General features: G+C 42.3%; 59 protein-coding genes and 1 tRNA gene (1 of these 60 only partly in view). 35 read left to right on the plus strand and 25 right to left on the minus strand.

Going from position 1 to position 57,671, the window contains the following annotated elements; all coding sequences use genetic code 11:
• The first annotated feature begins 203 nt into the window (after positions 1-203).
• The 3 genes from MIS45_RS02030 to MIS45_RS02040 are packed head-to-tail and all read left to right on the plus strand — an operon-like array spanning position 204 to position 2,493.
• Entirely contained in the window at positions 204-473 is a 270-nt protein-coding gene (locus MIS45_RS02030) for a FeoA family protein (RefSeq protein ID WP_249444414.1), read from the plus strand.
• A gap of 14 nt (positions 474-487) precedes the next feature.
• Entirely contained in the window at positions 488-2,356 is a 1,869-nt protein-coding gene (gene feoB, locus MIS45_RS02035; protein ID WP_249450844.1) for a ferrous iron transport protein B, read from the plus strand.
• Positions 2,357-2,394: 38 nt separating this feature from the next.
• Positions 2,395-2,493, plus strand: a complete 99-nt coding sequence (locus MIS45_RS02040; protein ID WP_249443759.1) for a FeoB-associated Cys-rich membrane protein — start codon at positions 2,395-2,397, stop codon at positions 2,491-2,493.
• 113 nt (positions 2,494-2,606) lie between these two features.
• Here the strand turns inward: MIS45_RS02040 and MIS45_RS02045 are convergent, their stop codons facing one another.
• On the minus strand, positions 2,607-2,825 hold the full coding sequence (locus MIS45_RS02045; protein WP_249442981.1) for a sulfurtransferase TusA family protein: 219 nt from the start codon (positions 2,823-2,825) through the stop codon (positions 2,607-2,609).
• 158 nt (positions 2,826-2,983) lie between these two features.
• On the opposite strand from MIS45_RS02045, the gene MIS45_RS02050 reads away from it, so the two are divergent.
• The 3 genes from MIS45_RS02050 to alr all read left to right on the plus strand — a co-directional run bounded on the left by MIS45_RS02050 (position 2,984) and on the right by alr (position 5,530).
• Complete coding sequence (locus MIS45_RS02050; RefSeq protein WP_249442982.1) at positions 2,984-3,343, plus strand: hypothetical protein; 360 nt, start codon at positions 2,984-2,986, stop codon at positions 3,341-3,343.
• Positions 3,344-3,445: 102 nt separating this feature from the next.
• Positions 3,446-3,889 carry a D-aminoacyl-tRNA deacylase gene (gene dtd / locus MIS45_RS02055; protein WP_249450845.1) on the plus strand — a complete coding sequence of 148 codons (444 nt, stop codon included), beginning with the start codon at positions 3,446-3,448 and terminating at the stop codon, positions 3,887-3,889.
• A 405-nt stretch (positions 3,890-4,294) separates the two neighbouring features.
• Positions 4,295-5,530: an alanine racemase gene (gene alr / locus MIS45_RS02060; protein WP_249450846.1), complete on the plus strand. Its 1,236-nt coding sequence runs from the start codon at positions 4,295-4,297 to the stop codon at positions 5,528-5,530.
• 260 nt (positions 5,531-5,790) lie between these two features.
• Here alr and MIS45_RS02065 read toward each other — a convergent pair whose 3' ends face one another.
• On the minus strand, positions 5,791-7,065 hold the full coding sequence (locus MIS45_RS02065; RefSeq protein WP_249450847.1) for a RidA family protein: 1,275 nt from the start codon (positions 7,063-7,065) through the stop codon (positions 5,791-5,793).
• 427 nt (positions 7,066-7,492) lie between these two features.
• Between MIS45_RS02065 and waaA the strand changes: the two genes are divergently transcribed.
• The 3 genes from waaA to rfbA all read left to right on the plus strand — a co-directional run bounded on the left by waaA (position 7,493) and on the right by rfbA (position 10,340).
• Positions 7,493-8,764, plus strand: a complete 1,272-nt coding sequence (waaA, locus tag MIS45_RS02070; protein ID WP_249450848.1) for a lipid IV(A) 3-deoxy-D-manno-octulosonic acid transferase — start codon at positions 7,493-7,495, stop codon at positions 8,762-8,764.
• A gap of 2 nt (positions 8,765-8,766) precedes the next feature.
• Positions 8,767-9,396, plus strand: a complete 630-nt coding sequence (locus MIS45_RS02075; RefSeq protein WP_249450849.1) for a WG repeat-containing protein — start codon at positions 8,767-8,769, stop codon at positions 9,394-9,396.
• A 77-nt stretch (positions 9,397-9,473) separates the two neighbouring features.
• Positions 9,474-10,340: a glucose-1-phosphate thymidylyltransferase RfbA gene (gene rfbA / locus MIS45_RS02080; protein WP_249450850.1), complete on the plus strand. Its 867-nt coding sequence runs from the start codon at positions 9,474-9,476 to the stop codon at positions 10,338-10,340.
• 60 nt (positions 10,341-10,400) lie between these two features.
• Here the strand turns inward: rfbA and MIS45_RS02085 are convergent, their stop codons facing one another.
• Positions 10,401-11,552, minus strand: coding sequence for a trans-sulfuration enzyme family protein (locus MIS45_RS02085; protein WP_249447141.1), 1,152 nt, complete (start codon positions 11,550-11,552; stop codon positions 10,401-10,403).
• A 176-nt stretch (positions 11,553-11,728) separates the two neighbouring features.
• Between MIS45_RS02085 and folE2 the strand changes: the two genes are divergently transcribed.
• Entirely contained in the window at positions 11,729-12,505 is a 777-nt protein-coding gene (folE2, locus tag MIS45_RS02090; RefSeq protein ID WP_430472084.1) for a GTP cyclohydrolase FolE2, read from the plus strand.
• A 314-nt stretch (positions 12,506-12,819) separates the two neighbouring features.
• On the opposite strand, the gene MIS45_RS02095 is transcribed toward folE2, so the two are convergent.
• The 7 genes from MIS45_RS02095 to MIS45_RS02125 all read right to left on the minus strand — a co-directional run bounded on the left by MIS45_RS02095 (position 12,820) and on the right by MIS45_RS02125 (position 19,556).
• On the minus strand, positions 12,820-13,653 hold the full coding sequence (locus MIS45_RS02095) for a septal ring lytic transglycosylase RlpA family protein (protein WP_283397319.1): 834 nt from the start codon (positions 13,651-13,653) through the stop codon (positions 12,820-12,822).
• Between the two features lie 74 nt (positions 13,654-13,727).
• Complete coding sequence (gene trmL, locus MIS45_RS02100; RefSeq protein WP_249450851.1) at positions 13,728-14,192, minus strand: tRNA (uridine(34)/cytosine(34)/5-carboxymethylaminomethyluridine(34)-2'-O)-methyltransferase TrmL; 465 nt, start codon at positions 14,190-14,192, stop codon at positions 13,728-13,730.
• A 103-nt stretch (positions 14,193-14,295) separates the two neighbouring features.
• Complete coding sequence (locus MIS45_RS02105) at positions 14,296-14,970, minus strand: ComF family protein (protein ID WP_249450852.1); 675 nt, start codon at positions 14,968-14,970, stop codon at positions 14,296-14,298.
• Between the two features lie 86 nt (positions 14,971-15,056).
• Complete coding sequence (mgtE, locus tag MIS45_RS02110; protein ID WP_249450853.1) at positions 15,057-16,484, minus strand: magnesium transporter; 1,428 nt, start codon at positions 16,482-16,484, stop codon at positions 15,057-15,059.
• A gap of 76 nt (positions 16,485-16,560) precedes the next feature.
• A complete protein-coding gene (locus MIS45_RS02115; protein ID WP_249450854.1) occupies positions 16,561-16,707 on the minus strand; it encodes a hypothetical protein in 147 nt (48 codons plus the stop codon).
• 98 nt (positions 16,708-16,805) lie between these two features.
• Positions 16,806-18,215, minus strand: a complete 1,410-nt coding sequence (gene thrC, locus MIS45_RS02120) for a threonine synthase (RefSeq protein ID WP_249450855.1) — start codon at positions 18,213-18,215, stop codon at positions 16,806-16,808.
• A gap of 171 nt (positions 18,216-18,386) precedes the next feature.
• Positions 18,387-19,556 carry a polyamine ABC transporter substrate-binding protein gene (locus tag MIS45_RS02125; RefSeq protein WP_249450856.1) on the minus strand — a complete coding sequence of 390 codons (1,170 nt, stop codon included), beginning with the start codon at positions 19,554-19,556 and terminating at the stop codon, positions 18,387-18,389.
• Between the two features lie 528 nt (positions 19,557-20,084).
• On the opposite strand from MIS45_RS02125, the gene MIS45_RS02130 reads away from it, so the two are divergent.
• The 5 genes from MIS45_RS02130 (at position 20,085) to MIS45_RS02150 (ending at position 23,981) form a co-directional block, all read left to right on the plus strand.
• Positions 20,085-20,372: a co-chaperone GroES gene (locus MIS45_RS02130; protein ID WP_249443005.1), complete on the plus strand. Its 288-nt coding sequence runs from the start codon at positions 20,085-20,087 to the stop codon at positions 20,370-20,372.
• A 36-nt stretch (positions 20,373-20,408) separates the two neighbouring features.
• Positions 20,409-20,699 (plus strand): DUF1330 domain-containing protein, encoded by a 291-nt coding sequence (locus MIS45_RS02135; RefSeq protein ID WP_249450857.1) that lies wholly within the window; start codon positions 20,409-20,411, stop codon positions 20,697-20,699.
• Between the two features lie 74 nt (positions 20,700-20,773).
• Complete coding sequence (gene groL / locus MIS45_RS02140; protein ID WP_249449001.1) at positions 20,774-22,414, plus strand: chaperonin GroEL; 1,641 nt, start codon at positions 20,774-20,776, stop codon at positions 22,412-22,414.
• Positions 22,415-22,849: 435 nt separating this feature from the next.
• On the plus strand, positions 22,850-23,404 hold the full coding sequence (locus MIS45_RS02145; protein ID WP_249444431.1) for a hypoxanthine-guanine phosphoribosyltransferase: 555 nt from the start codon (positions 22,850-22,852) through the stop codon (positions 23,402-23,404).
• Between the two features lies 1 nt (position 23,405).
• Positions 23,406-23,981 carry an SCP2 sterol-binding domain-containing protein gene (locus MIS45_RS02150; protein ID WP_249450858.1) on the plus strand — a complete coding sequence of 192 codons (576 nt, stop codon included), beginning with the start codon at positions 23,406-23,408 and terminating at the stop codon, positions 23,979-23,981.
• A gap of 114 nt (positions 23,982-24,095) precedes the next feature.
• Here MIS45_RS02150 and MIS45_RS02155 read toward each other — a convergent pair whose 3' ends face one another.
• Entirely contained in the window at positions 24,096-24,749 is a 654-nt protein-coding gene (locus tag MIS45_RS02155; RefSeq protein WP_249450859.1) for an IS1595 family transposase, read from the minus strand.
• Between the two features lie 250 nt (positions 24,750-24,999).
• Complete coding sequence (locus MIS45_RS02160) at positions 25,000-25,329, minus strand: DMT family transporter (protein WP_249450860.1); 330 nt, start codon at positions 25,327-25,329, stop codon at positions 25,000-25,002.
• Between the two features lie 67 nt (positions 25,330-25,396).
• Here MIS45_RS02160 and MIS45_RS02165 point away from each other — a divergent pair, with 67 nt between their 5' ends.
• The gene (locus MIS45_RS02165; protein ID WP_249450861.1) at positions 25,397-25,903 is read left to right on the plus strand and encodes a hypothetical protein; all 507 of its coding nucleotides are present in this window, start codon (positions 25,397-25,399) and stop codon (positions 25,901-25,903) included.
• An 84-nt stretch (positions 25,904-25,987) separates the two neighbouring features.
• Here MIS45_RS02165 and MIS45_RS02170 read toward each other — a convergent pair whose 3' ends face one another.
• Positions 25,988-26,839, minus strand: a complete 852-nt coding sequence (locus MIS45_RS02170; protein WP_249444435.1) for an MBL fold metallo-hydrolase — start codon at positions 26,837-26,839, stop codon at positions 25,988-25,990.
• 108 nt (positions 26,840-26,947) lie between these two features.
• On the opposite strand from MIS45_RS02170, the gene MIS45_RS02175 reads away from it, so the two are divergent.
• The 4 genes from MIS45_RS02175 to MIS45_RS02190 all read left to right on the plus strand — a co-directional run bounded on the left by MIS45_RS02175 (position 26,948) and on the right by MIS45_RS02190 (position 30,137).
• Positions 26,948-27,352, plus strand: coding sequence for an Lrp/AsnC family transcriptional regulator (locus MIS45_RS02175; RefSeq protein WP_249443024.1), 405 nt, complete (start codon positions 26,948-26,950; stop codon positions 27,350-27,352).
• Positions 27,353-27,403: 51 nt separating this feature from the next.
• Positions 27,404-28,525 (plus strand): DUF4268 domain-containing protein, encoded by a 1,122-nt coding sequence (locus tag MIS45_RS02180; RefSeq protein ID WP_249444436.1) that lies wholly within the window; start codon positions 27,404-27,406, stop codon positions 28,523-28,525.
• 31 nt (positions 28,526-28,556) lie between these two features.
• Positions 28,557-29,537 carry a hypothetical protein gene (locus MIS45_RS02185; protein WP_249444437.1) on the plus strand — a complete coding sequence of 327 codons (981 nt, stop codon included), beginning with the start codon at positions 28,557-28,559 and terminating at the stop codon, positions 29,535-29,537.
• 72 nt (positions 29,538-29,609) lie between these two features.
• The gene (locus MIS45_RS02190; protein ID WP_249444438.1) at positions 29,610-30,137 is read left to right on the plus strand and encodes a hypothetical protein; all 528 of its coding nucleotides are present in this window, start codon (positions 29,610-29,612) and stop codon (positions 30,135-30,137) included.
• A gap of 146 nt (positions 30,138-30,283) precedes the next feature.
• Here the strand turns inward: MIS45_RS02190 and MIS45_RS02195 are convergent, their stop codons facing one another.
• The 6 genes from MIS45_RS02195 to MIS45_RS02220 form a co-directional block, all read right to left on the minus strand.
• Positions 30,284-31,705, minus strand: coding sequence for an alanine/glycine:cation symporter family protein (locus tag MIS45_RS02195; RefSeq protein ID WP_249444439.1), 1,422 nt, complete (start codon positions 31,703-31,705; stop codon positions 30,284-30,286).
• 217 nt (positions 31,706-31,922) lie between these two features.
• Positions 31,923-32,459, minus strand: coding sequence for a glutathione peroxidase (locus MIS45_RS02200; protein WP_249444440.1), 537 nt, complete (start codon positions 32,457-32,459; stop codon positions 31,923-31,925).
• A gap of 73 nt (positions 32,460-32,532) precedes the next feature.
• A complete protein-coding gene (locus MIS45_RS02205; protein ID WP_249443031.1) occupies positions 32,533-32,988 on the minus strand; it encodes a chemotaxis protein CheX in 456 nt (151 codons plus the stop codon).
• A 3-nt stretch (positions 32,989-32,991) separates the two neighbouring features.
• Positions 32,992-33,360 carry a response regulator gene (locus tag MIS45_RS02210; protein WP_249443032.1) on the minus strand — a complete coding sequence of 123 codons (369 nt, stop codon included), beginning with the start codon at positions 33,358-33,360 and terminating at the stop codon, positions 32,992-32,994.
• A gap of 33 nt (positions 33,361-33,393) precedes the next feature.
• Positions 33,394-35,484, minus strand: coding sequence for an ATP-binding protein (locus MIS45_RS02215; protein ID WP_249450862.1), 2,091 nt, complete (start codon positions 35,482-35,484; stop codon positions 33,394-33,396).
• A gap of 228 nt (positions 35,485-35,712) precedes the next feature.
• Positions 35,713-36,438, minus strand: coding sequence for a YebC/PmpR family DNA-binding transcriptional regulator (locus MIS45_RS02220; RefSeq protein WP_249443034.1), 726 nt, complete (start codon positions 36,436-36,438; stop codon positions 35,713-35,715).
• A gap of 195 nt (positions 36,439-36,633) precedes the next feature.
• On the opposite strand from MIS45_RS02220, the gene MIS45_RS02225 reads away from it, so the two are divergent.
• Genes MIS45_RS02225 through MIS45_RS02265 form a run of 9 tightly spaced genes read left to right on the plus strand, consistent with a single transcriptional unit; the run spans position 36,634 to position 43,552 of the window.
• On the plus strand, positions 36,634-36,984 hold the full coding sequence (locus MIS45_RS02225; RefSeq protein WP_249443035.1) for an ATP synthase subunit I: 351 nt from the start codon (positions 36,634-36,636) through the stop codon (positions 36,982-36,984).
• On the plus strand, positions 36,974-37,861 hold the full coding sequence (atpB, locus tag MIS45_RS02230) for a F0F1 ATP synthase subunit A (RefSeq protein ID WP_249443036.1): 888 nt from the start codon (positions 36,974-36,976) through the stop codon (positions 37,859-37,861). Before MIS45_RS02225 ends, atpB begins: the two co-directional genes overlap by 11 nt.
• A 52-nt stretch (positions 37,862-37,913) precedes the next feature.
• On the plus strand, positions 37,914-38,150 hold the full coding sequence (gene atpE / locus MIS45_RS02235; protein WP_249443037.1) for a F0F1 ATP synthase subunit C: 237 nt from the start codon (positions 37,914-37,916) through the stop codon (positions 38,148-38,150).
• A gap of 52 nt (positions 38,151-38,202) precedes the next feature.
• A complete protein-coding gene (locus MIS45_RS02240; protein ID WP_249450863.1) occupies positions 38,203-38,673 on the plus strand; it encodes a F0F1 ATP synthase subunit B in 471 nt (156 codons plus the stop codon).
• A 4-nt stretch (positions 38,674-38,677) separates the two neighbouring features.
• Entirely contained in the window at positions 38,678-39,226 is a 549-nt protein-coding gene (locus MIS45_RS02245) for a F0F1 ATP synthase subunit delta (protein ID WP_249450864.1), read from the plus strand.
• Between the two features lie 9 nt (positions 39,227-39,235).
• The gene (gene atpA / locus MIS45_RS02250; protein WP_249450865.1) at positions 39,236-40,783 is read left to right on the plus strand and encodes a F0F1 ATP synthase subunit alpha; all 1,548 of its coding nucleotides are present in this window, start codon (positions 39,236-39,238) and stop codon (positions 40,781-40,783) included.
• Between the two features lie 28 nt (positions 40,784-40,811).
• Positions 40,812-41,684 (plus strand): F0F1 ATP synthase subunit gamma, encoded by an 873-nt coding sequence (atpG, locus tag MIS45_RS02255; protein WP_249450866.1) that lies wholly within the window; start codon positions 40,812-40,814, stop codon positions 41,682-41,684.
• A 37-nt stretch (positions 41,685-41,721) separates the two neighbouring features.
• Entirely contained in the window at positions 41,722-43,119 is a 1,398-nt protein-coding gene (gene atpD, locus MIS45_RS02260) for a F0F1 ATP synthase subunit beta (protein ID WP_249443042.1), read from the plus strand.
• A gap of 10 nt (positions 43,120-43,129) precedes the next feature.
• Positions 43,130-43,552, plus strand: a complete 423-nt coding sequence (locus tag MIS45_RS02265) for a F0F1 ATP synthase subunit epsilon (protein ID WP_249450867.1) — start codon at positions 43,130-43,132, stop codon at positions 43,550-43,552.
• 95 nt (positions 43,553-43,647) lie between these two features.
• Here MIS45_RS02265 and dnaE read toward each other — a convergent pair whose 3' ends face one another.
• Positions 43,648-47,085, minus strand: coding sequence for a DNA polymerase III subunit alpha (dnaE, locus tag MIS45_RS02270; protein ID WP_249450868.1), 3,438 nt, complete (start codon positions 47,083-47,085; stop codon positions 43,648-43,650).
• A 101-nt stretch (positions 47,086-47,186) separates the two neighbouring features.
• Positions 47,187-47,396: an ATP-dependent DNA helicase RuvA gene (locus MIS45_RS02275; protein WP_249443045.1), complete on the minus strand. Its 210-nt coding sequence runs from the start codon at positions 47,394-47,396 to the stop codon at positions 47,187-47,189.
• A 375-nt stretch (positions 47,397-47,771) separates the two neighbouring features.
• On the opposite strand from MIS45_RS02275, the gene MIS45_RS02280 reads away from it, so the two are divergent.
• Positions 47,772-49,373 carry a peptide chain release factor 3 gene (locus MIS45_RS02280; protein ID WP_249450869.1) on the plus strand — a complete coding sequence of 534 codons (1,602 nt, stop codon included), beginning with the start codon at positions 47,772-47,774 and terminating at the stop codon, positions 49,371-49,373.
• Positions 49,374-49,422: 49 nt separating this feature from the next.
• On the opposite strand, the gene MIS45_RS02285 is transcribed toward MIS45_RS02280, so the two are convergent.
• Positions 49,423-50,271, minus strand: coding sequence for a TIGR02452 family protein (locus MIS45_RS02285; RefSeq protein WP_249450870.1), 849 nt, complete (start codon positions 50,269-50,271; stop codon positions 49,423-49,425).
• 83 nt (positions 50,272-50,354) lie between these two features.
• On the opposite strand from MIS45_RS02285, the gene MIS45_RS11310 reads away from it, so the two are divergent.
• Positions 50,355-50,483, plus strand: coding sequence for a hypothetical protein (locus MIS45_RS11310; RefSeq protein ID WP_283397432.1), 129 nt, complete (start codon positions 50,355-50,357; stop codon positions 50,481-50,483).
• A 16-nt stretch (positions 50,484-50,499) separates the two neighbouring features.
• On the opposite strand, the gene MIS45_RS02290 is transcribed toward MIS45_RS11310, so the two are convergent.
• The 3 genes from MIS45_RS02290 to rtcR form a co-directional block, all read right to left on the minus strand.
• A complete protein-coding gene (locus MIS45_RS02290) occupies positions 50,500-50,871 on the minus strand; it encodes an A1S_2505 family phage non-structural protein (protein ID WP_249444450.1) in 372 nt (123 codons plus the stop codon).
• Positions 50,872-50,883: 12 nt separating this feature from the next.
• Complete coding sequence (locus MIS45_RS02295) at positions 50,884-51,108, minus strand: hypothetical protein (RefSeq protein WP_249450871.1); 225 nt, start codon at positions 51,106-51,108, stop codon at positions 50,884-50,886.
• 90 nt (positions 51,109-51,198) lie between these two features.
• Positions 51,199-52,806 carry an RNA repair transcriptional activator RtcR gene (rtcR, locus tag MIS45_RS02300; protein ID WP_249450872.1) on the minus strand — a complete coding sequence of 536 codons (1,608 nt, stop codon included), beginning with the start codon at positions 52,804-52,806 and terminating at the stop codon, positions 51,199-51,201.
• Positions 52,807-53,044: 238 nt separating this feature from the next.
• Here rtcR and MIS45_RS02305 point away from each other — a divergent pair.
• The 4 genes from MIS45_RS02305 to MIS45_RS02320 all read left to right on the plus strand — a co-directional run.
• A tRNA-OTHER gene (locus tag MIS45_RS02305) sits at positions 53,045-53,182 on the plus strand.
• 471 nt (positions 53,183-53,653) lie between these two features.
• Complete coding sequence (locus tag MIS45_RS02310; protein ID WP_249450873.1) at positions 53,654-55,219, plus strand: RNA-binding protein; 1,566 nt, start codon at positions 53,654-53,656, stop codon at positions 55,217-55,219.
• Positions 55,220-55,567: 348 nt separating this feature from the next.
• Entirely contained in the window at positions 55,568-57,049 is a 1,482-nt protein-coding gene (locus tag MIS45_RS02315) for an RNA ligase (RefSeq protein ID WP_249450874.1), read from the plus strand.
• Between the two features lie 48 nt (positions 57,050-57,097).
• A protein-coding gene (locus MIS45_RS02320) for a hypothetical protein (RefSeq protein ID WP_249450875.1) crosses the window boundary here: on the plus strand, positions 57,098-57,671 show its 5' portion. The gene runs 389 nt beyond the window's last position; only the first 574 of its 963 coding nucleotides appear in the window; its start codon is at positions 57,098-57,100; its stop codon lies beyond the right edge, outside the window.

Consider the following 57,671-nt stretch of genomic DNA (forward strand, 5'->3'; position numbering starts at 1 on the left):
TTAACTATGTAAATCCTTTTTTATCATCTTGTAAACACAATTATCAATATTTATAATAATTATCAGTTATAGTGAATTCAATTTAAACCAGTACAGCGTTGCCAGCTCCCTTATGTACTATGTGTACACGGCGGTCGCTGTCGCCTTGTCCTGATTTAAATTGAATCCACTATATTAATTTTTTAGTGTTAGGGATGATGAAGATGAATGCGATTCAATTAGATGCCTTGCCTAAAGGAATGATAGCAACCATTACAGAAATTATTACCAATCCTCATTTTGGCGAACACGACGATAGCGTTTCACAACGCTTGGTGGCTTTGGGTTTTGGGCAGGGGCAAACTGTTGAAGTGGTTGCGCGTGGTATTTTGGGCACAGGACCTTATGCGGTGCGTCTGGGCAATCAATCTCAATTTTTTTTGCGCCACGCCGAAGCACGAAAAATTATGTGCATACCCATTCAGGCTGCCTGAAAAAGGAGGATGCTATGAAAACACAATATGCATTGGTTGGTGCACCTAACTGTGGCAAAACGGTATTATTCAATGGTTTGACGGGTGCAAATGCCAAAGTAGCGAACTATGTGGGCGTAACCGTTGATAAACGAACTGGACAATTAATTGGACATCATGATATTGAAATCGTGGATTTGCCAGGTATATACAGTTTGCGTGCTGCCAGCCATGATGAAGCGGTTACGCGCGATGTAGTGCTGGGCAAACTTGGTCGCCATCCAGATGCGCTGATTGCGGTTGCCGATGCCACCAATTTACGCATGACTTTGCGTTTGGTTTTGGAGTTGAAAACTCTCGGATTGCCGCTGCTTGTGTCGCTGAATATGGCAGATGTAGCGCAATCTCGTGGCTTGAAAATTGACGTGGATAAATTGGCAGAAAAATTGGGCGTACCTGTTTTGCTAACGGCAGCTGTGCGTCCCGATGATGTTCAAGCGATGCGCGATGCGATTGTGAAATTACCGCGCCATGATGAAAATGTCGTTACAGTTAATCAAACCGATTTGCTGGAACGAAAATTATCACATTTGGACACAGAAAAACTGTATGCCGAAGTGGACGAAATTCTTCAGGCTGCCTTAATACAAGCGATGCAATTACCCAGTTGGCATAAAAAATTGGACACGCTGGCATTGCATCCAATGGTAGGTTTGCCGATTTTATTGGTGATTTTGTTGCTGGTTTTTCAGGCTGTTTATGCGTGGGCAGAACCTGTGATGACATTGATTGAAGATGCATTTGCATGGTTGGGCGAATGGATAAGTACCGTGTTGCCCGAAGGCATTTTGGCAGATTTGTTGGTAAACGGCGTGATTGCAGGCGTGGGTGGCGTGCTGGTTTTTCTGCCGCAAATCACGATTTTATTCGCCTTTTTATTGTTGCTGGAAGATTCGGGTTATTTGCCCCGCGCCGCGTTTATGTTGGACAATTTGCTCGCCAAAACAGGGCTTTCTGGGCGGTCGTTTATTCCGCTGCTATCCAGTTTTGCTTGCGCCGTACCTGCTGTGATGGCAGCGCGAACCATCAATGACCCGCGTGAACGTTTGGTTACGATTGTGATTGCACCCATGCTCACTTGCTCGGCGCGGCTGCCTGTTTACGCGTTGATTATCGCAGCCATCATTCCCGAAAAAACCGTATTTGGCATATTTAATTTGCAAGGTTTAACCCTGTTTGTACTCTATTTTGCAGGCATTGTCTCCGCAGCAGCAGTCGCATTTATCATGAAATTGTGGGCAAAACGCGATGGCAATATTCAGCAATTTCCATTATTGATGGAGTTGCCAACCTACCGCATGCCGAATTTCCGCCATATTTTGCGTAGTTTGTGGGAGCGCGTATCCGCCTTTTTGAAACGCGCAGGGACGATTATTTTTGCATTGAGCGTGATTTTGTGGGCATTGACCACATTTCCTGCCGCTCCCGAAGGTGCGACTGGCGCAGCGATTGATTACAGTTTTGCAGGTATGCTGGGCAAATGGATTCAGCCGATTTTCGCGCCATTGGGTTTCACTTGGGAAATGTGTATTGCTATGATTCCAGGAATGGCAGCGCGAGAAGTGGTGGTTGCCGCATTGGGAACGGTGTATGCAGTCGGTGCAGACAGCGAAGAAGCGGTACAAAATGCCTTGATGCCAATAGTGGTACAAGATTGGGGCTTACCAACTGCGTTCGCTTTTTTAGCGTGGTATGTGTATGCGCCGATGTGTTTGGCAACATTGGCAACCATTCGCCGTGAAGTCAATTCGCTCAAAAAAACGTGGTTGATTACCATCTATCTATTTGTTTTGGCGTATTTCTTTGCATTTTTGACTTATCATATGACGAAAGGTTTGATGTAATGGGCATTCAAGAGATGATAGTGGTGGCAATCGTGGCGATGTCCGTTGGATTTGTTGTGCGCCACTATGTATGGAAACCGAAATCGGCGAAAAAATCCTGCGAAAGTGGATGCGGGAAATGCGGTGGATGCGGTTGATTTGCAAATGTTTCAGGCTGCCTATTTTTAAAATAGGCAGCCTGAAAATATAGTGGATTCAATATAACAATCAATATTTTGTTTTCATTTAGAAAATTTAATCTCAAAACACATTATTTATGCTTCACAATCAATTCAAAAATGCCGTCTTCTAATACATTGGAAGCCAGTAACTCATGTCCTGTATGTCGACAAAATGCGGCAAAATCATCGGGTGCACCTGCATCGGTTGCCAATACTGTTAAAATTGCACCACTTTCCATTGTTGCTAACATTTTTTTAGCGCGTAGCATAGGCATAGGGCATTTTAAGCCTTTTACATCTAATATCATCAGATTTATTCCTTTAGTTTGATAACAAAAAACCAGATTTCTGTTAAAATAAGTAGATAGCATAAGCCTTGATTTCTATCAAAGGTTTTTTATTATTTCGCGATAAAATTCATATTTTATGTATTTGTTTTACAAATAACCACAAGAAAGACACTACCATGAGTTTTGAGTACACCACAAAGATTTTAAAAGAAATACCAGGTTTATATGGTGCGATTGTGGTAAATTTTGAATCCAAAGAATTGTTGATTAAACCTGTAGGTAATTTGTTGCCGATGAATGACATCGTAGAATCAACTTGCGATACTGTTCGTTATCAAAAACAAACGATTATGGATTTGGATTGCCACGATATTGTGGAGAATATGATTTCGCTGACTGCTAATCATACAATTATTCACTATTTGGTTCCACATTTTGATAATGTATTGATTTTTATTGTGGTACGCCGTAATTCGCCGCTGCCGATTGTTTTGCGTAGTTTGGAGCAAGCTGGCGATGCGATGCGTGGATTTTAATCATTTATTGTAATGAATAAGGCAGCCTGAAAATTTGTGTTTTCAGGCTGCTTTTATCTATTGATTGTTGGTTTTTCAGGCTGCATAAACAAGGATTAAACAATGATAGCGTTAATTCAACGAGTGAAACAGGCAAAAGTAGAAGTGTCAGGTGAAACAGTCGGGCAAATTCAAGGTGGTTTGTTGGTTTTGCTGGGTGTGGAGCAGGGTGATAATCGTGCTGTTGCGGATAAATTATTGGATAAGGTTTTGGCGTATCGTGTATTTTCCGATGAAGCGGGCAAAATGAATTGGAATGTGCAACAAGCGAATGGTGCATTGTTGGTGGTATCGCAATTTACTTTGGCGGCGGATACGAACAAGGGTTTGCGCCCCAGTTTTTCGGGCGCAGGAAAACCTGATGAAGCACGAGATTTATATGTGTATTTCTGCGAACAATCAGCGCTGCGGATTCATACGGAACGCGGTGTATTTGGTGCGGATATGCAAGTCTCGCTGACCAATGATGGGCCTGTAACGTTTTGGTTGCAAATTTCGCCAACATAAGTATCATTTAAAGGCAGCCTGAAAGTAATTTTCAGGCTGCCTGAATAGGTCTTGTAAAGATTTTGGGCTGCTTTTTTATACACAAGTTTATATAATAAATTTCTTGTCAAATGAAATAGGCAGCCTGAAAATATGAATGGATTGGATATTTTATAGTCGCTTAAAATAAAAATAGGACAAGGCGACCACGCCCGCCGTGTACATCTAGTACATAAGGGCGTGGGCAACGCAGTGGTATTTTTAATTTTAAGCGACTATATATCTGATATTTTTTATTTCAATATTTTATTGCTTATTCAACAAGGCAATATCTGCGATTAATTTAATGTAAAAAATGTTAAAATAGAATAAAACAACAAGGGATTAGGGTTATTTATTAAATTTTATTCATAAGGATGGTTCATCATGACATTTACGCATAAGAAATTGGCGGTATTTTGTGTTGCTGCCGCATTAAGTACTGTTACCAGTGTTCAGGCAGCCCCTGTTTTGGGTGATGGTAATATTAATACGCCTGAAACGGTTTCTTTGCAAACCACTAATTCATGGTTGGAGATTGATGCTGCTGCATTTGGTCGCAATTTAGCTGCGGTAAAACAGATGTTGGGTGGCAAACAAAAGATTTGTGCTGTATTAAAGGCGGATGCTTATGGACATGGTGTGGAAACACTCATGCCTGAAATTATCAAACATCAAATTCCATGCGTGGGCATTACAAGTAATGAAGAAGCGCGTGTGGTGCGTGCTAGTGGTTATACAGGTGTGATTGCGCGTTTGCGTACCACGACTTTGGGCGAAATCCAAAATGGTTTCCAATACAATATTGAGGAATTATTCGGTAATTTTGAAGCGGCTAAACAAGCATCAGAAGCTGCGAGTAAAGCAGGGGTAACTTTGAAATATCACATGTCATTGAACTCGGGTGGCATGGGTAGAAATGGTTTAGCATTGGATACTCATGTGGGTAAAGCTGATGCGCTTGCTATAACTAAATTACCCAATTTGCAAATCGTTGGCATTATGACGCACTATGCTGTTGAAGATGAGGAAGATGTACGTAAAGGTTTGGCACAATTTGATAGGGAAAGTAAATGGTTGATTCGCAATGCTAAACTTGACCGCAGCAAACTGACTTTGCATACTGCCAACTCCTTTACTACCGTTGCTGTGCCAGAAGCGCGTTATGATATGGTGCGTCCAGGTGGTTTACTTTATGGAGAGCCTGCTGCTGGTAAACAATTGGAAGTTGTGATGGCATTTAAGTCGCGTGTAGCGAGTGTGAATTTGTATCCAAAAGGTGCAACCATTGGCTATGACCGCACATTTACGCTGAAACGTGATTCACGCGTGGCAAACTTACCACTTGGTTATTCTGACGGTTATCGCCGTGCCTTTACCAACAAAGGTCATGTATTGATTAATGGTCATCGTGTGCCAGTAGTGGGTAAAGTTTCCATGAATACCACTATGGTGGATGTAACCGATTTCCCTGATATTAAAGAGGGCGATGAAGTGGTACTTTTTGGTAAACAGGGTAATGAGGAAATTACACAAGCTGAGATTGAAGAAATTACCGATGTGTTGTTTGCCGATGTGTACACGGTATGGGGTAATTCTAATCCGAAAATTTTGAAACCATAATATAGTGAATTCAATTTAAACCAGTACAGCGTTGCCAGTTCCCTTATGTACTAGGTGTACACGGCGGTCGCTGTCGCCTTGTCCTGATTTAAATTGAATCCACTATACATTGGATTAAAATAAGGCAGCCTGAAAATTATTTTTCAGGCTGCCTTATTACAAAAAAAACTAAAAAGCAGCCTGAAACCCGCTTTCAGACTGCTTTTCTTTCCCCTATTTCTTCATTTTGAAGACTTTGTTTTAAATTAATATATTATTTTTTATTTTGTAAATGGAGGCGTACCTTCTTCATTGCCCAAAATCACATCAATTTGTACCAATGCGCCTTTTGGCAATGCGCCTACACCTACTACACGGCGAGCAGGTGCGCCAGTTGGGAAGAATTTTTTGTATACTTCTTCCATGGCTTCCATATCGCCAATGTTTTTCAGATACACGTTTACTTTAACAGTATCTTCTAATTTATGACCAATGCTTTCAGCAATGGCTTTAACGTGTTGTAAGCATTGTTCAGTTTGCTCTTTCACGCCACCTGCTACCAATTCTCCAGTTTTTACATCAATTGGTAATTGAGCAGAGAAGTGGTTGTAGTGAGAGAATGCAACGGTTTGAGTAGAATATTTGCATTTTGGCGCTTTATCCGTATTATTTGGCTCAATAATCAAGCCATGACGGTCTTCTACTAATTGTGGAGGTGTACCATCGCCGTGAGACACAACGGCTTCAACTTGAACCAATGCGCCCAACAACAATGCTTTAGCAGGAATAATGGTACGAGCAGGCACATAACCCAAAGTGCGTGCGATGCCAGAATCTGGGAAGAATGTGGTGTATACTTCGTTTACAGCTTCAACATCAGCTAAATCTTTCAAGAAGATATTGATTTTAACGATGTCATCAAATGGTACATCAATGCTTTCCAAAATTGCTTTTACGTTTTTCAAACATTGAGCAGTTTGTGCTTTAATGCCACCTTCAACCAAGCGACCAGTTTTAGGGTCAATACCCAATTGAGCAGTTAAGTTGTTGTAGTGAGAGAATGATACGGTTTGAGTTGACAAAGCATCAATCGGCGCATTGCAAGTATTGTTGGTCAATTTAACCAAGTCGCCAGCTTGTGGTGCATTAGGAATAGTGCCTTCGCCGTTAGACAACAAAGCATCAATTTGTACACTTGCGCCCAATGGCAATGCATCAACGCACACAACAGTACGAGTAGGTAGATAAGTTGGGAAGTATGATTTGTACACTTCGTCCACCAAATCCACATCTTTGATATTGGTTACAAAAATGCTGACACGAATCACATCAGTCATGATGTGGTCAATACTTTCTACAACTGCTTTCAAGTTTTCAAAGCATTGTTTTGCTTGTGCTTTAACGCAGCCTGAAACCAATTTACCAGTTGCAGGGTCAATCGGCAGTTGAGCAGCAAAGTTGTTGTAGTGTGAAAACGCTACGGTTTGAGAGTACGCACCCAAGTTTTTTGGGGCTTTATCGGTGTTGCGTGGTAATACTGCATTGTAGGCACTCATTATAACTTCTCCAAATTCAGTTAAACAAAATGTCTCATCTCACCACTGTTCAACCAGAACACTCAACCCACTTTCCTCCAAACCTGTTCGAGTTGATTGTGATGACATGAATGGTTCACATCACAATTTGCCATTGCAAATATAGGCTGCATTATCAGAGATAAAATGCCATTTTTCTATCAAAATAATCCATAAGTGCTATTAAATTTATGCGAAACATTAATTAAAATCAAGGTTTTATAAATTAAAAATGAAAAATTAATTAAAAAATACTTATTTGAAAATATGTTTCAGGCTGCCTTTTGTAGATGGTTTATCCGTATCCATCTCCAAAAGTCATCAAATCAAAGACTATATGAAATATTCATCATCACAAATATCTCACTATATAATGCATATTCTTCCAAATATATAGGCAGCCTGAAACATGCTACCCATCATTTATCGCGCATTATGGCAAATTGCGCCGCCGCTCATTCAATATTATCTGCGTAAACGCGCACGCAAAAATCCCGCCTATCTGCAACATTGGGACGAACGTTTTGGCGCAGCGTATCCCAATCCCGTGCAACGTCCGATTTGGATTCACGCCGTATCGGTTGGCGAAACACGCGCTGCTCAACCGCTGATTGCTGCGCTACAACGCCATTTTCCCGATGCGCCGCTACTCATCACGCAAATGACGCCGACAGGACGCGCCACCGCGCAAAATCTCTATCCCAACGCACAATGTCGCTATTTGCCGTATGACCGCGCCGATTGGGTGGCGCAATTTATGCGCGAACATCAGCCGATTTTTGGCGTGATTATGGAAACCGAAATTTGGGCGAATTTGTTTCAGGCTGCCCATCGCGCCAATATACCTTTATTTTTGGCAAATGCGCGTTTATCGGAACAATCTTTACGCGGCTATCGCAAAGTGCGTAACCTGATTTCGCCTGCACTCGCCACACTTTCAGGCTGCCTTGCGCAAACTGTGGACGATGCCGAACGTTTGTCGCAACTGGGCGCGGCGAATGTGCAAGTATGCGGAAACAGCAAATACGACATCACGCCGCCAGATGCTGCATCTATTTTGGCAGATGCGTTTCGCCAAAAAATTGGCAATCGGCGCGTGTTTCTCGCTGCCAGTTTACGCGAAAAAGACGGCGTGGATGAAGCGGATTTGATTGTGCAAGCGTGGCAACAAATTGGCAAAACCGATGCCTTGTTGATTTTGGTACCGCGCCACCCCGAGCGTTTTCAGGCTGCCTTTGATGCAGCGAAAAAATTGGGTTTTTCGGTGCAAAAACGCAGCGAAAACAATCAAGTGCAGCCTGAAACGCAAATCTGGATTGGCGACAGTATGGGCGAAATGTTTGCTTATTATTTGGCGGCGGATATGGCGTTTGTGGGTGGCAGTTTGGTGGACACGGGTTGCCAAAATATTATTGAGCCTTTGTCTTGTGGCAAACCTGTGTTGTTTGGGCAATCGGTTTACAATTTTCAGGCTGCCTGCACAGGAGCGTTATCGGCACAAGCGGCGGTGCAAGTGCGAGATGCGACAGAATTGGTGCAAACAGTGGCACGGTGGTTGGCAAATCCCAGAGAATATGCAGATTTTGCGATGAATGCGGCGGATTTTGTGGTACAACATCGTGGTGCAAGTGAACGCATGGCGGATTTTGTAGCGCAATGTGTGTGGCAAAAGGCAGCCTGAAAATGAAATTATTAAAAATCAAATTATTATTCATCATATTATTGTTAAACACCCCTACTTATGCAGAAAAATTGTGTGCGTATTTGGCAAACGGCAAACGCGTTACTGATAAAATTTTGACTGATGATAAATTGGGTATTCGTACGCCAATTCAGTATAAAAATCAACAAGGTAAAGTGATTATTCCGCTTTCGGCAGGTTTTCAAACATTTGGTTTGGCTTATCAAGGCAGTGATGCAGCGTGTTCGCCCAAATGCTTTCGCCAACACGCATGGTTGTACAATGGAAAAGACTATGATTTTGTTGATAATAAAGGAAAAGTTTGGTATCAAATTTACTGGTTTGATATGGGTGCGGATTATCCCAAAGAAGGTTTGTTCCGCATTAAACAAAACGGCTTAATCGGTTATGCCAGCGAAAAAAACAAGAAAATCGTGATACCTGCACGTTTTCAGGCAGCTTTTCCTTTTGAAAATGGTCGCGCCAAAGTGGCTTATCGCGCTAAATCAAAATGTGATGGTGAAGGGCATTGTTGGTCGGTACCTGACCCAAGCGCTACCGATTTGGAAAATAGGTATTTTTATATCAACAAAAAAGGCGAATTTTTAGCTTGGGTTTATCCCAATAACTGATTTTCAGGCAGCCTGAAACCTAAATTTTCCATCGAATCCAAATTATTTCAATAGGTTATAAAATCAGGAGAAATCCCATGAAAGGCATTATTTTAGCAGGCGGAAGCGGTACACGCCTTTATCCGATTACACGCGGCGTGTCCAAACAGCTTTTACCCGTGTACGATAAACCCATGATTTATTATCCACTTTCCGTGCTGATGTTGGCGGGCATACGCGATATTCTGGTGATTACCACGCCCGAAGACAATGCTGCTTTTGCGCGTTTGCTTGGCAATGGAGTGGATTTTGGCGTGAACATTCAATACGCCGTCCAACCCAGTCCAGACGGTTTGGCGCAAGCGTTTTTGATTGGCGAAGATTTTATTGGCGATGACAATGTCTGCTTGGTTTTGGGCGACAATATTTTTTACGGTCAATCGTTTACGCAAACTTTACAGGCGGCCGCCAGCCGTGAACATGGCGCAACCGTGTTCGCCTACCAAGTCAAAGACCCTGAACGTTTTGGCGTGGTGGAATTTGACAGTGAAAACAAAGTTTTATCCATTGAAGAAAAACCGCAAAATCCCAAATCCAATTATGCGGTAACGGGCTTGTATTTTTACGATAATCGCGTGGTGGAATTTGCCAAGCAAGTGAAACCGTCCGCGCGTGGCGAATTGGAAATTACCACATTGAATCAAATGTATCTGCAAGACGGCAGCCTGAACGTGCAATTATTGGGACGCGGTTTTGCGTGGCTGGACACGGGGACACACGACAGTTTGCATGAAGCCGCATCTTTTGTGAAAACCATTGAACACGTTCAAAATTTGCAAGTGGCGTGTTTGGAAGAAATCGCGTGGCGCAAAGGTTGGCTCACGTCCGAGCAAATCCGAGAAATCGCCAAACCGATGGCGAAAAATGAATATGGGCAATATTTGCTGCGTTTGATTAATGAATAATTGAATTTTCAGGCAGCCTGAAAACTGTTTCAGGCTGCCTATTTTATTTTTCAGGCTGCATTACAAGGTTGTTTGCAAGGCCTTATCAATATCCGCATAAATATCATCAATATCTTCAATGCCAACCGAAAAACGCAGCAAGCCCAATTTAATGCCTAGCTCAATTTTCAAATCATGTGGCATACCGCTGTGTGATTGCGAATAACAGTGATTAACCAAACTTTCCACACCACCCAAGCTGGATGCCAAATAAATCATATCCATGTTTTGAATCACGCTATTGACCGCTTCAATCGTGTCATTTTTCAGGCACACGGTAACCACACCGCCAAAACCGCGCATTTGACGTTTTGCCAATTCGTGATGTTCATGGCTCGGCAAACCTGGGTAATACACTTTGGCGATGGCTGGGTGTTTTTCCAAACGCTCTGCCAAAATCTGTGCATTTTTCTGATGTTGTTCCATGCGTACTGCTAGTGTTTTGATACCACGCAACACCAGCCAACAATCCATTGGGCCTGCAATCGCGCCCGTTGCAGGCAGCATCATTTGCATCGGTTTGGCAAATTCTTCGCCATTAACGGCTACCAAGCCAAGTAATACGTCCGAGTGTCCGCACAAATATTTGGTGGCAGAATGGAATACGATGTCGCAACCCATATCAATCGGATTTTGCAGATATGGTGTGGCAAATGTGTTATCAATGCCAACAATCGCGCCGTGTGCTTTGGCTTTTTTGGCTAATAATTCAATGTCCACCAAACGCAAAAGTGGATTAGACGGTGTTTCCAACCACAACATTTTGACTTGGTGTTCTGCTAAGATTTTGTCCAAATTTTCAGGCTGCGTTAAATCAGCAAAAATTACGTTTACGCCCCATTGTGCGTAAATTTGCAGCAAATCATGGCAGCCACCGTATAAATCGGATACGGCAACAATGGTGTCGTTTGGGCGCAAGAATGTGCGGAAAATGCAATCAATCCCTGCAATGCCGCTGCCAAAAGCAAAGCCGTGTGTACCATGTTCTAATTCAGCAATGGTATCTTCCAAAATTTTGCGTGTTGGGTTGGATAAACGAGAATATTTGAATGGCACATTTTCGTTGATTTCGTGCATGGCAAACATGCTGTTTTGATACAAAGGTGGCATGATGGCACGTTTGTGGTCTTCGTTGTTATAAGCGGCGTGGATAACATCAGTTGCAAATTTCATTTTTATTTTTCCTTTATAAAAAATAGTTGAAAAATACATTTCAGGCAGCCTGAAACATACCGCAATAAAAAAATCAAACACCGTGATTGTATGCCAAAAAAGAGTTGAAGTGATATACTTTGCACCCCTTTATGCAGTCGCATTGTTTTATATCAAAAAATAAGGAAAACACACGCATGAACGCCATCGCCGATGTGCAAAGTAGCAAAGATTTACGCAATATTCCCATTAACCAAGTGGGCATTAAAGATTTACGTTTCCCTATTATGGTACGCAGTCGCACAGGCGAACAAGCCACTGTTGCGCGTTTGACCATGACGGTTTTTTTGCCTGCCGACCAAAAAGGTACGCATATGTCGCGTTTTGTGGCGTTGATGGAAGAAACGCAAAGGGTGTTTGATTTTGACCATTTGCGTGATTTAACCCATGAAATGCTCGCCAGATTGGATTCGCATGCGGGTAAAATTAGCGTGTCGTTTCCTTTTTTCCGCCAAAAATCTGCCCCGATTTCGGGCATTAAATCGTTGTTGGATTATGATGTTACATTGATGGGCGAAGTTTTTGCTGATGGATACTACCAAGGCAGCCTGAAAGTGTTGGTGCCTGTTACCAGTTTGTGCCCATGTTCCAAAGAAATTTCGCAATATGGCGCACACAATCAGCGTTCACACGTTACGGTTACGCTGCAATGCAATGCAGAAGTGAGCGTAGAAGAAATATTGGATTGGGTGGAGGAACAAGCATCGTGTCAGCTTTATGGTTTGCTCAAACGTCCTGATGAAAAATACGTTACCGAAAAAGCGTATGAAAATCCGAAATTTGTGGAAGATATGGTGCGTGATGTGGCAGCAGTTTTGCGTGAAGATGCACGGATTGATGCATTTACAGTGGAAAGTGAAAACTTTGAATCCATTCACAATCATTCGGCTTATGCGATGATTCAGTATCCGTAAACAAAAAACCTTGTAGATAAATGTTATTTACAAGGTTTTTTGTTTATAGAAGAAAAGCCGATGCATTACTTAAATACATCGGCAACTGAAAATAAAGGGAATTAAGGAAAATCTAAAATGAAAAAACAGTATCGCAATCACAGCAGAGCCTTTTCAGGCTGCCTAAAACTGCACCATATATACTACACAAATTAACTATTTTTAGCAAATAAAACAGCTGATTTATATTATTCCGTTGTAATATTGCCACGCTAATATAAATCAGCTGGAATTAGGTGCGAGAACCCACCTTATTGTCATTAGTTTCTATATTTCTAAATTATTTCTTGAGTTAAACGATCTTGAGTTTCATCGGCTTGCTCTTGTTTTTTGAATGGGCCTACACGTATCACATAACCTTCACTTCGTTTCACAAGCATGGCGCGTTGTTCCGCTTTTGCTTTGGTTAAATGTTCACTAGTTTGTTGCAAGAATTCTTTTGCATCAGACTCATTTTCAAACGCACGAATGCTAACATAGATGCTACCTGTATTCGCAGCAGGTTTGGCAACAACAGGGGTAGCAGTTACTGATTTGCTGCGAGTTGCAACCGCAGGGGTAATAGTTGCAGATTTACTATGAGTGGCAACTGCATGATTTAAACTATCACCAGCTTTCAATACCTCGATTTTTACATTGGTATAGCCTTGATTGATGAAGCCTAGTTGTGCAGCTGCACCTTTGGATAAGTCCAAAACACGATTACCATGGAAAGGACCACGGTCATTGATACGAACAACCACTTTTTTACCATTGGATAAATTGGTTACACGCACATAACTAGGAATAGGGAGTGTTTTGTGTGCTGCCGTCATGGCATACATATCAAACACTTCGCCACTAGATGTGCGTCTTCCATGAAAACCAGGTCCATACCATGAGGCATAGCCTGTTTGGCTAAAATTTTTTGCACTGGTTTGTGGGTAGTAGCGTTGTCCTGCGACTTTGTAGCTTAAATTAGCACTCGGGTGCAATTTTTCAGCAGGTACCACATTGGCTTTATTGGCATGACCAACTGTTCGGGTGGTTTTGGCGGGAGCTGCGTGTACTTGTGTTGCTGCAAAAAGAGCAAACACGCTCACAAAAAGCGTACGTTGAATTTTAGTCAAAATATATTCCAATTCTTGAGTTAATGATGTTTTTTGTTTTCAGGCTGCCTATTTGATTAGGGGCAGCCTGAAAACTATGCGCCACCTGCATAACCCAACTGCCGCCATGCTTCAAACACAGTAATCGCTACCGTATTAGATAAATTCATACTGCGATTATTAGGCATCATGGGAAAACGGATTTTTTGATTTTCGGGCAGCGTTTGCAAGATTTCTACGGGTAAACCGCGTGTTTCTGGACCAAATAAAAATACATCGCCAGCCTGAAATTGCACCGTATCTGGGCGCGTATTGCCTTTGGTGGTTAGCGCAAAAATGCGCCGCCCCACCAATGCCGCCATGCAATCGTCAAAATTTTCATGCACGTTGAGTGCGGCAAATTCATGATAATCCAAGCCTGCGCGTTTCATTTTGCTGCTGTCTAACGGGAAACCGAGTGGTTTAATCAAATGCAGCTCGCAACCTGTGTTGGCGCATAGGCGGATAATGTTGCCCGTATTGGGCGGAATTTCGGGTTGATACAAAACAACGGCAAACATTTTTATGTCCTAATATGATAAAAGTTCTTATATAACAAATATCTTGCCATTGCAAAGCAGATAATATGCCTCACATGGCAGATTGTCGTCAAATAAATTTTCACTAATTACGCATTACTACACACGCATAAATCTCAGATGCGCCTGAATTTAGTAGGGTTTGTGCTAATTCGGCGATTGTTGCGCCTGTGGTCATAACATCATCAATTATCAGAAGTTTACAATTTTTAACATCGCCATTAACTTGAAAAACATTTTGAATGTTTGTAGCACGTTCTGCTGCTTTCAGGCTGCTTTGTGGTGGTTTATGCTGTCTAAAAACAGTATTATTGGGTAATAATGGTAATTTGTAGTGCTGTGTAATTATGTGCGCTAAATCATCACATTGGTTGAAACCGCGCATTAATCGGCGTTCGCGGCTGATGGGCATGGCTAATATGGCATCGCAATGTTTTTCAGGCTGCCATGGCGGTGGATTTTCACGCAATATTGTGGCAAAAATGCTGGTGAATTCACTGCGCTGGGTGTGTTTCCATTCGTGTAACAAGTTGGGCAGAGGGGCGTGATATTGAGCGCAAGCCCATAATTTTTGATAGGGTGGTGGCGAGAGTTGGCATTTTCCGCATATAGCTCTATTCATGCTGAATTGGGCGCATTGTGGGCAAACATGCTCGGTACGTTGATATAAACGGCGAATATCGTTCAGGCAGCCTTCGCAAATATTTGAGGCAGCCTGAAAATGACACAATAAGCATGTTTTGTGGTGGAGAATTGGCATGATGGTGTTTTGTTTGATAGAGAAAATGAGTTTCAGGCTGCATTTTATTTTTTGTTATTAATCTTTAAAGGCAGCCTGAAAACAGTTTACAGTAAAAACATGGTCGCTAATCCCAAGAAAATTAAAAATCCGCCAGAATCGGTAACCGCGGTAATTAAAACGGAACTACCTAGCGCAGGGTCGCGCCCTAATTTGTCCATGGTTACGGGAATCATCACGCCCAATACCGCAGCCAGTAATAAATTTAGTGTCATGGCGGCGACCATAACCAAGCCGATGCCTAAATTGCCATACAATAGCCACGATATGATGCCCATTACGCTACCCCAAATCAAACCATTTACCAATGCTACGCCCACTTCTTTTTTCAGTAGGCGCATGGCTTGTTTGGTGGAAATTTGTGCATTTGCCATGGCACGGACAATCATGGTAATGGTTTGATTGCCCGAATTGCCACCAATGCCTGCTACAATCGGCATCAGTGCTGCCAGTGCAACAATCTGTGCAATAGATGATTCAAATACGCCAATGACGCGACTAGCAACAAACGCGGTAACTAAGTTTACGGCTAGCCAAACCCAACGGTTTTTCACCGAATCCCACACGGGTGCGAACAAATCTTCTTCTTCACTCAAACCTGCCATGTTCAAAATGTCGGTTTCGGATTCTTCGCGAATCACGTCCTCCATTTCGTCCACCGTTAAACGCGCAATCAGTTTTTTGTTTTCATCTACAACGGGTGCGGTTACCAAATCGTAACGTTCAAACGCGGCGGCAGCCTCTTCCACATTTTCTTCGGGACGAAATTTCACCACATCGGTGGACATAATATTTTCCACCAATTCTTCGGGGTCGCTGACCAATAATTTGCGAATTGGTAATATGCCTTGCAAAATATCGTTGTCGTCCACCACGAAGATTTTGTCGGTGTGGTCGGGCAAACTGTCAAAACGGCGCAAATAACGCATCACTACTTCGCACGATACATCGGCACGAATGCTGACAATTTCAAAATTCATAATCGCTCCGACTTGATTGTCTTCGTATGATAAGGCAGCCTGAATTTGGGCGCGTTCTTCTTCATCGCGCTCTTGCAAGACTTCGGCGACAACGTGCGTGGGCAAATCTTCCACCAAATCCGCCAAATCGTCCGCTTCCATGTCTTCCACAGCGGCGACCAGCTCGTCTTTGTTCATCGCTTCAATCAGGCTTTCGCGCACCGCATCGGATACTTCCAGCAAGACTTCGCCGTCTTCTTCGGGTGCAGCCAGTTTCCACACCAAAACACGTTCTTTGGGCGGCAAACTTTCCAATACTGCCGCCACGTCCGCAGGGTGCAATTCGTGCAAAATGCCAATCAGCATTTGCAAGTGGGTATTGATATGCAAGTCGGCGTGGGTATTGTTTTCGGTAATTTCCGCATAGACAGGCAATAAATGCGCGGCTAATTTGTGAATATGCTCAATGTCTGAATTGAGGCGTTCAGAATCGTGATTGGTTTCTTGATGTTCCATAATAGCTCCATCTGCCTGTTACGGCGATGGCGCAATCAGGCAGAGTTAGATGATTTTGGGATACGCAAATAAACGACTACTGGGGTACTCGTCCATAATGTTTTGTATGAAATGTGAGTTGAAAACGGCGCGTATTGTACACGTTTTCAGGCTGCCTATCATGGAAAAAAGGCAGCCTGAAAAGATATTTTTTCAGGCTGCCTATATAATATAGTGGATTCAATTTAAATCAGGACAAGGCGACAGCGACCGCCGTGTACACATAGTACATAAGGGAGCTGGCAACGCTGTACTGGTTTAAATTGAATCCACTATATTTTATTAACCAATCGTTTCACGAATAATCGTTTTCACACGATTCGCATCATTTTCCACCACTTGTACACGCTGCGGCAAATCTTCCAAACCCGCCAATTTTTCAGGGCGTGGCACAGAAATCTTGCCGACCGCTTCATTAATCGTGTTTTCAAATTTCGCTGCTAATGCCGTTTCCAAACACACGATGGTTTCATTGGGTAAACGCACCGCGCGCGCCACTTTGATACCGTCTGCTGTGTGTGGGTCAATCAATTCGCCATCGGTTTCATACACTTCTTTAATCGTTGCCAAACGGTCGGCGTGGGTAGATTTATCCGCTACAAAACCATATTTTTTGTGGATTTCGTTTAATTTGTGACTCAAATCAAAACCTGTGCCATCGGCAACTTGCATCCACAATGCTTGGATTTGATTGGCATCGCGTCCCATCACATCAAAAATAAATCGTTCAAAATTAGACGCTTTGCTAATATCCATAGACGGGCTGGACGTTACATAAGTGTGTGCAGCATTGCGTGGCAAATATTCGCCCGTTTTGAAAAATTGCTCCAAAACATTGTTTTCATTGGTAGCAACGATTAAGCGCTCAATCGGCAAGCCCATTTGTTTGGCGATGTGTCCCGCGCACACATTGCCAAAATTGCCGCTAGGTACGCAGAAACTCACGCGCTCGCTATTATTTTGTGTGGCACGAAAATAACCTGCAAAATAATAAACCACTTGCGCGACAATGCGTCCCCAGTTGATGCTATTTACCGTGCTGATATGGTATTGGCGTTTAAAATCCGCATCATTTTGAATGGCTTTCACAATGTCTTGGCAATCGTCAAACATACCTTTCACGGCGATATTGTGGATATTGGCATCTTGCAAACTGTACATTTGCGCGCGCTGGAATGCGGACATTTTGCCATCGGGCGACAGCATAAACACGTTCACGCCTTTTTTGCCACGCAAAGCATATTCAGCAGCAGAACCTGTATCGCCACTGGTCGCGCCTAAAATATTCAACTGTTTGTTTTCTTTGGCTAATACATATTCAAACATATTGCCCAAAAATTGCATCGCCATGTCTTTGAACGCCAGCGTTGGACCATTGGAAAGTGCTTGAATTTTGATGCCATCTTTTAAAGTGCGTACAGGCGTGATTTCTTTTGTGCCGAAAATGTCTTCGGTATAAGTGCGTTCTACGATGTCGTGCAAATCTTCGGCAGGAATGTCGGTAGCAAATAGGCTGATGATTTCAAATGCTAAATTTTTATAACTCAAATTGCGCCAATTTGCCAACATGGTTTCGCTGACGGAGGGATATTGTTCAGGCAGCATTAAGCCGCCATCGGGTGCCAGACCCATAAGCAAAACTTGGCTAAATGGTTTAGGTTCAGTTTGACCGCGTGTGCTGATGTATTTCATGATTTAGGCTTTCTGGAAAATGTTTTGAAAATAATTAATAAAATTATGTTGATATAACTGATTACAATAGCTAAATGCAGCCTGAAAAATATCTTGAAATATGAAATATGATTTTTCAGGCTGCCTATCTTTGCAAAAAGGCAGCCTGAAAACCAATCATATTAGGATTGTTTAACGACCAACAGTCAATTTTTGCCACAAACGTGTTTGCAATTTCAAGATTTCAGGCGTTTTGGGCAACACGACAAAACTATTTGCCATCACTTCTGGATTAGGGAAGATAGACGCATCTGCCGCCAAATTTTTGTCCATCAATTCACGCGCAGGCAAACTTGCTGGCGCATAGGTTACAAAATTACCATTTTGCGCTGCCACTTTTGGTTCCAAAGTATGATTGATGTATTTATGCGCGTTTGCCACATTATTGGCATCTTTGGGAATCATAAACGAATCAATCCACACGCCTACGCCCGTTTTGGGTGTCAGCACGTCAATATTCACGCCATTATTCGCTTCTTGGGCACGGCGTTTGGCAATATTCAAATCGCCGCCATAACCAATGGATACACACAAATTACCTTGCGCCAAATCATTGATATAACCCGATGAAGTAAAACGCTTCACATCATGCGCCACTTTTTTCATCGCTTCCGCTGCGGCTTCGAAATCCGCAGGATTGCTGCTGTTCGGGTCTTTGCCAATGTATTTCAATACCAAAGGAAATTGTTCCGTTGGACTATTGAAAAAGCTGATGCCGCACGCTTTCAATTTTGCCGTATATTCAGGATTAAACACCAAATCCCATTCATTTTCAGGCAGCGTATCTGTACCCAATGCTTTGGATACTTGGTCTTTATTAATCGCCAGCGTATTAATGCCCCAGAAATAAGGTACAGCATATTTATTACCAGCATCTACCTGCGCCATCAATTTTAATAATTCAGGGTCGATGTGGTTGTAATTCGGGATTTGGCTTTTATCAATTTCTTGATACGCGCCCGCTTGAATTTGGCGTGGCACATTAGACAAAGATGGCGCAACCAAATCAAAACCTGTTTTACCTGTCAAAACTTTGGCTTCCAGCGTTTCATTGCTGTCGTAAAAAGCTTGTGTCACATTGATTTTATTGTCCTTACCAAACGCTTCAACGGTGGCAGGGTCAACATAATCTGACCAAACATATAAATTTAATGTATCAGTTGCGGCATTGGATTTTGGTGCGGATTCGGACGCAGCAACCTGTGCACCGCTTGCAGAGGCTGATTTTGCTTGATTGTCCGAACCGCCGCACGCACCCAAAAATAAGGCAGCTAATGCGGTAACCAACAGTGTCTTGTTCATGTGCAATTCCTAAAATAGCTTATTAAAAATAAAAAGAAATTTGTTGCCGTTGGGACAATCCAAACACGGTGGTTACTCGTTGTGCGGCAACGAATGGGATTAAACGAAAAAATACGTTTTGATGCAAGTAAAAATTGAAATTTTTTGTCATTTTTTGTCAAGATATAGTCGTTTAAAATAAACACAGTCAAAGCAATATGAAGATAGTCGTGTATAAATCACAATATATTTAGGTGCTGATAATGCGGTCATGGCTTTCAGGCTGCCTATCTATCCAAGTAAATTATCAAGAACTATAATTTGCACTATTATTAATTTGGCAGGGTAGATAGGCAGCCTGAAAAATACTGCATTATCAAAACAAAATTTAACAAAAAATGAATAAGTTATATAAAAATACATTTTTTTTATTTCGGAGCGCTTGAATTTCAGGCTGCCCACCTTAATCTAGCAAACATTACAGCAATGATGCTGTTTTTGATTTTACGTTGTTTCTTTTTTTCCATTCCCTTTTTTGGAGTACATATTATGAAAATCCGTCCTTTACACGACCGTGTGGTAGTAGAACGCTTGGAAGCAGAAGAAAAAACTTCATCTGGCATCATTTTGCCAGGTACAGTGGCTGAAAAACCTGATATGGGTAAAGTGGTTGCTGTGGGTGAAGGCAAACGTGGTCGTGATGGCGAACGCCGTGCATTAGACGTTAAAGTAGGCGACACCATTTTGTTCGGTACTTATAGCGGTCAAACTGTGAAAGTTGATGGTCAAGAATTCTTGGTAATGCGCGAAGAAGACATCTTGGGCATCGTAGAATAATTTTAGGCAGCCTGAAAATTAAAACAAGGAAAAATAATGACCGCTTATGTTGTTTTTGTTCGAGATGAAATGAAAGACCAAGCAGCTTATGACCAATATCTGCAATTAGGCGTACCAACGCTTGCACCATTTGGTGGCAAAATCTTGGTTGCCAATGGCGTACATGAAGCTTTTGAAGGTGCAGATTTTGATGGTTCAGTTGTATTGCGCTTTCCCGATATGGCTTCTGCTCGTGCATGGTACAACAGTCCTGAATATGCGAAAGTTAAATCCATGCGTTTGGACGCAACAGTGGGTCGTGCAATCTTGTTAGAAGGTGTAGCTTAAACTTATTGATGCAGTCTGAAAATATGTTTCAGGCTGCATAATGTAGATTTTTATATATTATTGGAGAATACAAAATGGCAGCAAAAGACGTTCAATTCGGCGCAGATGTGCGTCAAAAAATGGTTGATGGTGTAAACGTATTGGCAAACGCTGTGCGTGTTACTTTGGGTCCTAAAGGCCGCAACGTAGTATTAGACCGCTCATTCGGTGGCCCACACATCACCAAAGACGGTGTGTCTGTGGCAAAAGAAATTGAGTTGAAAGACAAATTTGAAAACATGGGCGCACAAATGGTTAAAGAAGTAGCGTCTAAAACTAATGACGTAGCAGGTGATGGTACAACAACTGCAACCGTTTTGGCACAAGCCATTGTTACCGAAGGCATGAAATTTGTTACTGCTGGCATGAACCCAACCGATTTGAAACGCGGTATTGATAAAGCTGTTGTGGCTTTGGTGGGCGAGTTGAAAAACATTGCTAAACCTTGCGAAACTTATGAACAAATCGCACAAGTAGGTTCTATTTCTGCTAATGCGGACGAACAAATCGGTAAAATCATTGCCGATGCGATGCAAGAAGTAGGCAAAGAAGGCGTGATTACTGTTGAAGATGGTAAATCATTGGAAAACGAATTGGCTGTAGTAAAAGGTATGCAATTTGAACGCGGCTATTTGTCTCCATATTTCGTGAGCGATATTGAAAAACAAATCGCTGGTTTGGACAATCCTTGGGTATTGTTGTTTGACAAAAAAATCAGCAACATCCGTGAATTGTTGCCTGTATTGGAACAAGTGGCAAAAACCAACCGTCCATTGATGATTATTGCAGAAGACATTGAAGGCGAAGCATTGGCAACTTTGGTGGTAAACAATATGCGTGGCGTATTGCGTACTGCTGCCGTGAAAGCCCCAGGTTTTGGCGACCGCCGTTTGGCAACTTTGCGCGACATCGCTATTTTGACCAATGGTACAGTGATTTCAGAAGACGTTGGTTTGTCTTTGGAAACTGCAACTTTGGACTTGTTAGGTCAAGCAAAACGCATTGAAGTGAGCAAAGATACCACTACAATTATTGATGGTTTTGGTAGCAAAGAAGCGGTTGAGGCTCGCGTAGCTGAATTGCGTAAACACTTGGAAACCACCAACAGCGATTACGACCGTGAAAAATTGCAAGAACGCATCGCTAAATTGGCAGGTGGTGTGGCTGTGATTAAAGTTGGCGCAGCAACCGAAGTGGAAATGAAAGAGAAAAAAGACCGCGTTGATGATGCTTTGCATGCAACTCGTGCTGCGGTTGAAGAAGGTATTGTTGCAGGTGGTGGCGTGGCATTGTTGCGTGCTCGTGCAGCATTGCAAAACGTAGCGACCGACAATGCTGACCAAGAAGCTGGTGTGAAAATTGTATTGCGTGCGATTGAAGCACCATTGCGTCAAATTGTAAGCAATGCAGGTGGCGAAGCATCTGTGGTAGTAAACAAAGTATTGGAAGGCACAGGTAACTTCGGTTACAACGCTGGCAACGATACTTATGGCGACATGATTGCGATGGGCGTTTTGGATCCTGCCAAAGTAACTCGTTACGCATTACAACACGCAGCTTCTATCGCTGGTTTGATGTTGACAACCGATTGTATGATTGCTGATATTCCAGAAGACAAACCTGTTCCTGCTGCGCCAATGGGTGGCGGCATGGGCGGTATGGGTGGCATGATGTAATTCGCACCCGAGTCTAGCTAACTAAATAAAAGGCAGCCTGAAAACTGATTCAGTTTCAGGCTGCCTTTTGTTGTATTGTTATTTAAAATATAGTGAATTCAATTTAAACCAGTACAGCGTTACCAGCTCCCTTATGTATAGTGGATTCAATTTAAATCAGGACAAGGCGACAGCGACCGCCGTGTACACATAGTACATAAGGGAGCTGGCAACGCTGTACTGGTTTAAATTGAATTCACTATACTATGTGTACATGGCGGTTGCTGTCGCCTTGTCCTGATTTAAATTGAATCCACTATAGAAAACATTTTTTCAGGCTGCCCTAAATAAAGCGAAACTGTTAAAATAAGAAAATTTTGCAAAACCTATTCAGGCAGCCTGAAAATGTATGGCATTACTTTTCAGGCTGCCAACATACAGATTTAAAGGAATAAAATGACTCCCGAATTACAACAACGTTATGAAGAAGCGCAACAGCTTTTCCAAAATGCTGAGCTTATCCACAACGAAGCTAAATGTGAACTTGCTTTGCAATGTATGGCAGATGATATTACGCGCGATTTGAGTAATGCTTATCCATTGGTTTTACCTGTGATGGGTGGTGCAGTTGTGTTTACAGGTAAGTTATTGCCATTATTGCATTTTCCTTTGGATTTTGATTACATTCACATTACTCGCTATGGTGATAAATTACAGGGCGGCGCATTTGAATGGTTGCGTGAACCCAAAAATGTTGCAGGACGTGATGTCTTGATTTTGGACGATATTTTGGATGAGGGGCATACCATGCACGCCATTGTGGAGCATATCAGCCAAATGGGCGCAAAATCTTGCCGAATTGCTGTATTTGCTAACAAATTGATTGGTAAAGAAAAACCAATTTATGCAGATTATGTTGGTTTGAACGTCCCCAACCGTTATGTATTTGGTTATGGCATGGATGCAAAAAATATGTGGCGTAACTTGGGCGCGATTTATGCGATGAAATAAAATGTTATCTATTCATTTAATCAATCATTTACTACAACAAAATCCCGAAGTATGTCAACAATTATCGGGTTACAACGGTATTGTCATTGCCATTAAAACAGGCAGCCTAAATATTGTTGGGCGAATCAATCAACACGGTTTATTGGACAGTACGCGCAAGCCAGCTAGTACTACGCTGATTTTGCATGATGATGCGCTGCCCAAAATTTTGCAAGGACAATTCCCCACTTTGAATGATTTGGCGATTGAGGGCGACATGGAATTGGGCATAGGTATCATGATGCGCTGCGCCCAGTTACGTTACACACCACAGCAAGATTTGCGCCGTATTTTTGGCGATGAAACGGTGGAACGTGTCGCCCAAAAAACCGAAAAAGTAGGGCGGATTTTGACTGTTTTAGGACAAACTTTAATGTTTCAGGCTGCCTCTATTGCGCCAAGTCGTGAGCAACAGCAATTAGCTGACCAACTGGCAGCGTGTACTGATGCGTTGAATGCGGTTCAAAATCAATTAGAACAAGCCAATCGCCGTTTGGACGAAATGGAACGGCAGTTGAAAATGTATGATGTAGATTGATGTTTATTTTCAGGCTGCCTGAAAATTTAGGAGAATAAATCAATGGTCAAAAACACATTTTTTCCGTGTGATGAAATCTCATTAAGTAAAAATATTTGGGGCTGTACTAGATAACTAGAACAAATCCTGCTTTACTAATTGTTTTAAAATGGAAACCTGAACTTTTATCTCACTGTTGTTAAAACGCCATTCGCATTCCTTCAAATACAGCTCAAAATGCTCTTTGGATATGCCATTAAACTTACGTAAATGGCGCTTTGCTTGACTCCAAAAGTTCTCAATTCCGTTAATATGATTTTGTCGTTCCGCAAAATGTGTGCTGTGATTGATGCGAAAATGGCTAAATTCACTCACATCAAGCACATCATAACTTTTGTAACAATCGGTATAAACAATGCTGTCAGGCTTCACTTGCTCACAGATTATCGGCAATAAAGTGGCGGTTTGTGTATTGGGTACAGCAACGGTGTAAACTTTGCCATTTCGCTTCAAAAGCCCGAATACAGCTACTTTGCCAGCTGCACCGCGACCGTGTTTGCCTTTACGTTGTCCGCCAAAATAGCTTTCATCAACTTCTACTTCGCTATCAAACATTTCCAGATGTGGGCTGTTATGATAGATGAGTAGACGTAAACGATGGAAGTAATAGGTGGCTGTGTTTTTTTTATTAATACTAACTAATTGTGCTGCTGTGCGTGCGGTAACGCCTGCAACAAACAGCTCAATGAGTTTATTTTGTTTGTACTGACTTAAACGACTTTTTTTCATAGGGATTATTCTAACCTGAAATTAGATTTCCCTAGTTATCTAGGACAGCCCCAAATATTTTTAACAATGATTATATAGGTTCAAAATTGTGCTGAAATGTAACAATATCTCAAATTATTGGGTTTGGAATAAAATGCAGTTTCAATTCTAGAGTACACATCACATACTATTTTCCCAAAAAATTGGGAATTTGGATGCGTGGTATGTGTTATATATTGTTTTTCAGGCAGCCTGAAAAACGATGTCAATCTCAATGCCCCATTTTGGAAAACAAATTGATGACTACTACGCCACTCACTATCATCGCCATGCCCAAAATGGCAGCCAAATCAGGCTTTTGCCCAAACACAGCCCAGCTAATTAACGCAGTCACCACAATGCCCACGCCCGACCAAATTGCATACACAATTCCCACAGGCAACACCCGAAATACCAGCGACACCAAATAAAACGCTACACCAAATGCACACATCGCTGCCAGCGTAGGAACCAGTTTGGTAAAACCATCACTGTGTTTGAGCATGGTGGTGCCGAAAATCTCACAAGTAATTGAAATAGCTAATAAAATCCAATGATTCATTTTATCTCCTAAAAATATGAACATAGAATTTTAATGTCTTTCTGCAGCCAATCACAACTTTGATAAAATGTGGTATTTCAATACAGAATTTTTCAGGCAGCCTGAACCGATGAACACCGATAAAATCCCATTTCCCCATAAAATGCTGAAAGGGCAATTTGCCCTGCTTTCGCCTTTGGCAGACGCGTTGGCAGTCCAATTAAGTGTTTCTTTACAAGCATTTGAGTTGGATAATGAAATCCACCATTTAATCATAGACGCGACTTTAAATGATGTGTTGCCGTCCGCTTATTTGCGCGATGTGGCGGATTTGGATTTGCGTTTTTCGCGTCAAGAAAATGGCTGGCTAGACGAAAATGACGATGAACCCGAACGCACATTGGACGCGAGCGTTTACCTGTTTGGGCGACATCAAGTGATTGAAATCCAATTATTAAAATTTTTCCGAAATCGCGCACAAAATGGATTGACTTTGTTGCTAAAAGGCGTGTTGTGTTTTGAATATGAAGGCAATACGGATTATGCGGATACAGATTTTGTGTTAAATATGCCTGTTTATTCATCGGCAATTTAGGTTTTCAGGCAGCCTGAAAAATGTAGAGGCAAAATCGTTTTAATTACCTAAAATTTATGGACTTTCAAGCAGCCTGAAAACAATTTATTTTTCCAAAACAATCGTTTCGCCATCTTTCGGAATGATGACTTTATCTTGGATTTTTTCGCCAATCACAAATTTACGCATATCATCGCGCGTTACGGCAGTATGATTAACCGTGTCCATGTGAACCGTGATGATTTTGGCTTTGGGTGCAACTTGGGTGGCTTTTAGCACATCGGGCAAGCCCATAATAATGCTGTCGGCAATACCATTAATTCGCGCATAGCCCGTGTTCATAATCAAATAATCGGGATTGAATTTGTGCAAAGCCTTGTTCACTTCGGCAGTCCAAATTGTGTCGCCCATGATGTAAGCCGTTGCATGACCGTCTTTTTTCATGACCACGCCCATGGCTTCGCCCAATGATTTGGCAAGTTGTGGATTGGCATACATTTCAATCGTGCCATGTGAACCGCCTGTTTTATGCAATTCCACGCCATTGAAAATTGCTTTACCGTTAATCACTTGCACATTTTTAAAACCTTGTGAACGAATTAACTGGGCATCGTCTTCATGTTGCGTGAAAATGGGCAAATGTTTGGGAATGGCGTTTTGCGCGGTTTTGTCCCAATGGTCTTCATGGGCGTGGGTAACAATGACAGCGTCCACGCCTTTGACAATTTCGCGTTCCGACATGGGCAAATCCACGAGCGGTTGGCGCAAATGGCTGTTGAACGTACCGTCAAAACCCGACATCGCGCCTTTTTTGGCGAAAAATGGGTCAATCAGGAAAATTTGTCCTGCATATTCCACTTTGGCGGTGGCATTGCGAATGTGTTGATAGCTGTCCGCCCAAGCATTCAGGCTGCCTGAAAACAAAATGGCGGCAAAAGCGATGGGTGTAAATTTCATTTTATGGTTTCCTTATTGATTAAAAAAACAAAATTGTAGCCGTGCCAATCATCTGTTTACAGCGTAAAATCCACGAAATCATCGCCCAAAACAGAGAAATTGTAAGAAATGAAAAAATTTGACGACAAAATCAGCCTAGCCATTTTGCAAACCTTGCGCCAAAACAGCCGCATAAGTTGGCAAGAATTGGGCAAAAACGTGCATTTAAGCGGACAAGCTGCTGCCGAGCGTGTAAAACAAATGCAAGAACATGGCGTGATTGACGGTTTTACCATACGCGAAAACCGTCCGCGCCATTTGATTGGCGTGATGATGAAACACACGAATTTTCAATTATTTGAGAATTGGCTTATCCAAAATCCGAATGTGGAAAGCGTGGACAAAACCAGTGGCGATATTTGTTATATGATTGTTTACGTTACGGAAAATTTGGCGGAATTGGAACAGTTTTTAAATGAATTATTGCAGCATGGCGCGTACCGTTTAAACAGCAGCATTCGGCGTGTGAAATGAATTTCAGGCAGCCTGAAAAATACTGACTATCGTAATGCAAAGGAATCCCAAATGTATATTTTAGACAAGCAAGATAAAAAATTAACCGCCATTCAAAATACCACATTTTCAGATTTAGGTTTAAAAGAACGCCAAGATTTGCAGAAATGGATAAACCAAACACCCGCAGTTTTAGGCGAAGAATTGTTGATTATTCAAGAAGAATTTGATGAGTTTGATAAAACTAGGGAGCGTTTGGATTTACTGGCTTTGGACAAAAACGGTAATTTAGTCATCATTGAAAATAAGTTAGATGACAGTGGGCGCGATGTTACTTGGCAGGCTTTGAAATATGTATCTTATTGTTCCAGTTTAAATAAACATGAAATTGTGGATATTTTTCAAAGATATATAGACAAATACAAACTTGAATTGAATGCTCAATCAGAAATCTGTGCATTCTTGGAAGCCGATGATTTTGAAAGCGTTATTTTAAATCAAGGATTTGGACAGAGACTGATTTTGGTCGCGCATGAATTTCGGCAAGAAGTAACCAGTACCGTTGTATGGTTGCGCGAAAATGGCATAGACATTCGTTGTGTTCGTATTATTCCTTATATTTTGCAACAAAATGGTCGGCAAGAAATCATCATTGATATAGACCAAATTATCCCCGTTCCCGAAATTGAACAATATCAAATTCGGCTAGCACGAAAAGAAGTAGAAGAAAAACAATCCAGTACATCAAAATTAAATGCTGCCAATCTGTATTCTGAATATTGGTCGTTGCTTTTAAAAACTGCCGATGAGCAAGGTTTTACCTTATTCAAATCAAGAAAAAGCAGTAATGAGCATGCGTTACATGTTACTTCTGGTGTAGCCAATATTACTTATGCCTTTGTTTTATTAAAAAATTCAGCAAGAGCAGAGTTGTATATGAATCATTCAGATGCAACAGTTAATAAACAGCATTTTGATTTTTTAGCAAATTATAAAGCTGAAATTGAAGCCAGTTTTGGTGAAGAACTGAACTGGGAGCGTTTAGATGACAAAAAATCGTGCCGAATTTGCGTTGTGGGTCATTTTTCAAGAGATGACCGTTCAGAATGGGAAACAGTAATAAATTGGCATATTTCGCAAATGAAAAAATTAGAGCAAGCGATTAGCCCCTTTTTGAAACAACTGTCTAAATAATTGTTTCAATATGGTTTCAGGCAGCCTGAAAATGCAACCAAAAGAAAAAACCATGAATTTCAAAAAATTAACTTTATTACCCATTTTATTGATTTTAAACGCTTGTCGTGCCGAGCCGAATTTTGTCGCGCAATCGGAACACGCGCTGCCTGAAATCCGCCGCTTGGCGAATGATGAAACGAATACACCTTTGGTACGGAACGGTTTTGTTGCGTATGGCGATGATTGTGGTTTTGGCAAACATCAAGCTGGGCAAGATTTTTACCCTTTGAAGCTGTGTTCCGTTCCACAAAGTTTGCTGTTGGCAAACGAAATTCAAGAATTGCCCGTTTTGCCTGATGCTGTACCGATTATATTTGAAAACAAGGTCTTGTATCTTGGCAACCCCGACAGCGAAACCTACCCACACGGCGTTTTAGGCGACACGATTGAAGCGAAAACGCTCTACACTTTGGAGGCGCAAACGCTGAAACCAGCCGCAGCCGCGTTCAGGCTGCCTGAAAATTTGGTTTTTGAAAACAACACGGTAACGCTTTGGGGCGACAAAGTCGTGGCGGTTATTTCGGGCGGTGGCGCAGGGGCGCGCGTGGCGGTGTTGGCATTGACAAACGGACATTGGCAAATTGTCGCGGAAAGTGCGCCTTTGCCGAACAACCGTTGGCAATCGCCCTTTGTGTTTCAAAATCAACTGTATGCGGTGCAAATGCCGCATTTGCGTGGGCGATTGGTGCGCTACGAAATGCAAGGCAAGCATTTGATTGAACAGGAATTGGGCGACGGTTTCAGCAACCACGAAATCGGCTCACGCGAAACGCAAATCGCGGCAATTTTGCCCAATTACGCGCTGATACCGCAAATGGATTTGCGCCATGTGGTCGCGCTGGACGGTTCAGGCAGCCTGAAACGGCTCGCGCCCGAATTGCCCGCCAAAATTGTTCGCAGCGCGGTGCAAAATCGCACGGCATATTTTTTGTTGGCAGACGGCAGCGTGTGGGCGTGGTCGCAGCCTTGATGAATAACGAATTTTGCAAGCATTTTCAGGCAGCCTGAAAACTCAATATTGAATAAAATGATTAGGAAAAACATGAGTTATATTGCTAATTTCGCCAATTTAAAATGGCACATTACCAATCCGTCAGAATTAAAATCCGCAACGCTTGATAATGTTAGAAAATGTGAGCAACAAATTGGGCATCAATTTGAACAAAATTACATTGATTGGATAACTCAATTTGGGAGCGGTATTTTTGGTGGAACTTATGTGCGTTTGTTTTCGCCAAATGAAATTGCTCAAACGCATTTTGAACGCATTGAACGTTATCAAGAATATTATTTTTGGGAAGACGGTGCGGCTGTTTTGAGTAAAGAACACGTTTTGCAATCTGTATGCGTGGGCGATACCTTTTCAGGCGATGAGTTGATTTATGTGAATGGCGAATATTATATTTTGCCAAGAGATGAAGAAATCATTTATGCGGTCGGCAAGAAATGTATCCAAGCGATTGAATGGCAATTAATTCACAATATTTCCAATGCTCCTGATGAAGAAACAGGAGATTATGGACATTGCGATGAAAATGGGGCGTATTATTTTGAAGCTGGCGATTTTTAAATGAAATATAGTGAATTCAATTTAAACCAGTACAGCGTTGCCAGCCTGTACACGGTGGTCGCTGCCGCCTTGTCCTGATTTAAATTGAATCCACTATAATATTCAGGCTGCTTTATCTTAAAATATAGATAAGGCAGCCTGAAAACTTATTTTTCGTGATATTCATGAAATTCGTAATTGTACGAAATTTCTTTGCCTGATTTTTCTTGTGTTAAATAATCGTGATACACCGCTTTGATTTCTTTACGTAATAGAAACAAAGCAATCAAGTTAGGCAGAACCATCATGCCGTTGAAAACATCTGATAAATTCCAAACTAAATCCACTTTGCCCAACGTACCCAATACAATCGCCAACAAAACCAATCCGCGATAGATTTTTAAAAACTTGCCTTTAAACAAAAAACGGATATTGGATTCACCAAAATAATACCAGCTAATAATTGTCGTAAAGGCGAAGAACGTTAAGCAAATTGCTAATAAACTGCCACCCCAATGACCAAATGCAATGACAAAGGCTTGCTGCGTTACGGCAGCACCTTGTAAGCCAGATGTATTTGCGCCCGTCATTAAAATAATCAATGCAGTCATGGAACATACTATCATAGTATCAATGAAAATACTGATAAATGCTGCCATGCCTTGCAAGGAAGGGTGTGCAACATTGGCGGTTGCGTGTGCATGTGGCGTTGAACCCATACCTGCTTCGTTGGAAAACAAACCTCGTGCTACACCGAAACGAATGGCTTCGCGTATGCCTATCCCTGCTGCGCCACCCAATACGGCTTGTGGATTAAAGGCTGCCACAAAAATTTGTTGCACAATGCTGCCGAGATGTTCGGAAAATTGCAACAAAATAAGAATTGAACTCAAAATATAGATAATCGCCATAAATGGCACGATAAATTGCGCGAAACGGGCTATGCGATTGATGCCACCAATAAAAATAGCCCCAGCTGCTACCGCAAGGAAAATGCCGACCACGATAGCAGGAATTTCAAATGATGCTTGCACTGCGCTGGCAATGGAATTAGCTTGTACTGCATTACCAATAAATCCCAGCGCGATAATCAAGGCGATAGAAAAGAAGCCTGATAAAAATCGCGCATTTGTTCGCCCAATTTTGTTGGTTAAACCATGGGTAATGTAAAAAGCAGGGCCGCCAATGTATTTACCATGACTAACCACACGATATTTTTGTGCCAATACTGCTTCGGCGAAAATAGTCGCCATACCAAAAAATGCAGATACCCAAATCCAGAAAATAGCGCCAGGCCCCCCCGCAATGATAGCCGTTGCCACACCTGCCACGTTCCCTGTACCGATTTGTGCTGAAATGGCAACCGCTAATGCTTGAAATTGCGACAAGGCTTGATGGTCTTTTTCCCCTTTGTTTTTGCTAAACAAGCCACCAAAGACCGATTTCATGCCTGTGCCGAATTTAGTAATTTGTGGCGCACCTAAATATACGGTAAAAAATAAGCCAATCCCCACTAAGGCATACATGAGGATATAGCTCCATAGAACGGTGTTGATGCTGTCTACAATGTGTGCAAATGTTTCTTGCATAAATACCTCTGTTTTTATTGTAAAATTTTGTTTATGAAAAGGGTTGCATCATAGCTGATTTTTACAATGTAGTGGCATTTTATTTGGATTATTTGCTGGCAGAAATAGCCATATCATGCTAAATCTGATTTTGATTTTATGATTTTTGATTTAAATAAAGTTTTTTATCACAAAATAATAGGCAGCCTGAAAAATAGTTTTCAGGCTGCATTTGAATTTATAACAATTTTTGAATATCTGTCTCTATTTCAAATGGGGTAACGCTCGGTGCAAAACGTGCGACAACTTCTCCTTCACGATTAACCAAGAATTTGGTGAAATTCCATTTAATATCCGAACCTTCGCGAGTTTCACCCAATGATGCCAATTTTAACAGCAAATCTTTGAAAATGTGATTACCCGTATCTTCGGGTTGCTGTTGTTTCAAATAAACATATAAAGGATGCGCATTTGCACCATTCACATCAATTTTGTTGAAAATGGTAAATTCTGTACCAAATTTCATCTGACAAACTTGCGCATATTCTGCGCCATTTTCAGGTGCTTGTTCGCGGAACTGGTTGCAGGGGAAATCCAAAATTTCCAAACCTTGTTCACGATATTTAGCGTACAATTTTTGCAAATCCTCATATTGAGGTGTTAAGCCGCAGCGAGTGGCGGTATTAACCAAAAGCAAGACTTTACCACGATAATCTGCCAAAGATTTATCTTCGCCTTGTGCTGTTTGCAGGATAAACTGATAAATAGGTGCCATATTTTTTCCTTATAAAAAATAATATGAATAAGGCAGCCTGAAAATATTTTCAGGCTGCCTTTTTGTAAACAAATTATGGTTTACGCAATGAAATCACGATAGCTGCGCTGCGGTTTTTCCAGTTAATTGGAATCACAAATGAGCGGTCTTTGCGTGGCAACAAGATTTCATCTGGTGCACCGCGCAATACGATTGGTACAGAAATTTCAAATTCTTCACCAAATTCACTACGAGCATTACCTGCAATCGTGTTAGCTACTTCACCAACCAAGTCAATCATGAAAGACTCAGTAATTTCACGTTCGCCCATCAAAATTAACAAGCGTTCCAATAATTCTTTTGGCGCAGTGAAGTATACGATACCTTTATTTTTACCAGAAATCGCAATCACACCTGTGAAGTCTTTTGCAGAAGGAACGGTGTTTTCAACCAAATAAGGTGTGCCAACAACCAACTCCTCTGGATCCATCACTTGGTGGAAGTACTTTTGTACGCCTTCCAAGAATACTTGTAATTTTTCTTCTTTCATTTTTTAGTTTCCTTCTAACATTTCATCAAGAGCTTCGAATAAATCTTCATCAGTAAATGGTTTACAGATAAAACCACGTGCACCCAGTTGCAAGGCTTTAATGCCTGTTGCTTTGTCTGACAATGCTGAAATAACCAAAATGTTGGCACTTTCATCTAAATTAGTCAGTTCGTAGATGCATTCCAAACCATCCATTTTTGGCATGGTCAAATCCATTGTAACTACATCTGGGCGGTGTTGTTTATATAGTTCAACAGCTTCCAAACCATTAGTTGCCGTTGCTACTACTTCAAAATCCATACGTGTTGAACCGCGAGTAATACGGTTACGAATCACGTTGGAATCATCAACAATCATTAATTTTCTAGCCATAATATTCTCTATTTTATAAATTAAGTTAATCGGTTATTTTTTGGGGAAAGTAAAGCTAAAACGAGTGTAAGAGCCTGCGTGTGTTGATACACCAATTTTACCACCCAAAGCAGAAACACGGTCTTTGATAATATCTAAACCTACACCGCGACCTGCATCTTCAGTTGATTTATCCAAAGTGGAGAAACCTGGGCTGAAAATCAATGCTAGTAACTCTTTATTACCCAATTGAGCAGCTTCTGCCTCGCTATATTTACCGATGCGAACAGCTTTAGCACGAATAGCTTCGTAATCTAAACCTTTACCATCATCTTCTAATACTAGTGAGAATTGGTTACCTTGGTCTAACAATTCCATGCGAACATGGCCTGTTGCCAATTTGCGTCTGCTTTGACGTTCTTCTGGGGTTTCAATCCCGTGTACGACTGCATTACGCAATACTTGCACCGCAATTTCACGAATAACCGAATCTGTGGTTTCGTCTTTGGTTTCTTCTACACCAACGTAGCTGAAGTCAACACTTTTATTATTACGTTGTGCCAGGTCTGATACAAACTTGGTATAGTAATTGGCTAAAGTGTGTGCTTCACCAGAGTGAGCTGAATGTATAGGACCACTACCACCCAGACGTGATACTAAGTCTTCAATGGTTTGTGTCAATTTCATTAACTCATCCAAGTGAACTGCCAAGCCCAAGAAGTGTTCACCTGACAATGAAGGTACTTTTGACAAGCGATTCAACTCATTTTCCAAGTTTTCTGCTAGCACTGTGAAACCATGTAATTTCAAGGTTGATGCCTCACCTTTCATACTGTGTACTTCACGGAACATAGTGTTCACTTTGTCGCGCAATTCAGGTTGGCGTTCACCAGGTGCTTTCAATACGTTGTTGATATTGGTATTACGGCGTTTTACGTTGCGTACGAAATCATCAACCAAACGACGGTCTGCTTGCAAAATGGTACTTAACATTTCCAATTGAACGTCATTTTGTTCACGTTCTTGTTCAATGCGTTGCTCCAGCAATACCGCATCGGTTACGTCTGACACACCAACCAATACACGAGAAATATCTGTACCGTGATATACGCGGTTAAATTTGAAGTCCAAGTAACGTGTATCATTTTTGTCGCGACCTGGGATATTCACTGGCTGACGAGTCAATGGGTTCAAGCTGGAAATCAAACGTTCTTTGGTACGTTGGTTATACAACTGTCCAATGAAAGCGTGAGTTGTATTCAAATCTTCATCAGAAATCATACCACTCAAAACGTCCATCAAGTTTTTACCACCCAAGTTGGTTTGACCCACCAAGTTTTCCAACTCTTTAGAGTATTGAGAACCAATGTTCAACTCACTGTCCAACAGGAACAAACCTGTATTCACCGTATCCATAATCTCTGTGGTTTCACGACGTGCTGCTTCTGCTTCTCGGTCAGATGCTACCAATTTTCGTACGAAGTATACCAAGAACAAAATCAGGTATAACAGCGCAATTGCAATACCCACAGTTTGTAGTGTATTCAAGAAAGAAGAACGACTTTGAATAGTTCTTTGCAAACTTTCCAAAACAGATTCTGTCGCTTCATTTACGACTACACCTTGAGCTTGGGCTTGTAATACAGCCAAGTCCAAAGAGGTTGAAGTAGCAGTTGGTGAGGTTGCAACTTTTAAATAGTTATTTACTTCATTAGATAATGAAGTCCAAGAAGTTTTGACTGTAGCCAAATTTTTTGGATTGTCACCATCTCGTACTGCAGAAATATTTACTTCTGTAGTATTACCTTTGAACGAACCACCGTTTTGTAAGGCTGTTAAACTGCGTTCCCAAGTATCTTGAGATTCGTTTAATGTTTTCAAAGTAGTTTGCATGTGTGGACTGTTTGGGTCTTCACCATAAGACAGCTTTAAGCTCAATAGAGATTGCATCAATTTGTGCTGAGCTTGGTGTAACTGCTCTGCTACATAGTGTTGGTCAGTATTCTTTTGCACTTGAGAAGACAGGTAGATAGAAGTACCCATCAATGCGGTAATGAATACCAAGAAAATACTAATGGACACAATCATGCCATAGTACCGCGACAAACCACTGCCGCTTAGTTTATTAAGTGAAATTTTACTCATGGGTTCATAACTCCATACCTTAGTTATAAAATATAAATATTTGAAGAAATTTATATTGGAAATATGTTTTTACACAAAACGCAATGTAAAAACGGCTTAATTTGGAATCGAGTCATTATATTTCAAAACATAATCATACTAAACAGGTTTTCCTAGATTCTCTTTAAATCTGTGTTATATGTGTTTTGAAAATACAACGATATGGTATTTTCAGGCAGCCTGAAAAAATTACGCAAAATGCAAAACCGCAGATGTGTATACATTTTGTACATCATCCAAACTTTCCAACGCATCAATCAATTTTTGCATTTTTTCCGCTTCTGTGCCTTCTAGTTCAGTGGTGTTTTGCGCACGCATAGTTACATCGCCATCTTCTGATTTAAAACCAGCTGCTTCCAAAGCTGTTTTAATGCTTGCCCATTCGGTTGGCGCAGTAATTACTTCAATGATGCCCTCATCATCTACAATCACATCTTCCGCACCTGCTTCCAATGCTGCTTCCATCAATGCATCTTCATCCACATTGGTAAAAACCAAATAACCTTGATGAACAAAGTTAAACGCCACGCAACCATCTGTCCCTAAATTACCACCATTTTTGGTAAACGCATGGCGTACATCTGCAACCGTGCGCGTTTTATTATCGGTCATGCAATCCACCATAACTGCTGCACCACCAATACCATAGCCTTCATAGCGCAATTCAATGTATTCCACGCCTTCTAAATTGCCTGTGCCTTTGTCAATCGCGCGTTGGATATTGTCTTTGGGCATATTATTGTCCCAAGCTTTGTCCATTGCCAAACGCAAACGTGGATTAGAAGCAGGGTCGCCACCACCCAATTTTGCTGCTACGGTAATTTCCTTAATCAGTTTGGTAAAAATTTTGCCACGTTGCGCATCAGCGCGTGCTTTTTTATGTTGAATATTCGCCCACTTACTGTGTCCAGCCATCTTCAAAAACTCCCAATAAAATAACGATGAAATAAACGGCTTATTTTAACATATTTTTATACAAGCAAAGTGTAGGCAGCCTGAAACTTAACAAATGACAGCCTGAAAAAAGGTTTTCGCAAATTTGCTTGACGATATTGTGATGTTTAGATTATATTTCGCGTTTAAATTTAGTAAAACTTAACGGAAGAATTTGTGTTTGCAGTTGTTCGCTTACAATTTATTACACTGCTGCTCGCATCGCCGCTTTGTTTTGTTTTTTATGGTTTTCAGGCTGCCTTATCATTTGCATTAGGCTGTTTGTCTTATACAATTCCCACAGTTATATCGGTACTAATTTTAAAACTTTCGCGCAAACAACCAGAACTTGTTGGTGTTGGATTTGTTGCATCGGAAGGTTTAAAAATAGTACTGGCTTTAATTTTGATGACCGCATCAGTTGTTTTATACAAAGAAATACGATTTCTTCCTTTTTTTTGCGGTTTATTAATTGTCAGTCATTTGATTTTATTATACATTATGAAAGTTCATCATTATGGCAAGTGAAGTATTGACCCCTGCCGATTACATTAAGCACCACTTACAAAGCTTAACCAGTTTGTCTGATGTAACCGAAGGGCAAGGTTTACAAAATATTGCAGACTTTTCATTCATCAATTTAGATGCAATTTTCTTTTCTGCGCTATTGGGTATATTGGGTAGTTATATTCTGTATCGTGGAGCGCAAAAAGCCACTTCTGGTGTGCCAACGCGTTTTCAGGCTGCCGTAGAAATTTTGTTTGAATTTGTGGATGATATGTGTAAAAGTATCATTCATAATGAGAAATCACGCAAAGCAGTTGCGCCTGTCGGCTTAACTTTGTTTGTGTGGATTTTCTTAATGAATGCAATGGATTTGCTGCCAGTGGATTTGTTGCCACGCGTATTTCAAGGTATGACAGGTGAGCATCATGCTTTGTTACGTGTTGTGCCGACAGCAGATTTAAATACTACTTTAGCAATTGCAATTGGTGTATTGCTGATGTGTATTTATTATAGTATTAAAATTAAAGGTTTAGGTGGTTGGGGGCATGAATTGATTTCTGCGCCATTTGGTGCAAATGGTGCGGTTGCTAAAATCATTTTGATGCCAATTAATTTTGTTATGAATGTTTTGGAGTTTTTCTCCAAAACCGTTTCGCATGGTATGCGGTTATTTGGTAATATGTATGCGGGCGAATTGGTATTTTTGTTGATTGCATTGCTTGGCGGTGCATGGGCAAGTACAGGTAGTGTTAGTTTACTTGACCCTATTTTGTTTATTTTCCATATTCTTGCTGGTTTGGCGTGGGCAATTTTCCATATTTTGGTAATTACGCTGCAAGCATTTATTTTCATGGCTTTGGCATTTGTTTATATTGGTCAAGCTCATGAACATCACTAAAGATTAGATTTGTTGTTTTATTTTAACCTTTCTTTAAACTAGGAGTTTTACCATGGGTTTAGTTGCTATTGCATGTGGTCTGATTGTTGCATTGGGTGCGTTGGGTGCATCTATTGGTATCGCAATGGTTGGTTCTAAATATTTGGAATCATCTGCGCGTCAGCCGGAGTTGATTGGTCCATTGCAAACCAAATTATTCTTGATTGCAGGTCTGATTGATGCGGCATTCTTGATTGGTGTGGCTATTGCATTGCTGTTCGCTTTCGTTAATCCATTCAGTGGTGCATAATAATTTGACCAAAACGAATTGTTTGATTAACCCCTGAACGAGGGCAAGTAAAGTGAATTTAAATGCAACCTTAATTGCGCAGTTAATCGTGTTTTTGGGTTTGTGTTGGTTTACACTCAAATTTGTGTGGCCACCCATTGCCAAAGCACTTGATGAACGTGCGGATAAAATCGCAGAAGGTTTGGCTGCTGCTGAACGCGGTAAAAGCGATTTTGAGCAAGCAGAGAAGAAAGTTGCAGAACTCTTGACCGAAGGTCGTAACCAAGTTAGTGAAATGGTTGCGAATGCAGAAAAACGTGCTGCACAAATTGTGGAAGATGCCAAAATTCAGGCTGCTTCTGAAGCTGCGCGTATTACTGCACAAGCAAAAACCGATGCTGAACAAGAAATCAATCGTGCACGCGAGGCTTTGCGTGAACAAGTTGCATTTTTGGCGGTTAAAGGTGCGGAATCTATCTTGCGTTGCGAAGTGAATGAAAAACAGCATGCTCAGATGTTGGGTGCCTTAAAACAGGAGCTGTGATCTTATGATAGAGTTCGCAACCGTTGCTCGTCCTTATGCCAAAGCAATGTTTGAATTGGCAGAGGCAAAAGAGCAAACTGAAAGCTGGTCTGAAGGTCTTCAGCAACTGGCTTGGCTGGTTCAGCAACCCAAAGTAGCTGCATATATCAATCGTGTTGATGTAGAAGCTGATGATAAAGCAAAAGAGCTTATTCATTTGTTGGACAAGATCCAAGCAACAAAAAGTGTTGAATTCAAAAATTTTATTCATGTGGTTGCTAGTGAAAAAAGACTTGCTGTACTGCCGAATATTTTTGAATTGTATAAAGAGTTTGTTTTGGCAAAAAATAATACCAAACAAGCTACTATCTATACCGCTTATGCCGTTGCGAGCGAAGGTCAGCGTGCCAAAATCATCAGTGATTTAGAGCAGCATTTTCATGTTCGCTTACAGGCTAATTTTATTACCGAACCTGATTTAATTGGTGGTTTAAAAGTAGTTGTAGGTGATCAAGTGTTAGATTTGTCGGTGCAGGGTAAATTGCAAAAACTGTACGCGACTATGACAAATTAGGAGGATTTCATGCAGATTAATCCTGCTGAAATCAGCAATTTGCTGAAAGCGAAGATTGAAAAATTAAACACCAAGCAAGAGGCTCAAACCCGTGGTACAGTCATCTCTGTAACCGATGGTATCGTCCGTGTTTATGGTTTGTCAGATGTGATGCAAGGGGAAATGTTGGAATTTCCAAACAACACGTTTGGCTTGGCAATGAATTTGGAGCGTGATTCGGTCGGTGCGGTAGTGCTGGGTGAGTATGGGCACATTAAAGAAGGCGACGAGGTGAAATGCACAGGTCGTATTTTGGAAGTGCCAATTGGTCGTGAATTGGTAGGCCGTGTAGTTAATGCTTTGGGTCAACCTATTGATGGTAAAGGTCCTATTAATGCAGCAGAGACTGCACCTATTGAGAAAATTGCTCCAGGTGTAATTGCACGACAATCTGTTGATCAGCCTATTCAAACAGGTTTAAAAGCGATTGACTCAATGGTGCCAATTGGTCGTGGTCAGCGTGAGTTGATTATTGGCGACCGTCAAACGGGTAAAACAGCCGTTGCATTAGATGCGATTGTCAACCAAAAAGGTACAGGGGTCATTTGTATCTATGTAGCAATCGGTCAAAAAGCATCATCTATTGCCAATGTTGTGCGTCAATTAGAAGCACAAGGTGCTATGGAGCATACTATTGTTGTTGCAGCGACTGCATCAGAAGCTGCTGCATTACAATACATTGCACCTTATTCAGGCTGCACTATGGGTGAATATTTCCGTGACCGTGGTGAAGATGCATTGATTATTTATGATGATTTGTCTAAACAAGCCGTTGCTTATCGTCAAATTTCATTGTTGTTGCGCCGTCCACCAGGTCGTGAAGCTTATCCAGGTGATGTGTTCTACTTACACTCTCGTTTGTTAGAGCGTGCTGCACGCATCAATCCAGAAGAAGTAGAAAAATTGACCAATGGTGAAGTTAAAGGTAAAACGGGTTCATTAACTGCATTACCAATTATTGAAACGCAAGCTGGCGACGTTTCTGCATTCGTGCCAACTAATGTAATTTCTATTACAGATGGTCAGATTTTCTTGGAAACTGATTTGTTTAACTCTGGTATTCGTCCCGCAATTAACGCAGGTATTTCAGTATCTCGTGTAGGTGGTGCAGCACAAACCAAAGTGATTAAGAAATTAGGTGGCGGTATTCGTTTGGCATTGGCTCAATATCGTGAATTGGCTGCGTTTGCGCAATTTGCATCAGATTTGGATGAGGCAACACGCAAACAATTGCAACACGGCGAAGTGGTCACTGAATTAATGAAGCAAAAACAATTCAGCACCCTGAGCGTAGCAGAGATGGCTTTGACTTTATGGGCAATTAATAATGGTTCATATTCAGATGTTCCTGTATCAAAAGCACTGGGATTTGAAGCAGAATTCTTAAACTATGTGCGTACACAACATCCTGATACATTACAAGCCATTGATGTTTCTGGTGCATTGAGCGATGAAAATGAAGCTGTGTTAGCGGAAGCTATCAAAACTTTTAAGACTTCGTACAGCTACGCTGCTTAAAGATTAGCATAGAAGGAGTCTTAAAAAAATGGCAGTTGGAAAAGAGATTCTTACCAAGATTCGGAGCGTACAAAATACGCAAAAAATCACTAAAGCAATGCAAATGGTATCAACCTCTAAAATGCGCAAGACTCAAGATCGAATGCGCCTAGCGAGACCTTACGCCGACCAAGTTCGGTTGGTTATGAATCGCTTGGCGCAAACGAATGCCGATCATGGCATCAAACTGTTGGAAGAACATCAAGCTAAAGAACGTGTTGGATTTATTTTAATTACCAGCGATAAAGGTTTGTGTGGTGGTTTGAATGCTAATGTATTGAAAAAATTCTTTGCACAAGTTCAAGAATACCAAAACCAAGGGATTGGTGTAGAGGTGGTGTGTTTGGGTAGCAAGGGTTTATTGGCTTGTCAGCGCATTGGTTTAAATGTTATTGCAAGTGTAACTAATTTGGGTGATACACCTAAAATGGAAACCATGTTAGGTGCACTAACAGAAATTTTTCAGCGTTATGAAAAACACGAGTTGGATGTTATTCATTTAGTTAGTTCGCAATTTGTCAATACCATGAAACAAGAGCCGCGTTCAGAAATTTTGTTGCCAATTGGCAAAGAGATTTTGAATGAAAACAATGGTGGTCAATATAATTGGGATTATAAGTATGAACCAAGCCCCATTGTTGTGTTGGAATATTTGGTAAGACGTTATTTAGAATCTGTGGTTTATGAAGCATTATGTGAAAATATGGCGGCAGAACAAGCTGCGCGTATGGTAGCAATGAAAGCTGCTACTGATAATGCAGGTAATGCTATCAAGGAGTTGCGTTTGGTATACAATAAATCTCGCCAAGCAGCAATTACTACAGAATTGTCAGAAATTGTGGCAGGTGCGGCGGCCGTTTAAGGCAGCCTGAAATGTCAAAATAGATTAGGATACGATAATGAGCCAAGGCAAAATCGTACAAATCATTGGTGCGGTAGTGGATGTAGAGTTTCCACGAGATGCAATTCCAAGTATTTACGATGCATTGAAACTAGTGGATGTTGATTTAACTCTTGAAGTACAACAACAATTAGGTGATGGCATTGTGCGTACCATTGCAATGGGTACAACAGATGGTTTGAAACGTGGTCTAGTAGTTGAAAATACAGGTGCGCCAATTACTGTGCCTGTGGGTAAAGCAACTCTAGGTCGCATTATGAATGTATTGGGCGAACCTGTTGATGAAGCGGGCGATATTGGTGCAGACCAATTCCGTGCTATTCATCAGCCTGCACCTAAATTTGATGAATTATCCAGCGCAACTGAATTGCTGGAAACAGGCATTAAAGTGATTGACTTACTTTGTCCATTTGCCAAAGGTGGTAAAGTAGGTTTATTCGGTGGTGCAGGTGTAGGTAAAACCGTAAACATGATGGAATTGATTAATAACATCGCCAAAGCCCATAGTGGTTTGTCTGTATTTGCAGGCGTGGGCGAGCGTACTCGTGAAGGTAATGACTTCTATCACGAAATGAAAGATTCCAATGTGTTGGACAAAGTGGCAATGGTATATGGTCAGATGAACGAACCACCTGGTAACCGTTTACGTGTTGCCTTGACAGGTTTGTCTATGGCTGAGCATTTCCGCGATGAAAAAGACGAAAACGGCAAAGGTCGTGATGTATTGTTCTTTGTAGATAATATTTATCGTTACACATTGGCAGGTACAGAAGTATCTGCATTGTTGGGTCGTATGCCATCTGCGGTGGGTTACCAACCTACGTTGGCTGAAGAAATGGGTCGCTTGCAAGAGCGTATTACTTCTACGCAAACAGGTTCTATTACGTCTATTCAGGCTGTGTATGTACCTGCGGATGACTTGACTGACCCATCTCCAGCAACTACATTCGCTCATTTGGATGCAACAGTTGTATTGAGCCGTGATATTGCCTCTTTAGGTATTTACCCTGCGGTAGACCCATTGGATTCCACTTCTCGTCAATTAGACCCAATGGTTTTGGGTCAAGAGCATTACGATGTGGCGCGTGGCGTTCAATCTACTTTACAAAAATACAAAGAGTTGCGCGATATTATTGCCATTTTGGGTATGGACGAATTGTCTGACGAAGATAAACTGGTTGTTGCGCGTGCGCGTAAAATCCAACGTTTCTTGTCGCAACCGTTCCACGTTGCGGAAGTATTTACTGGCTCACCTGGTAAATATGTTTCATTGCGTGATACGATTGCAGGTTTCAAAGCCATTTTGAGTGGCGAATATGACCACTTGCCAGAGCAAGCATTCTATATGGTGGGTGGCATTGAAGAAGCTGTTGAGAAAGCGAAAACTCTAAATTAAGGAGACTGGCATGAGTGTCATGCGCGTTGAAGTGGTAAGTAACGAGGAAAGCATTTATTCTGGGGAAGCCAGCTTTGTAGTTGTGCCAACTGTTAATGGTGAACTCGGTATTTATCCGCGACATGAGCCAGTAATGAGTTTGGTGCGTGCGGGTGCATTGCGCTTGACTGTGCCAAATTCAACTGAAGAAGTGCTGGTTGCGGTTTCTGGTGGTATTTTGGAAGTGCAGCCTGATTCAGTCATGGTATTGGCGGACGTTGCTGTTCGCAGTACCGAGATGGATCAGGCTCGTGCGGAAGAAGCTAAACGTGCTGCTGAAAATCGCTTGTCGCAAGCAAAAGATGGTGAATCGCAAGCAAAAGCACAAGCTGCATTAGCAGTGGCGATTGCAGAGTTGAAGACTTTGGATTACTTGCGTAACCGTAAAAAATAAGCAAATATAAAATAAAACGACTATTCAAATGAATAGTCGTTTTTTTGTTTTCAGGCTGCCTAATCTTGAAAGGCAGCCTGAAAAGATGGTTGCAATTATTCCACTTCCACTGCCCGCGCACCCAATAATGCCACCAAATCATTCATCAATTTGGGTGTCCGCACAATACGCCAATTTGCGCTGGGTATCAACTCGCCTTTGGCTTGTGCATTTTGATAAAACAAGCGTAATGAAACTTTATCTTGTGGCTCGCCTTCGGTATGAGGGCGCAGCAAATCTGCCAATGCTTGTATATCGTGTTCAGGTTGCAAATACAATTTCAGGCTGCTGCCAAATTTGGTACGCAAATCAGCTGCTGTAAAAACATCATCAGCATTGATGCGTAATCCACCTTCGGCGTTAAATGTGTCTTCACGCACACGACAGCGGCACAATAATACTTGGTCGGCTTTCAATACTTCGCGTGGCAAAGTATCCACCAATTCGCCGCGCACAATCACTTCTTGTTTACCCGATGTGTCTTCCAATAAAATCGCCACCATTTTGCCATTTTTGGTCATAATCGTGCGTACCGATGTGGCAAAACCAGCTAGCAAGACAGAATTTTGTTGTGGGCGTAAACTCGCCAGTTTGGTTGGCGCATATTTACGCACTTCTTTTTCATACGGCGAAAAAGGGTGACCACTCAAATAAAAACCGATGACAGTTTTTTCTTCTGCCAACTGTGTGGCTTCGTCCCACGCGTTTTCAGGCTGCATTTGAATGTCATCAATCGCATCATCAAACATATCAAATAAACCGCCCTGATTGGCATGATTGGATTTTTGTTCTGCACTTTGTAACGCTAATTCCACATTTGCCAATAACATCGCTCGATTGGGTTCAATGCTGTCAAAAGCACCGCCACGAATCAAAGCTTCAATGGTGCGGCGATTGATGTGTTGTTTGCCCACGCGTTCGCAGAAATCAAACAGATTTTTGAAATTTCCGCCCGATTCACGCGCCGCGACAATAGATTGTACCGCCGCTTCGCCCGTGCCTTTAATCGCACCTAATGCGTAGCGAATTTGTTTATTGGCATTGGGCATAAAACGGTAAAACGATTCATTCACATCAGGTGGTAGAAATGTGATGCCGTTGTCTTTGGCGTCATCGTAAAATATTTTCAATTGGTCGGTATTATCCAACTCGCTGGACATGGTTGCCGCCATAAATTCGGCAGGATAATGTGCTTTGAGCCATGCAGTCTGAAACGATACATAGGCATAAGCCGCCGCGTGCGATTTATTGAAACCGTAGCCTGCGAATTTTTCCATATAGTCAAAAATTTCATCGGCTTTTTCGCGAGTAATGCCTTGTTTTGCTGCACCTTCGGCAAAGATTTCGCGGTGTTTGACCATTTCTTCGGGTTTTTTCTTACCCATTGCACGGCGCAATAAATCTGCGCCACCCAGTGAATAACCCCCAATCACTTGAGCAGCCTGCATCACTTGTTCTTGATACACCATAATGCCGTAAGTCGGCTCTAAAACAGGTTCCAGCAAAGGATGTAAATATTCAAATTTTGCGCCTTTCATACGCACCACAAAATCGGGAATATTTTCCATTGGACCGGGGCGATACAGCGACACAAACGCAATCAGCTCTTCAAATTTGGTGGTGTGCGCCGTCATCAACATTTTTTTCATGCCAGCCGATTCAAACTGGAAGACGGCAGTAGTATTGGCATCACGGAAAATTTGATACGCGGCTTGGTCGTCCAAAGGCGCAATGTTTATATCATTAACATCAATGTGTTTGCCTGTTGTTTGCTTGATGAAGTTTTGCGCCATTTCAATAATGGTCAGATTGCGTAAACCCAAAAAGTCAAATTTAACCAAGCCAATATCTTCCACATCGCCCTTGTCGTACATGGAAACAGGCGAAGCATTCTCATCGGCTTGATACACGCCACAAAAATCGGAAATTTTACCGGGGGCAATCAACACGCCACCTGCGTGCATACCCAAGTTGCGCGTTAAATCTTCCAATTTCATCGCCAAATCCATCAATTCCCACGCTTCTTCTGCGTCCAGAATTTGACGGATTTCGGGTTCTACTTCCAATGCTTTTGCCAAATGCACAGGTTTATTGGCTTCTATTGGAATCAATTTGGACAAACGGTCGCACAAACCAAACGGCAGTTGCAAGACGCGCCCCACATCGCGAATCACGGCTTTGGACGACAAGGTACCAAAAGTAACGATTTGGCTAACCGCTTCTTTGCCGTATTTTTCGCGCACATATTCAATCACGCGCCCGCGATTGGCTTGGCAGAAGTCAATATCAAAGTCGGGCATGGAGACGCGTTCGGGATTCAAAAATCGTTCAAACAGCAGCGCGTATTTGAGTGGGTCAAGGTCGGTAATTTTCAGCGAATACGCCACCAGCGAACCTGCTCCCGAACCACGCCCTGGCCCAACAGGACAGCCATTCTGTTTTGCCCAGTTGATGAAGTCTTGTACGATGAGAAAATAACCTGGAAACCCCATTTGGATAATCGTATCCAATTCAAAATCCAAACGTGATTGATATTCAGGCATTTTTTCCGCACGAACGGCTGCATCGGGATACAGCATTGCCATGCGTTCTTGTAAGCCTTCATTTGCCAAATGGGTCAAATAATCGTTTAAATCCATGCCATTGGGCGTGGGAAAATCGGGCAGGAAATTTTTGCCCAGCGTGAGTGTGAGATTGCAGCGTTTGGCGATTTCTTCGGTATTGGCTAATGCTTCGGGAATATCGGCAAAACGCTGCGCCATTTCGTCTGGCGAGAGAAAATATTGACTGGTTTCAAAATCGTGCGGACGTTTTTTGTCTGCCAATACCCAGCCACCTGCGATGCACACACGCGCATCGTGGGCTTTGTAATCATCGGCTGTTAAAAATTGGGTTGGATGCGTGGCAACAACGGGCAAATCCAATTCGGCGGCTAATTGAAGGCAGCCTGAAACACAGGTTTCCCATTCGGGTTTTTCAGGCAGCCTTTGTAATTCCAAATAAAATGCATCGGGAAACCATGCGGCATATTTTTGTGCGGCAATACGCGCTTGTTCGGTATTGCCGTTTAAAATATGTTGTCCCACTTCGCCCATTTGTGCGCCCGATAAACACAATAATCCGCTATTATCGCCATTGCTTAACCAATTTTCATTGAATTGGGGCAGCGACAAATGGCGGTCTTCGTGTTCGTGTGCATAGGTCAGCAATTCGTTTAGGCGCGTGTAACCCTGTCCATTGCGTACCAATAATATGGCGCGATAAGGATTTTCAGGCTGTTCTTTGTTTTCTATGCGAACATCTGCACCAATAATCGGTTTAATGCCTGCTGCGCGACAGGCTTTGTAGAATTTGATGAGACCAAATTCGTTCATCAAATCGGTTAGCGCAAGGGCAGGGATGTTGAGACTGGCGGCGTGTTTTACCAGTTCTTTGATGCGGATAATGCCGTCTGTGATAGAAAATTCGGAGTGATTACGCAGGGGAATATACATGGTTTCAGGCTGCTTTTTTGCATATGAAATAAAATGGGGCTTATTTTATCATGCAAGCATAAAAGGCAGCCTGAAAAATGCTTTTCAGGCTGCCTTTTGCATTAACTATTTTCACGCAATTTTTGATTCAGAAATTCGGCAACTTCGTCCATATAGCCTTCTACTTCAAACAAACGTTCGCCATCGCCTGCTGTATAAACAATCATACTAGTGGGTGGTTCTTCGTTATGTGGCTCTACGCGGCGGATACAATCGGTATTCAAGTAAATGCGGTGATTGTGTACATTGACCAACTCAATCAAAACAGCCATTTTTTATCCTTCTTGTTATACTTACCAAAGAATGTGTCATCATATTGTTTTTATTTGAAATACACAAGTAAAATGCAGCCTGAAAAGTGCTGTATCTTGAAAAATAGGAAAAAATATACCGAATAACATCCTGAATTTTCAGGCTGCCATTTGAGCAGTTAGAACAAGAAATGTTGTGTAACCGTAAACCTTTAAATTATAAAATTCTCAAAAGTCGCAAATAAAATGCGTAAGGCAGCCTGAAAACATTTTTCAGGCTGCCTTACTATCTAAAAACATTTATAATACGCCCCATTAGCCATTTTTCAGGCAGCCTGAAACGCCAAATCGTTTTCAGGCTGCCTGAACCTTATTTTGAATTTTGAGAGAAAAATCATGTCCCAAGAATTACGAGAATTTGTCAATAAACGCCGCACTTTCGCCATCATTTCCCACCCTGACGCAGGTAAAACCACGCTGACGGAAAAACTGTTGCTGTTTTCAGGTGCAATCCAAAGCGCAGGCACGGTAAAAGGCAAAAAAACAGGCAAATTCGCCACGTCCGACTGGATGGAAATTGAGCAGCAACGCGGCATTTCGGTCGCGTCCAGCGTCATGCAATTTGAATACAAAGACCACACCGTCAATCTGCTGGACACCCCTGGACACCAAGACTTTTCCGAAGACACCTACCGCGTTTTGACGGCTGTGGACAGCGCGTTAATGGTCATTGACGCGGCAAAAGGTGTGGAAGCGCAAACGATTAAATTGCTCAACGTCTGCCGTATGCGTAACACGCCCATCGTTACGTTTATGAACAAATACGACCGCGAAGTGCGCGACAGCTTGGAATTGCTGGACGAAGTGGAAAACATTTTGAAAATCCGTTGTGCGCCAGTTACTTGGCCGATTGGCATGGGCAAAAATTTCAAAGGCGTTTACCACATTTTGAACGATGAAATTTACCTGTTTGAAGCAGGTGGCGAGAAATTGCCGCACGAATTTGACATCATCAAAGGCATTGATAATCCTGAATTGGCAAAACGCTTTCCATTGGAAATTCAACAACTTCGTGATGAAATTGAGTTGGTGCAAGCCGCGTCCAATGAATTTGATTTGGAAGAATTTCTTTCAGGCAGCCTGACCCCTGTGTTTTTCGGTTCAGCGATTAACAATTTTGGCGTGCAAGAAATTTTGAATTCGCTGATTGACTGGGCGCCCGCACCGAAACCGCGTCATGCTACCGTGCGCGATGTGCAACCCGAAGAACCGAAATTTTCAGGTTTTATCTTTAAAATTCAAGCGAATATGGACCCCAAACACCGCGACCGCATTGCCTTTTTGCGCGTGTGTTCGGGCAAATTTGAACGCGGTATGAAAATCAAGCACTTACGCATTAACCGCGAGATTTCAGCCAGCAGCGTGGTTACCTTCATGTCGCACGAGCGCGAGTTGGCGGAAGAAGCCTACGCGGGCGACATCATCGGCATTCCCAATCACGGCAACATTCAGATTGGCGACAGTTTTTCCGAAGGCGAGCAGTTGGCGTTTACGGGCATTCCGTTTTTTGCGCCTGAATTGTTCCGCAGCGTTCGCATTAAAAATCCGCTTAAAATGAAACAGTTGCAAAAAGGCTTGCAACAGTTGGGCGAAGAAGGTGCGGTGCAGGTGTTCAAACCGCATTCGGGCGCGGATTTGATTTTGGGCGCGGTGGGCGTGTTGCAATTTGAAGTGGTTACATCGCGTTTGGCAGCGGAATATGGCGTGGAAGCGGTGTTTGACAATGTGTCGGTGTGGTCGGCGCGTTGGGTTTCCTGCGATGACCGCAAGAAATTGGCGGAATTTGAAAAGGCAAATGCGGCAAATTTGGCGATTGATGCGGGTGGTAATTTGGCGTATCTCGCGCCCAATCGCGTGAATTTGAATTTGACCCAAGAGCGTTGGAAAGACATTGTGTTCCATGAAACGCGCGAGCATTCGGTTAATTTGAATGATTGATTTTTCAGGCAGCCTGAAAGGTTTGAAATTTTCAGGCTGCCTGAATATTTTATTTTTGCTTAAACTGATTTTCAAAAGCTGTCAAAACTTTCAATGTCTTACTGCTATCGTAAATCGCAAACACAATTTCATCAAACGCATTCGCAAATTTGTCTTGTTTCAAACAATCATCAAATACTTTTGCCACTTGCACAGGGTCATTGCGAAACACGCCACAACCCCACGCGCCCAACACCAAAATTTTATGCCCTTGCTGTTTGGCAATGCTCAAAACATAATTTGTTCGGCGAATGAGTGTTTCTGTAATCGCGTTTTCATCATTCGGGCAACGTTGTAAATGCACGCCCGCATTCGGCGCAGGCGCGGTAATCACGGAACACAAAAACACATCGTCCAACAAATTTTCCTTATTTATCCGAAAAAACGGCACATTGGGCGAATAAATCATGTGGTCGGTGTAGAGCATGGATTTGTTTTTGCGGTTGATTTCGTAATATTCAGGCTGCCTTAATTGGCATAAATACAAACCCGATGAACGGCATAAATCTTCTTCTTGGGCTTTCGCGCCACTCAAAAAACCACCACCTGCATTTTTCGCAGACGCAAAATTGAGCAAACACACATGGGCTTTTTGTTCTTCCACAACCAAACGATAGGCGGCTTGTTGCGTACTTTCACGCGTTACGCTGATGTTGATTTTGCTTGTGCCGATTTCGCGGTCATGGGCGTACAAATCGGCTAATTCTTGGGGGCGATATAATTGGGTTTGGTTTTCGGCAAGACGTTGTTTGTCGCTAAAATCAATTTGCTTGTGGGGATTGGGTAAAATGCCTGTTTGACTGATGGCTAATGCTTGTTCGGCAATTTGTTTGGTACTTAATTTTTGGATTTCGTTCATTTTTATTTTCTATATTTTAAATTATTTCAATCATTTAATTTTCATTTAACACAATAATTTGTCGGGACATAGGCTGGCGGTAAGTGTCGCCCCGAGCAACACGCACCCCAGCTTTTCAACGCGCTGGCGGTGCTGGGGTGCATTCCGCTACGCTTCATTTACCGCCAGCCTACGCAAATCGTGTATTTTCAGGCAGCCTGAAAAGTTTGTAGGGTGCACCCTACGCGATTAACTTAAAATTTCAATCCATTCTGGTGGCAATCTGCAATTTGCAGGTGCATTCGCAAACATGGGCGCGATTTGTTCATGCTTGTATCCTGCTAAACCTGTTCCGATTGCGGTTACAAAAAATTTTAATTCGTGATGTTGATTGGCAAATTGAATAAAATCATTGACATATTGTTCAATTTTGCTTAACGGCAAAGTCTGTAAACGCCCATTTTTCGTGGGAATGGCATAGGATTGTCCTTCCAATCCCACGCCTTGTCCTTGTTTTGCGCCAAAATGCAATTTTGCGGTTAAGGCTGCGCCTTTGCCATGTCTGCCAGTTGTATTTGAACCAAATACGAAAATTTCGCCAGCTTGTATTTGATGTGTCATATTATTTTCCTTTTACAAAACAATATTCAGGCTGCCTGAACCATTCTGCACCGCCAACAATCGCGTTTCGCCAAACTCAAAATCGCGCAACACAAACGCCATAAAATCCGCGCCAGCCGTGTGCGCCAACACGCAGCGAAGTTGCGTTTCGGTCAATTCAAGCGGCAACATGGTTGCACCATCGCTCAACGCCCACGTTTCGCCATCGCGCCATAAATTGACTTGCGCCAACGCCATCGGCTGAACCGTCAAAAAGGGATTGTCGGCAAAGGCTTCATGCGCCTGTTCCCAAGCCTGCGCGATGTTCAGGCTACCTAAAATCCCAATTTACCCCATCACATCTTGCCAACTCAACCCAAATTTCGCCAAATATTTCCGCAATCTATCGCTGTCATTGGGGTGGTCTTTTGCCAAACGCGATACATTAAACAAGGCTCGCCCCGCCGAAGCCAAATTTTTATGCTGACGACACACCGAAATCACATTTTCCAATTGCATTTTGTCAAATTCATCTAATTTGTCTAAATCCAATTTTTCAGGCAGCCTGAAAGTATTTTTATCTAATAAATCAGTATCTTGCCATAAATATTTCAAACGCTCAATTTCCGCCAAAACCAAATCACGCGAAATCCGACCTTCTGGCGCAAGTGTCGCCAAACGCATAATGCTCGCCGCCAAATCCCGAAAATTACCGCGCCAAAGTGCTTGTTCCGAAAGCGCAAAATCCAAATACGCCGCCTGCGCTTCCCGATTAAAGCGCGTGGCTCGCCCCAATTCCTGCGAAGCCAACGCCAATTGGTGCGCCATATTCGGCTCAATGTCCTCGCGCCGTTCCGCCAAACTCGGCAATTCATAATGCCACACATTAATCCGCGCAAACAAATCTTCCCGAAATCGCCCAGCCCGCACTTCATGGCGCAAATCCCGATTCGTACCCGCAATCAATTGAAACGAACTGGACGTTTCGCTGTCGCTGCCCACAGGATAAAACCGTTTTTCTTCAATGGCTTTGAGCAACATCGCCTGTTCGTCCAAACCCAATTCGCCAATCTCGTCCAAAAACAACACGCCTTTGTCGGCGGTTTTCAGCCAGCCATCGCGTTTGTCTGCCGCGCCCGTGAACGCGCCTTTTTTGTGTCCAAACAAAGCCGAAGCCGCACCATCGCCCCGCAAAACCGCACAATTCACGTCCACAAAATGCCCTGAAATCAAATGCCTAGCCTTTTTTAATTCGTAAATTCGCCGCGCCAACATGGATTTGCCCGCGCCAGTCGCGCCACTCAATAAAATCGGCGATGGTGAATTTAATGCGACTTGTTCAATTTCGGCAATCATTTTATTAAAACGTTGATTTTTTGTGGCAATACCGCTTTTTAAATACAAAAGCGCATTGTCGCGCACCGCCGCCAAACGTTGCGCCAACACATCGTAACGCGCCAAATCCAAATCAATGATTTCAATGGAACCCACATCGCCTGTCATCATGCTTTTGTTTTGATTTTTCGGCGGCGAAGTTTGCAATAAAACCGATGGAATTTGGCGACTTTCCACCAATAAAAACAAGCAAATTTGTGCCACATGCGTGCCAGTTGTGATGTGGGTTAAATAATTTTCCTTATCCAAATCAAAATGATATTGTGCAACCCAATCATGCAAAACCGTATAAACTTCACTGAAATCCCAAGGATTGGCTAATTCCAACGGCACAAAATTCACTTCCGTATCAGGCGAAACCTGTTGAATATCTGCCTTGACTTGATTGGCTAAACCCAAGAATTTTTCCTGTATAAACAATTCCATACGATGAATGGTCAAATCATCGCGTTGATTCATGGCGATATTCGGTCGCCATTTGCGCCAACGTCCATCGCCACGACTTTGCACCGCGTCCAATACCGTTCCCAAAAAACTAATGACCACATTCTTCCTATCCATTTAGCTATTTTTCCTATCTTATTTTATATATTTTCTATGATAACGCAAAACCGTTCAGGCCGCCTGAAAATTTTTATTTTATTTAAAATCAATATTTTGAAAACATTTTAGGCAGCCTGAAAAACAATTGGCACGCACTTTGCAATTACTTTATCAACGCAACACACAAATGCCGAAGGAATTACAGCCTACGAAGCTCGTTGTCGCGGGTTCGAGTCCCGTCTCTGCCGCCAACGATGGCAGAGTAGCTCAGAAGGTAGAGCGCGAAACATTTCTTCAATTTAGTTGTGGGTTGCGCCCCAGTTTCGGGGCTAGGCGAATGTCGCAGAAATTACAGTTAATCCAAAGGTTGGCGGTTCAAGTCCGCCCTTTGCCTAGACGATGGCAAAGTAGCTCAATCGGTTAGAGCAAGGGAAATATTTCTGCAATGTGGTCGCCACGCCCCACCTTTTTCGGGCGCATGCTTGTCGGTTTACAGGTAGAGCAGCAACGCGAGTTGTGTGTCTTGGGTTCAAATCCCAATGCCGTTTTGGTATAGCTCAGTTTTTCAACCGATAAATTTGGTCGCCCAATTTTTTCAGGCAGCCTGCCGATGATTTTCAGGCAAATATTGACAGGTTTTTGATTAACAAGGATAATTCAGTTTCTGGCGAATGCGTGTAAGATTACATTTTGATTGGAGAAATTATCTTGCACATTTTAGTCGCCACCCCTTTTACGGGCGAATGCCAACAGGATTACATCTCAAATCGTCATCTTGTTGAGAACCTAGTCGCCCACCCATTTTTAAGGCTGCCTGAAAACCTTTGTTTCAGGCAGCCTTTTTATTGCATAAAGGAAAAACATTATGGCAAACAAAAACATATTCAACACCTTGTTTCATAAAAATAAAAACAACGAAAACGCCACCAACACCCACAACCAAGCAGGCGGCATCGCCTACGCATTCTCGCCCGAACACGCGCTGGCGCAATTCGCCACAACTGGCTGTTTTAACAACACTTATTACGCCAACGCCGCCGAACAATTAGACCAAGTCCGCCAATTATGCGAACAAGTTTCCCCCAAATTCATCGCCCAAACCGCCATTTATGCCCGCGAAAAAGGCGCGATGAAAGACATGCCCGCGTTTTTATTGGCGATTTTGGCGCAAAAAGATGTGGCATTGTGCGCCCAAATTTTTGAGCGCGTGATTGACAACGGCAAAATGTTGCGTAACTTCGTGCAAATGTTGCGAAGTGGCGCGACTGGACGCCAATCGCTGGGAACGCGCCCGAAAAAATTGGTACAAAATTGGTTGCTCAATGCCAATGAAAAACAACTGCTTAACGCGGCAATCGGCAACGCGCCATCGTTGGCGGACGTGGTCAAAATGGTACACCCCAAACCGCGTGAAGCGTGGCAAGCGGCATGGTTTGCGTGGTTGATTGGGCGCGAATACCGTTTTGATGATTTGCCACCGATTACGCAATCTTTTGAATTGTATAAACAAAATCGCACAGGTAAATTGCCCGATGTGCCGTTTCAAATGCTCACGTCTTTGGATTTGGACACGGGAGCGTGGACGCAAATCGCGCTGAACGGTTCGTGGCAACAAGTTCGCCAAAGTTTGAATACATTTCAAAGACATGGCGTGTTTGCCAAAAGCAAAAACATTCGCGCCATCGCAGAAAAAATTTCGGATAAACAAGCGGTTGCCAAATCACGTGTTTTGCCGTATCAGCTTTTGACAGCGTTTCAGGCTGCCTATAATTTGCCAAATAGCATCAGCAATGCTTTGCAAGACGCAATGGAATATGCGGTAGAAAATGTACCTGTTTTTAAAGGAAATATTGTGGTCTGCCCCGATGTATCGGGTTCCATGCAAAGCCCTGCGACTGGCTATCGTGGCAGCGCGACCAGCAAAACACGCTGCATAGACGTGGCGGCTTTGGTGTCGGCAGCCGTGTTGCGCCAAAATCCGAAAGCGCGCATTTTACCCTTTGAAAACATCGTGGTAGGCGTGAAAATCAATCCGCGCGACAGCATCATGACCAACGCGGAAAAATTGGCAAGAATCGGTGGTGGTGGCACGACTTGCAGCGCACCGCTCGCCAAATTGAACGCGGAAAAAGCCCATGTGGATTTGTTGATTATGGTGTCCGACAACGAAAGTTGGGCTGACCGCGAACAGCGTTTTGGTAGCAAAACTTCCCTGCAAAAAGAATGGGATAAGTTGAAACAGCGTTGCCCGAATGCCAAATTGGTTTGTTTGGACATTCAGCCCAACGCGACCACGCAAGCGCAAAATCGGGACGATATTTTGAATATTGGCGGGTTTAGCGACCATGTTTTTGGCGTGATTGGGGCGTTTGCGGAACAGGGTTTGCATGGCGATGCGTGGGTGAAGCAAATTCAAGCGATTGAGTTGTAAATTATTTTGTGAAAAATATTTTTCAGACGGCATTTAATTACACGGCAATCCGTCGGTCGGGCATTGACGTCCGACATGATTCTTGGCGCATTGTGTCGGGCATAAATGCCCGACCTACAAGAATAATTTTTTAATATATTTTTAGGCTGCCTGAAATTAAATTATCAATTTAATTTAGTGGGAAATGTTTTTCAGACGGCATCTAAATTACACGGCAACCCGTAGGTCGGGCATTTATGCCCGACGCAACGCTTATAAATCATGTCGGGCATAAATGCCCGACCTACGAGAATAATTTTTTAATATATATTTTCAGGCAGCCTGAAACCAAAAAAGAAAGACAAAATCATGCAAAAATTCATACTTTTACGCGGACATCAAGGTTCAGGCAAATCCACATTTGCCGCCGAAAAAATCGCGCAATTTCAACGTGATTATCCGCAAGCCATTATCCATCATATTGAAAACGATAAGGAATTGACCGATGAACATGGCGTTTATCGTTGGTCGCCCGAAGCCGTTGAAAAAGCAATCCAAAAAGGCACGGCGACTTTCAAAAACGCGCTGAAATTCGGGCAGCAACATCGCCACACCGACATTTTAATCATCAATTCCAACACCAATCAAAAGGCGAATGCCTGCCGTGCGCTGCTGGATTTGGCACGGAAAAACCATTTTGAAACAGAAGTTTATCGTTTGCACAATTTTTATCCGAATGCCCACAATGTGCCTGAAAGCGAAGTTTTGGCGGCATATCAGCGTTTGAATGAAAATCGTGTGAAAGGCGAAATTCATGTGCCAGCCGCGCGCCCGATTTCTGCCACGCAACAGGCGATTTTGGACGAAATGGCGACTTTCCGCAGCCAGCCTTTGGATTTTGATGCGGAACAGCAAACCTTTGTTACGCAAAGATATTTGCAACACGGGCAACGCAATTTCACGGCAAAAAATTCACGCTTGTTCCCCGAATTGCGCGTGTTGAAATACCGCCGCCAAGTGTTTTACGAAAACCGTTTTGATGATGCTTTGCTGGAAATGCGCGGCTTAATTATTGATAAATTTGGCAAAATCATTGTGCGCCCGTTTAAAAAAGTGTTCAATTATTCAGAACGTGTGGCGCGGAACAGCAAATATCCCATTGAAATTGCGGATAATCATCGCGTGAATGCGGTGGTGAAAGTGAACGGCTTTTTGGGCTGCTGCACCCATGTTCGGCTGCCTGAAAACCACCCCAGTTTTGGCGCGGCTTTTGACGGGCAAACGCTGTTTTCCACAACGGGTTCGCTGGACAGCGATTTTGCCAAAATGGTGCGAAACCATTGTTCTCAATATGAAAATATGTTTGCAGCTTACCCCAATCACACATTTTTGTTTGAAGTTACCGACCCGAGCGATGTGCATATTATCCGCGAACAATTTGGCGAAACGCTGATTGGCGTGATTGAGGTGGCGACTGGGCGACAATGGCGTGAGCGTGAATTGGACGAAGTCGCGGCGCGTTTTGGCGTGGCGCGTCCGCAAATCATTGAAAATATGGCGTTTGGCGAATTGAAATCGCTGCTGAAAACGGTGGAACACGAGGGCTTTATGGTGTTTGACGCGGCAAGGGAGGAAATGTTGTTTAAGCTGAAATCGCCTTATTATTTGGTGTCCAAGTTTTTTGGGCGCAGTTCGGCGGCGAATTTGGGGCGCAAATTGGATAAGCGGCAGTTGGACGAGGAATTTTATCCTTTGGCAGATTATCTGGCTGAAAATAAAGTGGTTTTCAATGAATTGGCGGAATTGGATAAGATTGCGTTTATTCAGGATTTTTTGAGAAATTCGGTTTAAATTTGTGTTTTCAAGCTGCCTGAAAAACTTTAAATGAGAGGAAATATTATGGATAATTTATTAAAAAATGCCATCAATTCTATTGAAATTGGCGTAGAAGATTTTGAATTCAGTAAACAAGATGAGCGAAGAATTATTTCATGCACAAGAAATATTTTTGCAGGTATTTTATTGTTATTTAAATATAAATTGGTTGAATTAAGCCCTGTAAATTCAGATGAAGTTTTAATTAAACAAAGAATTATGCCAATATTGGAAGATGAAAATCTCATTTGGAAAGGAGAGGGCAAAAAAACTGTTGATGTTCAGGGCATTAAAGATAGATTTAAATCTTTAAATATACATATTGACTGGACTACTTTGGATAAAGTCAATGAATATAGAAATAATATTGAGCATTATCACAGTACTCAAAGTATAGAAACTGTGCAAGAAATGATTGCCCGAGTATTTCCAATTATAAATTATTTTATTCATAGCCATCTGAACGAGCAGCCTGAGAATTTATTTCATCATGAAACATGGAGAAAATTATTACTTATTCAAGATGTTTATGAGCAAGAAAAAGAATTTTGTCTTACTCAATTAAAAAAATTAACTTTTTATAATAATAAAATTCTTG

The sequence above is a fragment of the Wielerella bovis genome (genome assembly GCF_022354465.1).
Classification (GTDB): domain Bacteria; phylum Pseudomonadota; class Gammaproteobacteria; order Burkholderiales; family Neisseriaceae; genus Wielerella; species Wielerella bovis.

Bases quoted from the DNA above. Each gene is read 5' to 3' on its own strand.
- MIS45_RS02030 (WP_249444414.1), top strand. From the start codon at position 204: ATGAATGCGATTCAATTAGATGCCTTGCCTAAAGGAATGATAGCAACC.
- feoB (WP_249450844.1), top strand. From the start codon at position 488: ATGAAAACACAATATGCATTGGTTGGTGCACCTAACTGTGGCAAAACG.
- MIS45_RS02040 (WP_249443759.1), top strand. From the start codon at position 2,395: ATGTCCGTTGGATTTGTTGTGCGCCACTATGTATGGAAACCGAAATCG.
- MIS45_RS02045 (WP_249442981.1), bottom strand. From the start codon at position 2,825: ATGATATTAGATGTAAAAGGCTTAAAATGCCCTATGCCTATGCTACGC.
- MIS45_RS02050 (WP_249442982.1), top strand. From the start codon at position 2,984: ATGAGTTTTGAGTACACCACAAAGATTTTAAAAGAAATACCAGGTTTA.
- dtd (WP_249450845.1), top strand. From the start codon at position 3,446: ATGATAGCGTTAATTCAACGAGTGAAACAGGCAAAAGTAGAAGTGTCA.
- alr (WP_249450846.1), top strand. From the start codon at position 4,295: ATGACATTTACGCATAAGAAATTGGCGGTATTTTGTGTTGCTGCCGCA.
- MIS45_RS02065 (WP_249450847.1), bottom strand. From the start codon at position 7,065: ATGAGTGCCTACAATGCAGTATTACCACGCAACACCGATAAAGCCCCA.
- waaA (WP_249450848.1), top strand. From the start codon at position 7,493: ATGCTACCCATCATTTATCGCGCATTATGGCAAATTGCGCCGCCGCTC.
- MIS45_RS02075 (WP_249450849.1), top strand. From the start codon at position 8,767: ATGAAATTATTAAAAATCAAATTATTATTCATCATATTATTGTTAAAC.
- rfbA (WP_249450850.1), top strand. From the start codon at position 9,474: ATGAAAGGCATTATTTTAGCAGGCGGAAGCGGTACACGCCTTTATCCG.
- MIS45_RS02085 (WP_249447141.1), bottom strand. From the start codon at position 11,552: ATGAAATTTGCAACTGATGTTATCCACGCCGCTTATAACAACGAAGAC.
- folE2 (WP_430472084.1), top strand. From the start codon at position 11,729: ATGAACGCCATCGCCGATGTGCAAAGTAGCAAAGATTTACGCAATATT.
- trmL (WP_249450851.1), bottom strand. From the start codon at position 14,192: ATGTTTGCCGTTGTTTTGTATCAACCCGAAATTCCGCCCAATACGGGC.
- MIS45_RS02105 (WP_249450852.1), bottom strand. From the start codon at position 14,970: ATGCCAATTCTCCACCACAAAACATGCTTATTGTGTCATTTTCAGGCT.
- mgtE (WP_249450853.1), bottom strand. From the start codon at position 16,484: ATGGAACATCAAGAAACCAATCACGATTCTGAACGCCTCAATTCAGAC.
- thrC (WP_249450855.1), bottom strand. From the start codon at position 18,215: ATGAAATACATCAGCACACGCGGTCAAACTGAACCTAAACCATTTAGC.
- MIS45_RS02125 (WP_249450856.1), bottom strand. From the start codon at position 19,556: ATGAACAAGACACTGTTGGTTACCGCATTAGCTGCCTTATTTTTGGGT.
- MIS45_RS02130 (WP_249443005.1), top strand. From the start codon at position 20,085: ATGAAAATCCGTCCTTTACACGACCGTGTGGTAGTAGAACGCTTGGAA.
- MIS45_RS02135 (WP_249450857.1), top strand. From the start codon at position 20,409: ATGACCGCTTATGTTGTTTTTGTTCGAGATGAAATGAAAGACCAAGCA.
- groL (WP_249449001.1), top strand. From the start codon at position 20,774: ATGGCAGCAAAAGACGTTCAATTCGGCGCAGATGTGCGTCAAAAAATG.
- MIS45_RS02145 (WP_249444431.1), top strand. From the start codon at position 22,850: ATGACTCCCGAATTACAACAACGTTATGAAGAAGCGCAACAGCTTTTC.
- MIS45_RS02150 (WP_249450858.1), top strand. From the start codon at position 23,406: ATGTTATCTATTCATTTAATCAATCATTTACTACAACAAAATCCCGAA.
- MIS45_RS02155 (WP_249450859.1), bottom strand. From the start codon at position 24,749: ATGAAAAAAAGTCGTTTAAGTCAGTACAAACAAAATAAACTCATTGAG.
- MIS45_RS02160 (WP_249450860.1), bottom strand. From the start codon at position 25,329: ATGAATCATTGGATTTTATTAGCTATTTCAATTACTTGTGAGATTTTC.
- MIS45_RS02165 (WP_249450861.1), top strand. From the start codon at position 25,397: ATGTGGTATTTCAATACAGAATTTTTCAGGCAGCCTGAACCGATGAAC.
- MIS45_RS02170 (WP_249444435.1), bottom strand. From the start codon at position 26,839: ATGAAATTTACACCCATCGCTTTTGCCGCCATTTTGTTTTCAGGCAGC.
- MIS45_RS02175 (WP_249443024.1), top strand. From the start codon at position 26,948: ATGAAAAAATTTGACGACAAAATCAGCCTAGCCATTTTGCAAACCTTG.
- MIS45_RS02180 (WP_249444436.1), top strand. From the start codon at position 27,404: ATGTATATTTTAGACAAGCAAGATAAAAAATTAACCGCCATTCAAAAT.
- MIS45_RS02185 (WP_249444437.1), top strand. From the start codon at position 28,557: ATGCAACCAAAAGAAAAAACCATGAATTTCAAAAAATTAACTTTATTA.
- MIS45_RS02190 (WP_249444438.1), top strand. From the start codon at position 29,610: ATGAGTTATATTGCTAATTTCGCCAATTTAAAATGGCACATTACCAAT.
- MIS45_RS02195 (WP_249444439.1), bottom strand. From the start codon at position 31,705: ATGCAAGAAACATTTGCACACATTGTAGACAGCATCAACACCGTTCTA.
- MIS45_RS02200 (WP_249444440.1), bottom strand. From the start codon at position 32,459: ATGGCACCTATTTATCAGTTTATCCTGCAAACAGCACAAGGCGAAGAT.
- MIS45_RS02205 (WP_249443031.1), bottom strand. From the start codon at position 32,988: ATGAAAGAAGAAAAATTACAAGTATTCTTGGAAGGCGTACAAAAGTAC.
- MIS45_RS02210 (WP_249443032.1), bottom strand. From the start codon at position 33,360: ATGGCTAGAAAATTAATGATTGTTGATGATTCCAACGTGATTCGTAAC.
- MIS45_RS02215 (WP_249450862.1), bottom strand. From the start codon at position 35,484: ATGAGTAAAATTTCACTTAATAAACTAAGCGGCAGTGGTTTGTCGCGG.
- MIS45_RS02220 (WP_249443034.1), bottom strand. From the start codon at position 36,438: ATGGCTGGACACAGTAAGTGGGCGAATATTCAACATAAAAAAGCACGC.
- atpB (WP_249443036.1), top strand. From the start codon at position 36,974: ATGGCAAGTGAAGTATTGACCCCTGCCGATTACATTAAGCACCACTTA.
- atpE (WP_249443037.1), top strand. From the start codon at position 37,914: ATGGGTTTAGTTGCTATTGCATGTGGTCTGATTGTTGCATTGGGTGCG.
- MIS45_RS02245 (WP_249450864.1), top strand. From the start codon at position 38,678: ATGATAGAGTTCGCAACCGTTGCTCGTCCTTATGCCAAAGCAATGTTT.
- atpA (WP_249450865.1), top strand. From the start codon at position 39,236: ATGCAGATTAATCCTGCTGAAATCAGCAATTTGCTGAAAGCGAAGATT.
- atpG (WP_249450866.1), top strand. From the start codon at position 40,812: ATGGCAGTTGGAAAAGAGATTCTTACCAAGATTCGGAGCGTACAAAAT.
- atpD (WP_249443042.1), top strand. From the start codon at position 41,722: ATGAGCCAAGGCAAAATCGTACAAATCATTGGTGCGGTAGTGGATGTA.
- MIS45_RS02265 (WP_249450867.1), top strand. From the start codon at position 43,130: ATGAGTGTCATGCGCGTTGAAGTGGTAAGTAACGAGGAAAGCATTTAT.
- dnaE (WP_249450868.1), bottom strand. From the start codon at position 47,085: ATGTATATTCCCCTGCGTAATCACTCCGAATTTTCTATCACAGACGGC.
- MIS45_RS02275 (WP_249443045.1), bottom strand. From the start codon at position 47,396: ATGGCTGTTTTGATTGAGTTGGTCAATGTACACAATCACCGCATTTAC.
- MIS45_RS02280 (WP_249450869.1), top strand. From the start codon at position 47,772: ATGTCCCAAGAATTACGAGAATTTGTCAATAAACGCCGCACTTTCGCC.
- MIS45_RS02285 (WP_249450870.1), bottom strand. From the start codon at position 50,271: ATGAACGAAATCCAAAAATTAAGTACCAAACAAATTGCCGAACAAGCA.
- MIS45_RS02290 (WP_249444450.1), bottom strand. From the start codon at position 50,871: ATGACACATCAAATACAAGCTGGCGAAATTTTCGTATTTGGTTCAAAT.
- MIS45_RS02295 (WP_249450871.1), bottom strand. From the start codon at position 51,108: ATGGCGTTGGCGCAAGTCAATTTATGGCGCGATGGCGAAACGTGGGCG.
- rtcR (WP_249450872.1), bottom strand. From the start codon at position 52,806: ATGGATAGGAAGAATGTGGTCATTAGTTTTTTGGGAACGGTATTGGAC.
- MIS45_RS02310 (WP_249450873.1), top strand. From the start codon at position 53,654: ATGGCAAACAAAAACATATTCAACACCTTGTTTCATAAAAATAAAAAC.
- MIS45_RS02315 (WP_249450874.1), top strand. From the start codon at position 55,568: ATGCAAAAATTCATACTTTTACGCGGACATCAAGGTTCAGGCAAATCC.